Origin of the sequence: Oceanimonas baumannii (genome assembly GCF_002245495.1) — a bacterium.
GTDB lineage: Bacteria > Pseudomonadota > Gammaproteobacteria > Enterobacterales > Aeromonadaceae > Oceanimonas > Oceanimonas baumannii.
Genome location: NZ_NQJF01000010.1, coordinates 111946 through 169163, shown reverse-complemented (window position 1 = coordinate 169163; position 57218 = coordinate 111946). Strand labels below are relative to the sequence as shown.

General features: G+C 58.1%; 51 protein-coding genes and 1 riboswitch. Of the genes, 21 read left to right on the top strand and 30 right to left on the bottom strand.

Annotated features, from left to right (window positions below; genetic code table 11):
• Positions 1 to 5 precede the first annotated feature (5 nt).
• The 3 genes from csdE to B6S09_RS18470 are packed head-to-tail and all read right to left on the bottom strand — an operon-like array spanning position 6 to position 1842.
• Positions 6 to 428 (bottom strand): cysteine desulfurase sulfur acceptor subunit CsdE, encoded by a 423-nt coding sequence (gene csdE, locus B6S09_RS13145; RefSeq protein ID WP_094278951.1) that lies wholly within the window; start codon positions 426 to 428, stop codon positions 6 to 8.
• Positions 428 to 1642, bottom strand: coding sequence for an aminotransferase class V-fold PLP-dependent enzyme (locus tag B6S09_RS13140; RefSeq protein WP_094278950.1), 1215 nt, complete (start codon positions 1640 to 1642; stop codon positions 428 to 430). Before B6S09_RS13140 ends, csdE begins: the two co-directional genes overlap by 1 nt.
• Positions 1639 to 1842, bottom strand: coding sequence for a hypothetical protein (locus B6S09_RS18470; protein WP_166670318.1), 204 nt, complete (start codon positions 1840 to 1842; stop codon positions 1639 to 1641). The genes B6S09_RS13140 and B6S09_RS18470 overlap by 4 nt, the downstream gene beginning before the upstream one ends.
• Before the next feature lie 77 nt (positions 1843 to 1919).
• Between B6S09_RS18470 and rep the strand changes: the two genes are divergently transcribed.
• Positions 1920 to 3932, top strand: a complete 2013-nt coding sequence (gene rep, locus B6S09_RS13130; protein ID WP_094278949.1) for a DNA helicase Rep — start codon at positions 1920 to 1922, stop codon at positions 3930 to 3932.
• Here the strand turns inward: rep and B6S09_RS13125 are convergent.
• Entirely contained in the window at positions 3922 to 4584 is a 663-nt protein-coding gene (locus B6S09_RS13125) for a hypothetical protein (protein ID WP_094278948.1), read from the bottom strand. The genes rep and B6S09_RS13125 overlap by 11 nt on opposite strands.
• A 161-nt stretch (positions 4585 to 4745) precedes the next feature.
• A complete protein-coding gene (locus B6S09_RS13120) occupies positions 4746 to 5210 on the bottom strand; it encodes a c-type cytochrome (protein ID WP_094278947.1) in 465 nt (154 codons plus the stop codon).
• A 172-nt stretch (positions 5211 to 5382) separates the two neighbouring features.
• On the opposite strand from B6S09_RS13120, the gene B6S09_RS13115 reads away from it, so the two are divergent.
• Positions 5383 to 5904 (top strand): MarR family winged helix-turn-helix transcriptional regulator, encoded by a 522-nt coding sequence (locus B6S09_RS13115; protein ID WP_243832838.1) that lies wholly within the window; start codon positions 5383 to 5385, stop codon positions 5902 to 5904.
• A gap of 147 nt (positions 5905 to 6051) precedes the next feature.
• Positions 6052 to 6672, top strand: a complete 621-nt coding sequence (locus B6S09_RS13110; protein ID WP_094278946.1) for a glutathione S-transferase N-terminal domain-containing protein — start codon at positions 6052 to 6054, stop codon at positions 6670 to 6672.
• On the opposite strand, the gene B6S09_RS13105 is transcribed toward B6S09_RS13110, so the two are convergent.
• Positions 6669 to 7565: a DMT family transporter gene (locus tag B6S09_RS13105; protein WP_094278945.1), complete on the bottom strand. Its 897-nt coding sequence runs from the start codon at positions 7563 to 7565 to the stop codon at positions 6669 to 6671. The two genes, B6S09_RS13110 and B6S09_RS13105, sit on opposite strands and share 4 nt — an antisense overlap.
• 124 nt (positions 7566 to 7689) lie before the next feature.
• Here B6S09_RS13105 and sbcD point away from each other — a divergent pair, with 124 nt between their 5' ends.
• Positions 7690 to 8907, top strand: a complete 1218-nt coding sequence (gene sbcD / locus B6S09_RS13100; RefSeq protein ID WP_094278944.1) for an exonuclease subunit SbcD — start codon at positions 7690 to 7692, stop codon at positions 8905 to 8907.
• Positions 8904 to 12302 (top strand): exonuclease subunit SbcC, encoded by a 3399-nt coding sequence (gene sbcC, locus B6S09_RS13095; RefSeq protein WP_094278943.1) that lies wholly within the window; start codon positions 8904 to 8906, stop codon positions 12300 to 12302. The genes sbcD and sbcC overlap by 4 nt, the downstream gene beginning before the upstream one ends.
• A gap of 189 nt (positions 12303 to 12491) precedes the next feature.
• Here the strand turns inward: sbcC and B6S09_RS13090 are convergent, their stop codons facing one another.
• Complete coding sequence (locus B6S09_RS13090) at positions 12492 to 13955, bottom strand: DUF3360 family protein (RefSeq protein WP_094278942.1); 1464 nt, start codon at positions 13953 to 13955, stop codon at positions 12492 to 12494.
• 151 nt (positions 13956 to 14106) lie between these two features.
• Here B6S09_RS13090 and B6S09_RS13085 point away from each other — a divergent pair, with 151 nt between their 5' ends.
• Both B6S09_RS13085 and B6S09_RS13080 read left to right on the top strand, forming a co-directional pair.
• Positions 14107 to 14784: a glutathione S-transferase gene (locus B6S09_RS13085; RefSeq protein WP_094278941.1), complete on the top strand. Its 678-nt coding sequence runs from the start codon at positions 14107 to 14109 to the stop codon at positions 14782 to 14784.
• 90 nt (positions 14785 to 14874) lie between these two features.
• Complete coding sequence (locus B6S09_RS13080; RefSeq protein WP_166670322.1) at positions 14875 to 16128, top strand: mechanosensitive ion channel family protein; 1254 nt, start codon at positions 14875 to 14877, stop codon at positions 16126 to 16128.
• Between the two features lie 169 nt (positions 16129 to 16297).
• On the opposite strand, the gene B6S09_RS13075 is transcribed toward B6S09_RS13080, so the two are convergent.
• The 4 genes from B6S09_RS13075 to B6S09_RS13060 form a co-directional block, all read right to left on the bottom strand.
• A complete protein-coding gene (locus tag B6S09_RS13075) occupies positions 16298 to 17347 on the bottom strand; it encodes a c-type cytochrome (protein WP_094278939.1) in 1050 nt (349 codons plus the stop codon).
• A gap of 1 nt (position 17348) precedes the next feature.
• Complete coding sequence (locus B6S09_RS13070; protein ID WP_094278938.1) at positions 17349 to 17963, bottom strand: c-type cytochrome; 615 nt, start codon at positions 17961 to 17963, stop codon at positions 17349 to 17351.
• A gap of 156 nt (positions 17964 to 18119) precedes the next feature.
• Positions 18120 to 18620: a M48 family metallopeptidase gene (locus B6S09_RS13065; protein ID WP_094278937.1), complete on the bottom strand. Its 501-nt coding sequence runs from the start codon at positions 18618 to 18620 to the stop codon at positions 18120 to 18122.
• Between the two features lie 51 nt (positions 18621 to 18671).
• Entirely contained in the window at positions 18672 to 19559 is an 888-nt protein-coding gene (locus B6S09_RS13060; RefSeq protein WP_094278936.1) for a DMT family transporter, read from the bottom strand.
• Between the two features lie 122 nt (positions 19560 to 19681).
• Here B6S09_RS13060 and B6S09_RS13055 point away from each other — a divergent pair, with 122 nt between their 5' ends.
• Both B6S09_RS13055 and B6S09_RS18800 read left to right on the top strand, forming a co-directional pair.
• Positions 19682 to 21112 carry an aminotransferase-like domain-containing protein gene (locus B6S09_RS13055; protein ID WP_094278935.1) on the top strand — a complete coding sequence of 477 codons (1431 nt, stop codon included), beginning with the start codon at positions 19682 to 19684 and terminating at the stop codon, positions 21110 to 21112.
• 35 nt (positions 21113 to 21147) lie between these two features.
• Positions 21148 to 21261 carry a (2Fe-2S)-binding protein gene (locus B6S09_RS18800; protein WP_094278980.1) on the top strand — a complete coding sequence of 38 codons (114 nt, stop codon included), beginning with the start codon at positions 21148 to 21150 and terminating at the stop codon, positions 21259 to 21261.
• On the opposite strand, the gene B6S09_RS13045 is transcribed toward B6S09_RS18800, so the two are convergent.
• The 5 genes from B6S09_RS13045 to B6S09_RS13025 form a co-directional block, all read right to left on the bottom strand.
• Positions 21238 to 22635: an efflux transporter outer membrane subunit gene (locus B6S09_RS13045; RefSeq protein ID WP_094278934.1), complete on the bottom strand. Its 1398-nt coding sequence runs from the start codon at positions 22633 to 22635 to the stop codon at positions 21238 to 21240. The genes B6S09_RS18800 and B6S09_RS13045 overlap by 24 nt on opposite strands.
• A 2-nt stretch (positions 22636 to 22637) precedes the next feature.
• Positions 22638 to 24563 (bottom strand): MacB family efflux pump subunit, encoded by a 1926-nt coding sequence (locus B6S09_RS13040; protein ID WP_094278933.1) that lies wholly within the window; start codon positions 24561 to 24563, stop codon positions 22638 to 22640.
• Positions 24563 to 25711, bottom strand: coding sequence for an efflux RND transporter periplasmic adaptor subunit (locus B6S09_RS13035; RefSeq protein WP_094278932.1), 1149 nt, complete (start codon positions 25709 to 25711; stop codon positions 24563 to 24565). The genes B6S09_RS13040 and B6S09_RS13035 overlap by 1 nt, the downstream gene beginning before the upstream one ends.
• A 144-nt stretch (positions 25712 to 25855) precedes the next feature.
• Positions 25856 to 26689, bottom strand: a complete 834-nt coding sequence (locus tag B6S09_RS13030; RefSeq protein WP_094278931.1) for a putative metalloprotease CJM1_0395 family protein — start codon at positions 26687 to 26689, stop codon at positions 25856 to 25858.
• Positions 26690 to 26808: 119 nt separating this feature from the next.
• The gene (locus tag B6S09_RS13025) at positions 26809 to 29022 is read right to left on the bottom strand and encodes a TonB-dependent receptor domain-containing protein (RefSeq protein ID WP_094278930.1); all 2214 of its coding nucleotides are present in this window, start codon (positions 29020 to 29022) and stop codon (positions 26809 to 26811) included.
• Positions 29023 to 29470: 448 nt separating this feature from the next.
• Between B6S09_RS13025 and B6S09_RS13020 the strand changes: the two genes are divergently transcribed.
• Positions 29471 to 31543, top strand: coding sequence for a TonB-dependent receptor domain-containing protein (locus B6S09_RS13020; protein ID WP_094278929.1), 2073 nt, complete (start codon positions 29471 to 29473; stop codon positions 31541 to 31543).
• A 111-nt stretch (positions 31544 to 31654) separates the two neighbouring features.
• Positions 31655 to 32575 carry a LysR family transcriptional regulator gene (locus tag B6S09_RS13015; protein WP_094278928.1) on the top strand — a complete coding sequence of 307 codons (921 nt, stop codon included), beginning with the start codon at positions 31655 to 31657 and terminating at the stop codon, positions 32573 to 32575.
• Here B6S09_RS13015 and B6S09_RS13010 read toward each other — a convergent pair.
• From B6S09_RS13010 to ytfE, 8 genes are all read right to left on the bottom strand, one after another.
• Positions 32572 to 32928, bottom strand: coding sequence for a metalloregulator ArsR/SmtB family transcription factor (locus B6S09_RS13010; RefSeq protein WP_094278927.1), 357 nt, complete (start codon positions 32926 to 32928; stop codon positions 32572 to 32574). The genes B6S09_RS13015 and B6S09_RS13010 overlap by 4 nt on opposite strands.
• Positions 32922 to 33335 (bottom strand): arsenate reductase/protein-tyrosine-phosphatase family protein, encoded by a 414-nt coding sequence (locus tag B6S09_RS13005; RefSeq protein WP_094278926.1) that lies wholly within the window; start codon positions 33333 to 33335, stop codon positions 32922 to 32924. Before B6S09_RS13005 ends, B6S09_RS13010 begins: the two co-directional genes overlap by 7 nt.
• A gap of 206 nt (positions 33336 to 33541) precedes the next feature.
• Positions 33542 to 34141 carry a pentapeptide repeat-containing protein gene (locus tag B6S09_RS13000; protein ID WP_094278925.1) on the bottom strand — a complete coding sequence of 200 codons (600 nt, stop codon included), beginning with the start codon at positions 34139 to 34141 and terminating at the stop codon, positions 33542 to 33544.
• 101 nt (positions 34142 to 34242) lie between these two features.
• Positions 34243 to 35232 (bottom strand): NAD(P)/FAD-dependent oxidoreductase, encoded by a 990-nt coding sequence (locus tag B6S09_RS12995; RefSeq protein ID WP_094278924.1) that lies wholly within the window; start codon positions 35230 to 35232, stop codon positions 34243 to 34245.
• A gap of 164 nt (positions 35233 to 35396) precedes the next feature.
• Positions 35397 to 36278, bottom strand: a complete 882-nt coding sequence (locus tag B6S09_RS12990; protein WP_094278923.1) for a pirin family protein — start codon at positions 36276 to 36278, stop codon at positions 35397 to 35399.
• A 130-nt stretch (positions 36279 to 36408) separates the two neighbouring features.
• The gene (locus B6S09_RS12985) at positions 36409 to 36816 is read right to left on the bottom strand and encodes a GFA family protein (protein ID WP_094278922.1); all 408 of its coding nucleotides are present in this window, start codon (positions 36814 to 36816) and stop codon (positions 36409 to 36411) included.
• Positions 36817 to 37035: 219 nt separating this feature from the next.
• A complete protein-coding gene (locus B6S09_RS12980; protein WP_094278921.1) occupies positions 37036 to 39336 on the bottom strand; it encodes a nitric-oxide reductase large subunit in 2301 nt (766 codons plus the stop codon).
• Positions 39329 to 40006 carry an iron-sulfur cluster repair protein YtfE gene (gene ytfE, locus B6S09_RS12975; protein WP_094278920.1) on the bottom strand — a complete coding sequence of 226 codons (678 nt, stop codon included), beginning with the start codon at positions 40004 to 40006 and terminating at the stop codon, positions 39329 to 39331. Before ytfE ends, B6S09_RS12980 begins: the two co-directional genes overlap by 8 nt.
• A 154-nt stretch (positions 40007 to 40160) precedes the next feature.
• On the opposite strand from ytfE, the gene norR reads away from it, so the two are divergent.
• Entirely contained in the window at positions 40161 to 41693 is a 1533-nt protein-coding gene (norR, locus tag B6S09_RS12970) for a nitric oxide reductase transcriptional regulator NorR (RefSeq protein ID WP_094278979.1), read from the top strand.
• A gap of 81 nt (positions 41694 to 41774) precedes the next feature.
• Here norR and B6S09_RS12965 read toward each other — a convergent pair whose 3' ends face one another.
• Positions 41775 to 43514 (bottom strand): anti-phage dCTP deaminase, encoded by a 1740-nt coding sequence (locus tag B6S09_RS12965; protein ID WP_208321745.1) that lies wholly within the window; start codon positions 43512 to 43514, stop codon positions 41775 to 41777.
• Positions 43515 to 43825: 311 nt separating this feature from the next.
• Here B6S09_RS12965 and B6S09_RS12960 point away from each other — a divergent pair, with 311 nt between their 5' ends.
• From B6S09_RS12960 to B6S09_RS12925, 8 genes are all read left to right on the top strand, one after another.
• Positions 43826 to 44134, top strand: coding sequence for a type B 50S ribosomal protein L31 (locus B6S09_RS12960; protein WP_094278919.1), 309 nt, complete (start codon positions 43826 to 43828; stop codon positions 44132 to 44134).
• Between the two features lie 229 nt (positions 44135 to 44363).
• A complete protein-coding gene (locus B6S09_RS12955; protein ID WP_094278918.1) occupies positions 44364 to 45407 on the top strand; it encodes a LacI family DNA-binding transcriptional regulator in 1044 nt (347 codons plus the stop codon).
• A gap of 4 nt (positions 45408 to 45411) precedes the next feature.
• Positions 45412 to 46425, top strand: coding sequence for an ABC transporter substrate-binding protein (locus B6S09_RS12950; protein ID WP_094278917.1), 1014 nt, complete (start codon positions 45412 to 45414; stop codon positions 46423 to 46425).
• A gap of 70 nt (positions 46426 to 46495) precedes the next feature.
• Positions 46496 to 47317: an ABC transporter permease gene (locus B6S09_RS12945; RefSeq protein ID WP_094278916.1), complete on the top strand. Its 822-nt coding sequence runs from the start codon at positions 46496 to 46498 to the stop codon at positions 47315 to 47317.
• Between the two features lie 10 nt (positions 47318 to 47327).
• Positions 47328 to 48122, top strand: a complete 795-nt coding sequence (locus tag B6S09_RS12940) for an ABC transporter permease (protein ID WP_094278915.1) — start codon at positions 47328 to 47330, stop codon at positions 48120 to 48122.
• 27 nt (positions 48123 to 48149) lie between these two features.
• Positions 48150 to 49217 (top strand): ABC transporter ATP-binding protein, encoded by a 1068-nt coding sequence (locus tag B6S09_RS12935; protein WP_094278914.1) that lies wholly within the window; start codon positions 48150 to 48152, stop codon positions 49215 to 49217.
• Complete coding sequence (locus tag B6S09_RS12930; RefSeq protein ID WP_094278913.1) at positions 49214 to 50041, top strand: phosphodiesterase; 828 nt, start codon at positions 49214 to 49216, stop codon at positions 50039 to 50041. The genes B6S09_RS12935 and B6S09_RS12930 overlap by 4 nt, the downstream gene beginning before the upstream one ends.
• A complete protein-coding gene (locus B6S09_RS12925; RefSeq protein WP_094278912.1) occupies positions 50041 to 50868 on the top strand; it encodes an HAD family hydrolase in 828 nt (275 codons plus the stop codon). Before B6S09_RS12930 ends, B6S09_RS12925 begins: the two co-directional genes overlap by 1 nt.
• 65 nt (positions 50869 to 50933) lie before the next feature.
• On the opposite strand, the gene B6S09_RS12920 is transcribed toward B6S09_RS12925, so the two are convergent.
• From B6S09_RS12920 to B6S09_RS12905, 4 genes are all read right to left on the bottom strand, one after another.
• Positions 50934 to 51419: a hypothetical protein gene (locus B6S09_RS12920; protein WP_141201991.1), complete on the bottom strand. Its 486-nt coding sequence runs from the start codon at positions 51417 to 51419 to the stop codon at positions 50934 to 50936.
• 112 nt (positions 51420 to 51531) lie between these two features.
• Positions 51532 to 52971, bottom strand: coding sequence for a sodium:solute symporter family protein (locus tag B6S09_RS12915; protein WP_094278910.1), 1440 nt, complete (start codon positions 52969 to 52971; stop codon positions 51532 to 51534).
• A gap of 81 nt (positions 52972 to 53052) precedes the next feature.
• A riboswitch (TPP riboswitch) is annotated at positions 53053 to 53159 on the bottom strand.
• 57 nt (positions 53160 to 53216) lie between these two features.
• Positions 53217 to 54137, bottom strand: a complete 921-nt coding sequence (locus tag B6S09_RS12910; RefSeq protein WP_094278909.1) for a DMT family transporter — start codon at positions 54135 to 54137, stop codon at positions 53217 to 53219.
• A 36-nt stretch (positions 54138 to 54173) separates the two neighbouring features.
• Positions 54174 to 54776 (bottom strand): nitroreductase family protein, encoded by a 603-nt coding sequence (locus tag B6S09_RS12905; protein ID WP_094278908.1) that lies wholly within the window; start codon positions 54774 to 54776, stop codon positions 54174 to 54176.
• A gap of 92 nt (positions 54777 to 54868) precedes the next feature.
• Between B6S09_RS12905 and B6S09_RS12900 the strand changes: the two genes are divergently transcribed.
• A complete protein-coding gene (locus tag B6S09_RS12900; protein WP_094278907.1) occupies positions 54869 to 55771 on the top strand; it encodes a LysR family transcriptional regulator in 903 nt (300 codons plus the stop codon).
• Positions 55772 to 55820: 49 nt separating this feature from the next.
• On the opposite strand, the gene pyrC is transcribed toward B6S09_RS12900, so the two are convergent.
• Positions 55821 to 56858: a dihydroorotase gene (gene pyrC / locus B6S09_RS12895; RefSeq protein WP_094278906.1), complete on the bottom strand. Its 1038-nt coding sequence runs from the start codon at positions 56856 to 56858 to the stop codon at positions 55821 to 55823.
• Positions 56859 to 57218: the final 360 nt, after the last annotated feature.

Below are 57218 nucleotides of genomic sequence, written 5' to 3'. Positions count from 1 at the left end.
TCGGCTCAGCTTTCCGCTTTGGCCTTGATGGCGGCCACCACAGCTCTTAAACCGTTACCCCGGGACGGGCTCAGGTGGCTGAGCAGCTGTAATTCCTTGAAATAGGCGTCCATATCAAAGGCGGCAATGTCGGCAGCGGTCTTGTTGCTGAGCGCGGCCAGCACCACTGCCATCAGCCCCTTGACGATGCGGGCGTCGGAGTCGCAGTGAAACTGCCAGCGTCCTTGTTCATCCTGTCTTGCCACCAGCCAGGCCTGGCTTTCACAGCCGTGAATGGCGTGGGTATCCACCTTGTTGGCTTCAGCCAGGGGGGGCAGTTGTCTGGCCAGCAGGATGAGCTGACGGTAGCGGGCTTCCCAGCCCTGGGCGGCGGCGAACAGGGTGCGCACCTCGGTATCGGTGATCTCGGTGCCAAAGGGGTGGGTCATCAGAGCAGCTCCCGGGCCTTGTCGATGCCGGCCAGCAAAGCGGCCACGTCATCATGCGTGTTATAAAAGGAAAATGAGGCGCGCACCGTGCCGTTCTTCAGCCCCAGCGCCTGCATCAGCGGCATGGCGCAGTGGTGGCCGGTACGGACGGCAATACCCTGCATATCGAGCAGGGTGGCCAGATCCTGCGGGTGCACCTCATTCATGACAAAGGAGACGGCCCCGGCCTGAGGCCGGCCGATAACGCGAATGTCGTCCATGGCGGCCAGTCCGTCCAGCAGCTGTGCCAACAGCGCCTGTTCGTGCTTCAGCAAGGCGATCCGATCCAGCCCTTGCAGGTAGTCCACCGCCGCTCCGAGGGCGATGGCTCCGGCAATATTGGGGGTGCCTGCTTCAAATTTGAACGGCGGTTCGGCAAAGGTGGTGTGTTCAAAGGTCACGTTTTTGATCATTTCGCCACCGCTCTGCCAGGGCGGCATTTTCTCCAGCCATTCGGACTTGCCATACAGTACCCCGATGCCGGTGGGGGCGAACATTTTATGGCCGGAAAAAGTATAAAAGTCACATCCCAGAGCCTGTACGTCCACCGGGAAATGTCCTACCGCCTGGGCGCCGTCAATCAGGGTGATGGCGCCCACGGCCCTGGCCATGGCAATCAGCTCGGCCACCGGATTGACCTGCCCGAGGGCATTGGACACATGACCCACGGCCAGCAACCGGGTGCGGGGGGTGATTAGTCGTTCGGCAGCGGCCATATCCAGCTCGGTGCCGTCGGTGAGAGGAATGACCTTCAGCACGGCACCGGTGGCGGCGGCTACCTGCTGCCAGGGCACGATATTGGCGTGATGCTCCGAGGTGGACACCAGTATTTCGTCGCCTTGTTTCAGGAAATGCCGGCCAACACTGAACGCCACCAGATTGATGGCTTCAGTGGTGCCTCGGGTCCAGATGATTTCCTTGGGCGAAGGCGCATGAATAAAGCGCGCCACTTTCTCACGGGCCTGCTCAAAGGCGCGGGTGGCCTGGCCGCTCAGGGCGTGAGAGGCTCTGTGCACATTGGCATTGGTGTCTCTGTAATAATGATTGAGTGCATCCAGCACCGGTTGCGGCTTCTGGGTGGTGGCGGCGTTGTCGAGATATACCAGCGGGTGGCCGTTAACAATTTGCGCCAGGGTTGGGAAGTCGCGTCTGAGTACTCGAATATCCACGATCATGCATAACCATAAAAAAAACTATCAGGATCATGAGCCAAAGCCGGGCCGATGACAAGGCGGCCTTCACCCGAAGCGGTCATGGCGGTAAAATCACCGACCTTCATATTATCACCAAGCCAGTTGCTGAATATGAGCAGAAGGGCAAAGGGGGCAGTTGCACGACCGATCAAATGCCATGGATGGCATTTGCCGAGCGCCACATGGAGGTGCCTGAAGCGTGTCGTGAAACTGTTCCTTTGCCCTGCCTGCCCGCAAATCAGCATCAACAGGAGCCGCCATGAAACTTAACCCCGCCCAGGATGAAGCCGTTCGCTACATTGCCGGACCTTGCCTGGTGCTGGCCGGTGCCGGCTCCGGCAAGACCCGGGTGATCACCAATAAAATCGCTTATCTGGTGCGCCAGTGTGACTACTCTGCCCGCCATATTGCCGCCGTGACCTTTACCAACAAAGCGGCGCGGGAAATGAAGGAGCGGGTGGCGCAGACCCTGGGCAAGAACGAGGCCCGCGGCCTGATGGTGTCTACCTTTCACACGCTGGGGCTGGATATTATTCGCCGTGAACACAAGACCCTGGGGCTGAAGTCGGGTTTTTCCCTGTTTGACGATCAGGATCAGCTGGCGCTGATTAAAGAGCTTACCGACAAGGAGCTGCAGGGGGATAAAGAGAAGATCAGCCGCCTGCTGAGTACCATCTCTAATTGGAAAAACGATCTGGTATTGCCGCCCCGGGCTGCCCGTCTGGCCACCGACGCTGAAACCGTGCTGTTTGCCCAGTGTTACGAGCGCTACCAGCGTCATATGAAGGCCTACAATGCGCTGGACTTCGATGATCTGATCCTGATGCCCACCCTGTTGCTCAAGACCAATGCCGAGGTACGGACATTCTGGCAAAACAAGATCCGTTACCTTCTGGTGGACGAATACCAGGATACCAACACCAGCCAGTATGAACTGGTGAAACTGATTGCCGGCGAGCGTGCCCGTTTTACCGTGGTGGGTGATGACGATCAGTCGATCTATTCTTGGCGTGGTGCCCGGCCCCAGAATCTGGTGCTGCTGAAGGAAGATTATCCCAGCCTCAAGGTGATTAAACTGCAGCAGAACTACCGCTCCCGGGGCCGGATCCTGCAATGTGCCAACATTCTGATTGCCAACAATCCTCACGTGTTTGAGAAGCAGCTATTCTCGGAAATGGAATACGACGCACCGGTGCGGGTATTGTTTGCCAAGAGCGAAGAGCATGAGGCGGAGCGGGTGGTGGCCGAGATTATGGGCCACAAGTTTATGACCGCCAGCAAGTTCGGTGACTACGCCATTCTTTACCGGGGCAATCATCAGTCCCGGTTGTTGGAAAAGGCGCTGATGACCAACCGCATCCCCTACAAGATCAGCGGCGGCACCTCATTTTTTTCCCGGGCCGAGATCAAGGACATCATGGCTTACCTGCGGCTGCTGGTGAATCCGGATGATGACAATGCCTTTCTGCGGGTGGTGAATACCCCCCGGCGGGAAATTGGCCCCACCACTCTGGAGAGGCTGGGCACCTATGCCAACCAGCGGGGCAAAAGTCTGTTTGCCGCCAGCTTTGAGCTGGGGCTGGAACAGACCCTGACCGGGCGTGGCCTGGTGGCGGTACGCGCCTTCAGCGACTGGCTGGTGCGGCTGGGGGATGAAGCGCTGCGTGGCAATGCGGTGGAAGCGGTGCGCGACATGATTAAGGACATCCACTACGAAGAGTGGCTGTATGAAACCTCGCCCAGCCCCCGTGCCGCCGAAATGCGTATGCAGAACGTCTCTACCCTGTTTCGGTGGGTCAGCCAGATGCTGGAAGGCTCTGAGCTGGAAGAGGCCATGACCCTGCCTCAGGTGGTGACCCGGCTGACCCTGCGGGACATGATGGAACGGGGTGAGGATGAGGACGACGGTGAACAGGTGCAGTTAATGACCTTGCATGCGTCCAAGGGGCTGGAATTTCCTTTTGTGTTTATGGTGGGCATGGAAGAAGGCCTGCTACCGCACCAGAGCAGTATTGACGAAGACAACATCGAAGAGGAGCGGCGGCTGGCTTATGTGGGTATCACCCGGGCTCAGCAGGCGCTTACGTTTACCTTGTGCCGGGAGCGGCGTCAGTATGGTGAAACCATTCGCCCCGAGCCCAGCCGTTTTCTGCTGGAACTGCCTCAGCAGGATCTGGATTGGGAGCACAACCGCAAGCCCCAGAGCGAAGGCGAGCGTATGCAAAAGGGTCAGGCCGGGGTTGCCAGCCTGCGTGCCATGTTCAGGAAGTAACGCCGGAGGTGGTGTCCTGGTGTGGCCGGGCTTCGGGTGAGCGAGCCTCAATCAGCCAGAATAGCAGGGTGCTGTGAAAAATAATGCTGTAGGCAAACAACTCCAGCCCTTCCTGGACCACGCTCTTGATGAGGAATACCGATGAAGCGCCCTGCTCGCCAAGCATGGCCTCCCAAATGGCGCCGGTGCCAAATACTCGACTAAAGCAGAGCAGGGTGGCTATACCCATCAGCACATAGTTGAACGGCACCGAACGAATGGCGCTTACCATACCACTCAGGGTGCTCTGGGGATAGCAGGCGGCCAGTCCCACCGAAACCAGAAAGACGGCCAGAACGCAGTATTGCCAGAGGTTGTCTTGCATGTCATCCAGCAGAAAATCAAACTCCCTAATAAACATGGTCATAAAAAAGCCGGCAATCAGGATAAGAAAACCGCGTGTGTCCCTGACCCTGACCGCTCCCGCCGCGCACAGCAGTGCCGACAGCAAGATCAGCAGAGCCTGCAGCAGCTCGGTCAGGCCCCATTCCGGCATGCCGTGGTTTAGCACCACCACGTCAACTGTGACCGCGAGGGGGGCGATCAGCGTGCATAAAATCAGCAGCAGAAACTGCAGGGCGGCCTTGGTGATCTGGTGAATGTGTTCGGACATGGGTATACGGCTTCCAGGTTAAATGGGGCGGCTATTCTCGGGGGAGCTGGCTGCAATCCAGATGAGAAGTCGGGAAATATTTAGGTAAAAAAAGCCCCTCGGGCGGGGGCTTTGATCAGGTCTGCCGGTTGTCGGCGAGACGATACCGGCGGGGATGTTGCTCAGATGGCGTCTAGCATATAGTCAACGGCGTTGGCAATTTCTTCGTCCGAGCAGTTGCCACAAGCACCACGGGCAGGCATGGCGTTAAAGCCATTCAGCGCGTGGCTCAGCAGGGTATCGCGGCCTTTATCGACGCGCGGGCCCCAGGCGGCGGCATCACCTTTTACCGGCGCACCGGCGGCACCGGTGCCATGACAGGCTGAGCAGGCTGCGTTATAAACGGCTTCACCGCTGCGGGGCTCCGCAGGCTCACCGCTGTCACCGCCAGCGGCGGCAGTGTCGATAATGCCTTCCAGATCGGCAGCAGTGTAGACACTGCCTACCGGCATGGTGCGCTCGGCAACAGCTTCAGGCGACATATCATTGGCGGCGTAGGCCATACCACTCAGCGAAGCAGCGGCAACACCGGCAAGCAACAGGTTTTTAAACAGGCTCACCTTTTCATTCTCCCAGTTGGCTTTCATTATTTTCCATCAAACCCGGCGAGTATACCCCAAGAATCATGGCCATTAAATGCTCCAACCACGTCACGATAAGGGAATTGCTCGATGTTGTGCCGGGGTTTACGTTACGGTCTTTGTGATATGATAAATATTGTCTTGATATCAAAATGGCTTCCGGGAAGAACCAATTACAATGAACGACAACCACACGCAACAGCACAGCGGCACCATGGACCAAATCGATCGTATTGTTACCTTGTGGCAGCGGGCCCGTCCCGAGCTGGATTTCAGCAGTACCGAGGCGATTGGCCGGGTGGTACGGCTGGAATACTTTATCACCCGTCGTGTGCTGCAGGATCTTGCCCGCTACGACCTTAATGTAGGTGAATTTGACGTTCTGGCTGCGTTACGCCGTCATCCGCCCAGTTTTCAGCTCTCTCCCAACCAGCTGCAGTCCATGGTGCTGGTTTCATCCGGTGCGCTGACTAATCGTATTAACAGGCTGGAAAGCCGGGGGCTGGTGACCCGTGCTCAGGCAGACCACGACCGGAGGGGGGTGATTGTAACCCTGACCGAGGAAGGTTTTAACGTGGTGGAAGAAGCGGTAAAGCATCACCTGGCTGCCGAATCAGAGCTGGCCGCAGCGCTGACAGAAGAGGAACAGCAGCAGTTTTCAGCACTGCTGAAGAAAATTCTGCTGACGGTAGAAGATTAAACCTGAGTTTCTGAGTGGTATTCAATTGGCGACTAATTTTGTGAATTTGTCGCCAATTGTTCATTCTCCGCCGATACTGAAGATGAGTTTATGCTGTCGGTTTCAGTCCGCCACGCAGAAGCAGCTGTATCAAGGAGGTTTACTTAGATGAAATTATACTTCAAGCCCGGAGCCTGTTCGCTGGCCCCGCATATTGTACTGTGCTGGATGGAACAGCCTTTTGAGCTGGAGCCGGCTAATACCCGGGACCCGGATTTCCTTAAAATCAATTATATGGCAGCAGTCCCCGTGCTGATGACAGATGACATGGGGGCTCTGTATCAAACCAGTGCCATCTTGCGCTATCTGGCCCGTTTGCCTGCGGGTGAACACCTGGGGCCGGCAACGGATCCGGTACTGCAATACCAGTGTGATTACTGGCTGAGTTTCCTTAATACCGATGTTTATCGTGCCATGGTACCCTGGTTTGCTCCGGAAAAACTGACCACAGATACCAGTGATGCGGCCCATAATGCCATTCGAGCCGCGGTGCCGGAACGTATTGCGCCCTGGTTGCAGCGCATGGATAACCACCTGGCCAGCCGTACCTGGTATATGGATGAGCACAAAAGTATTGTGGACGCTTCTGCCTTTGCCTTTGAACTCTGGGCCACACAAATTTTACCCGATGGGCTGACGGCCTATCCTCACCTGGCCCGTCACTTTCAGGATATGAAAGAAGACGCCGGAGTGCGTCGTGCGCTGAGTGCAGAAGGCCTCAATATTTAACGGGTAACGATCATGGCTGTGCCGATCACGGTGATCAGGGCACCCACCCAGGCACCGCCAGCAGGACGCCGTTTCATCACCAGCCATAACAAGGGCAGAACCAATACCGGGCTGACCGAACTCAGCATGGCAACCATGCCTACTTCGCCATAGCGCAGCGCCAGCAGGATCAGGGTCATGCCCACGCCCATGGCCAGAAAGGCATTGAGTGCCACCATGCCAAATACCGGCCAGTTAAGACGCTGCAAAGGTTTTGCGATTCTCAGTCCACACCACAACAGCGCCAGGTGGGCAGCAAAGGCGGTACTCATGCGTACCGCCGATGCTGCGACCGGATCTATCTCACCAGCCATCACGGGTTTTACCATCAGGGTCGCTACCGACTGGCACAGGGCGGATAACAGGCCCAGTCCGATACCCGGCCAGGGGCTGCCGTTATCCTGTTCCCAGGCATGGGTTTCGTTGCTCCGCTTGCCAAAGAAAATGGCGGTCATGACGCCGCTGACCAGTAAGACACCGCCAACCAGGGCCTGACCACCAATCCGCTCATCAAACAAGGTGTAGCCCAGCACTACCGAGAACAGCGCATGAGTGGCAAACAGCACGCTGGCCCGGCGTGGGCCCAGTCGGTTCATGGCGGCATAGAGGGCGGTATCACCGATAAAAATGCCAATCAGCCCCGAGGCTGCCATGATGCCCAGCGAGGATATATCCAGGCTGGCCCAGCCACCGGTCACCAGAGCGGCAGCCCACAGCATCAGGCTGACACAAAACATGCGCCAGCGGGAATAGGCAAAGGCACCCAGGTGCCGGGCAGCATTAGCCGAGAGCAAGCTCGATACCGCCCAGCAGGCGGCGGCCGCCAGGGCGAGAAAGTCGTAGGAAAATGGCATAGTGACGGGGTTCGGCGAATGAAAGCGCCAGTCTAACAAGTTTCTGGCCTGCGCCAAGGAAGTTTGCTCCTCTTCAGAATAGCGGTTTTAATACTCACCATTTATTGCAATTTCAAGGGCCTCCATGCGCATTCTGCACACCTCCGACTGGCATTTTGGCCAGCATTTTATGGGTAAAACCCGACAAGGAGAACACGCCGCTTTTCTTGAGTGGCTGGTGTCCCAGGTGGAGCTGCAGCAGATAGATGCGGTGCTGGTGGCCGGCGATATTTTCGATACCGGCACGCCCCCCAGCTATGCCCGCGAGCTGTACCACAACTTTGTGGTGGCCATGAGCCGCGCCGGCACCAGTTTGGTGCTGCTGGGCGGCAACCATGATTCGGTGGCCATGCTCAACGAATCCCGGGAACTGCTGGGGGCACTGAAGGTGCAGGTGATCCCGGGCGCCATGGCTGAGCCGGAGCAGCAGATCATTACCCTTGTTGACCGGACTGGCGAACCGGGGGCGGTACTCTGCGCGATTCCTTTTCTGCGACCGCGTGATCTGCTGGAAAGCCGGGCCGGCGACAGCGCTGATGACAAGGGCCGGGCGCTGCAACAGGCCATTGCCGGGCACTATCAGCAGCTGTTTGAACGGGCCCAGAAACGCCGTGCCGAGCTGGGGAATGAGCTGCCGGTGATCGCCACCGGTCACCTGACAACGGTAGGTGCCAGCAGCAGTGACTCGGTGCGGGAGATCTATATCGGCACCCTGGAAGCCTTTCCCGCCAGTGCCTTTCCGCCGGCTGACTATATTGCACTCGGTCATATACATAAGCCACAAAAGGTGGGGGGATGTGAGCATATCCGTTATAGCGGCTCACCGCTGGCGCTGAGCTTTGATGAAAGCGGCCAGCAAAAAGAGGTGCTGGTGGTCGAATTTTCCAATCATGGCCTGCAAGGTATCGCACCATTGCCGGTACCTGTCTTTCAGCCCATGATGCGGGTAAAAGGCAGCCTTGAAGAACTGGAACTCCGCCTGCCCGAGGCCGCCATGGCCGGTGCGGGTGAACGGCCGGTGTGGCTGGAAGTCACCGTAACTGAAGATGACTATCTGAGCGACTTGCAGGCCAGAGTGCAGACCCTGTGCGAGGGGCTGGCGGTGGAGGTGCTGATGGTGCGCCGTGGCCGGAGCGAGCGTAGTGCGGTCCTGGTGGCGGAGCAGAAAGAAACCCTGAGCGAGCTGACCCCACAACAGGTGTTTGAGCGGCGACTGGCGACCGAGGTGATACAACCGGAAGAAGAGGCCGAACTGAACGACCTCTATGTTCAGGTGCTGGCCAGTCTGGAGGAGCACACATGAAAATTCTGAGTCTGCGGCTGAAAAACCTGAACTCCCTGCAGGGCGAGTGGAAAATCGACTTTACCTGTTCGCCCTTTGCCGACAGCGGCCTGTTTGCCATTACCGGCCCTACCGGCGCCGGCAAGACCACCCTGCTCGATGCTATCTGTTTGGCGCTTTATCATGAGACGCCGCGTATGAAAACTGTGTCTGCCGGCAGCAATGAGCTGATGACCCGGCACACTGCCGACTGCCTGGCGGAAGTGGAGTTTGAGGTAAAAGGCGAGGGTTATCGGGCCTTCTGGAGCCAGCGGCGGGCCCGGGGCAAAGTTGACGGCAAACTACAAAATCCCAAGGTGGAGCTGGCCAAACGGGACGGGGAGATCCTCACCGACAAAATCAACGACAAGCTCAAACTGACGGAAACCCTAACCGGGCTCGACTTCGGCCGTTTTACCAAGTCGATGATGCTGGCCCAGGGCGGTTTCGCGGCCTTTTTGCATGCCAACGCCAACGAGCGCGCCGAGCTGCTGGAAGAGCTCACCGGCACCGATATTTACGGCCGCATTTCCCAGCGGGTGTTCGAGCAGACCCGGGACTACCGGCAGGCGCTGGCCCGGCAGGAAGCCCAGTTGCAGGGCATGGCGCTGTTGGGAGAGGAAGAGCGCCGTGGTATTGAACAGCAGCGTGAACAGGCCGCACGTGAGTGGGCCGAGGGTCAGCAGACGCTGCAACACACCCGTGCGGCCCTGCAGTTGCGGCATCAGTGGGATAAGGCCGGGCGGCAGCTGGCCACTACTCGGGATGAGTATCGTCAGGCTCAGGCGGCAGTGGTCGAAGCGGCTCCGGAGCAGCATAAGTTACAGCAAAGCGAGCCAGCGGCCCGGTTGTATCCTCAGTGGCAGCAACTGCAGCAGTACCAGAACAGACTGAGCGCGCTTGGCGAACAGCACCAGCAGCGAACGGCCGAGCTGCATGACCTCACCACCCGGCGTCACCGGTGCAGCTGGCGAGGGCTGTCATTCAGCCGTCAGCATCAGCAGTCTTTACTGGCCCGGGATCAGACCCTGGAGCAGCAACTGCAACGGTTGGTTCAGGCGATGTCTGCCAACACTGCCGGCGAGCGGCTGGGCGAGCAGCTGGCTGGCTGGCGCGCCGACGTGAAACAGCTGGAGCTGTTGCACCAGCAGGCACAAAAAACGGACTCTCAGCAGCGACAAAACAACCAGGAGCAACAGCAGCTGGCGCAGCAGCAACAGGCGCTGTTGCAGCAACGGCAGCAGGCACAGCAGGCCGAACAGCAGGCCGAGGCTCAATACTGCCAGCAACAGCAGGCACTGGCCGGCATTCTGGGTGAAGATAGTGAGCCTCAGCTGAAAGCCCGGCTGCAGCAATTGCGCCGGCAGCAACCGGACTGGCTTTCCCTGCAGCAGGGAGAAAAACGGCTGCGGGAGCTGCACGGCGAGCAACAACAGGAGCAGCAAACGCTGGCCCGGCTTGAGCCCGAGTGGCAACAGGGTGAACAGCAGCTGGCGCAAGTACGCGATCAGTACCGTGTGCTTAACGAACTGGTACGGGACAAAACCCGCCTGCTGGAGCAGGAAAACCTGATCCGTTCCTTGGAGGAGCACAGAGCACAACTGCAACCCGGTGAGGCCTGTCCATTGTGCGGCAGTGAGTTCCATCCGGCCATTGCGGCTTATCAGGCGCTGGATAACAGTACGGCCGCCGAGCTGGAGCAAAAACGGGATGAGCTGGAAAAGGTCAAGCAGCAGGGCACTCTCCTGGGTAATCAGCAGGCTGAACGCAAGGCGGTGCTGGAGCAGATCAGGGTGCGGTTGCAAAACCTGAACAAGGCCATGGCGCAGCAAACGGAGCAGCAAACGGCACTGTTGCAGAGGCTGATGCTGGATGCAGGCGAATGGACACAGCAGCTGGATGAACGCCGGCAACAACTGGCCCGGCTGGAACAGCAGAGCGAGCAACTGGACACCGTCAAAACCACGCTGCACCAGGCGGAGCAGGCCAGACAGGCGGCCACCGTTCAGACCGGTGAACTGAAGCATCAGCAGCAGTTGCTGGAACAGCAGCAGCAGGCGCTGGTGCGCGTGCAGCAACAGCTGCATGACGATATGCAGGCTATGGAACGTCAGCGCAGTGAACAGGCGCAGCAACTGGTGGCCAGCACCGGGCAGCGGCCCGAAAGCTGGCAGGGCTGGCTGCAGCAGGCCGAGCAGCGATGGCATGACTGGCAGCAGCAGCAGCAGGCCGCCATACAGCTGAAAGAGCAACGTCAGCAGCTGGCTACTGAACTCAACGAAGCGGAAAACCGGGTCCGGCGATGGCAGCAGGACTGGGAGTCACTGATGCAACCCCCTGGTGAGCCGGTTACGGCCGATGAACCTCTGGCGGCCGCCGGTGAGGCAGATTCTCAACTGGGCTCCCTGAAGGAGGAGATCCAACGCCAAAATGCCTTAATGGAGCAGGAGCAACAGCAACTGGTGGTGATGAAGCATGAGCTGAGCAACGCCGAGGCCAGCTGGCAGCAGGCGCTGGTCGGCAGTCCTTTTGCGGACGAAGCGGCGTTTCTGGCCGCTTACCTGGAGAATGACGAGCGCCAGCAACTGCAGGCGCGGCTGCAAGCCCTGCAACAAGCGCAGGTGCTGGCCGCAGACAGGCTGGCCCAGGCCGAGCAGGCCTGGCAGCAACTGGATGACGCGGAGCCTGAGCCCCTAGAGGCCTTGCAACAACGAGAGCGGGAGCAGCAACAGGAGGACAATGTCCGGCAGCAGCAGCTGGGCCGGCTGGACGAGCGCCTGGAGCACGACGCCGCGCAGCGCAGCCGGCAACAGGCGTTGCTGAACGACATAGAACAGCACCGGCACCAGTTGCAGCGCTGGGATCAGCTGAACAGCCTGATCGGCTCCGCCGATGGGGCCCGTTACCGCCGCTTTGCCCAGGGATTGACCCTGGAACACCTGGTGTATCTGGCCAACCGCCGGCTGGAGCGGTTGCATGGTCGTTACCGGCTGGCCCGCAACAACAGTGCCGATCTGGAGCTGGCGGTGATCGACACCTGGCAGGCGGATGTAACCCGGGATACGCAGACCCTGTCCGGAGGCGAAAGCTTTCTGGTGAGTCTGGCGCTGGCGCTAGCGTTGTCGGATCTGGTCAGCAGCAAGACCCGTATCGACTCGCTGTTTCTGGATGAAGGGTTTGGCACCCTGGACGCCGATACCCTGGAGGTGGCCCTGGATGCCCTGGATGCGCTGAATGCCAGTGGCAAGATGATCGGTGTCATCAGCCACATCGAGGCGCTGAAGGAGCGGGTGCCGGTGCAAATTAAACTGAGTAAGGGACAGGGTCTCGGTCTCAGCCGGCTGGCACCGGAATTTGCGTTCAAGGGGGAGGTTTAACTGGCGGATACCGTCTCTTATCACTGAGCTCTGCAGCATGTTGCCAGTCTGACACTGCCATTCGGCAGCCAGCGGACAACGGCCCCGAGCTCCAGAGCCGGAGTGATGGTCTGTTGCAGGCTGTGTTACATGCGCGGGAGAAACCAAAAAGCCGGAGCAGTGCTCCGGCTTTTTGGTGGTGTGGTCAGGTTATTCGGCGGTGATCAGTGCCGGAATACCTGGCAGCATACCCACGGCGGCCATGATGCTCAGCAGGATCACAAAGGTAATACCCGGAATCACCCAGCGGTCCATCAGGCGCAGCTTCTTGCCCCGCTCCTTGTCACCAATCAGACCCAGGTTGTCCAGCAGCATGGTCATGGACCAGCCGAACACCGGGTTTACAAAGGCGGAAGCGAACACCACGATACCGGCAGACTGACTGCTGGTGGTGTTACGGGTCATCTGCATGCCGGCTTCCAGCAGCGGCATAAACACGCCCACAATCAGCGCGACCCGCAGCACCGGGGCCCATACCGCCAGATCCATGGGGTAACCCCAGAGTGCGGCTATCACACAGAGCACACCGGTCAGCACGGCCCCGGCGGGAATGGGTCGCTTGGCGATGGCAGCAGGGATCATGTAGGTACCCCAGGAAGAAGCCAGGTTACCACCACCCAGCACGCTGCCTACGGCCTGCCGGACCGAGGCCACGGCCATGGTGTCGTCCACGTTCATCAGTACCTTGTTGGCTTTTTTCGGGTAGTTCAGCTCCTGGAACACCCGGTGGCCCATAAAGTCGGGGGACCACATGGCCACCGCCAGCACGGCAAAGGGAGCAACACTGACAAAGTGATGCAGCTCGGGCCAGCCCATCTGCCAGCCAGTGTTCTCACCCCACCAGTAGGACGGGCTCAGGTGTGGAATGCCAGGCTCGGTCACAAACTCGAACGGTGCACCCAGGGCAATTGCAATCAAAAAGGCGATGCCGGAGCCGAGTGGAATAGACAGCCAGCGCATTTCCAGCCGGGCCAGCAGGGCATACATGATGATGGTGGCGAGGATCACCACAAAAGCGATATGACCCATCTCCAGGCCGTTGGCCCAGGCGGTGAGCGCCTTGATCTGGCTGAGCAGGCCCATGGCCCCCAGGTAGATAAGCAAACCACCACGTACCCCGTCGCTGGTGAGTGCCATCAGTTTGCTGCCGCCCTTACTGATACTGAGCAGCAAGCCGAGCAGACCCACCATCAGCCCGAGCGCCAGCGGATGACCACCCGATGCCACGATTAACGGAATCAGCGGGATCATGGGGCCGTGGGTGCCGGCCAGGTTGGCATTGGGGTTAATAAAGCCGGAAAACAAAATCACGAACAGCAGCGCCGCGATCAGCATTTCAAAACGCACGTTTTCCACGACAAAGGCGTCGCTCAGGCCCAGCGGACCGGCAAAGGCGGCCACCACGGCAGCCACCATCACTATCTTGCCGATAGTCGCAGCCAGGGCCGGTACCAGATCTTCCAGCTCAAAGCTGTAGTCGCGGAACGGCAGGTTAATCCCCCAGCGGCGGGGTGACATGATGGACAGTTCATGCTCAAGGTAGGCTGCCCGGCTGTCAAAATCTTTACGGGGCTTACGCTGGGAGCGGTAGGTCTGGGAGGGTGCTTCAGACATGATCATCTCCTCGATGAATAATTCTTTCCCTGTTTAATCACCGGCCATGCTATCTGCTGTTAACGGATGTAACTATTCGACATAAGTCTTAAACATTGCTGTTACATTTATTGATGCCGGGCAAATCGCTCACATTAAGAAGGAAGTATTCATGATTTCTCTGCATTATCTGAATGATTCCCGTGCACAGCGGATTCTGTGGCTGCTGGAAGAGCTGGGGCTTGAATATCAGCTGGTGCGCTACCGGCGCGATGCCGGCAGCGGTCTTGCCCCGGCGGATCTGAAAAAAGCACATGTCCTTGGCAAGTCACCGGTGATCACCGATGGCCACCTTACTTTGGCCGAATCGGGGGCCATTATTGATTATCTTGCACAGCGTTACGGAGCGGGAGCCTTATTGCCGGTGCACGGCAGTGATGCCTGGTGGGATTATGTGTACTGGCTGCACTATGCCGAAGGGTCGCTGATGCCCCCGCTGCTGATGCGCATTGTGTTTGAGCGGGTAAAGCAGGCATCCATGCCGTTTCTGATTCGTCCTTTGGTCAGCAGAATTGTGGCGGGAGTGAACGACGCCTTTCTGGATAAACAAATTCATACGCACCTTAATTTTGTGGCGGATCACCTGGCCTGCCATAAATGGATGCTGGGAGAGCAGTTCAGTGCCGCCGATATTCAGATGAGTTTTCCGCTGGAAACCGTCATGAGTGACTCAGCGCTGGCCGACAGCTATCCGCGGCTGAAAAGTTATGTCGCAGCCTTTCGGGAGCGTCCCGCTTACCACAAGGCTCTGAAAGCCGGTGGTGAGTATCGTTTTGGTCCGGCCAATTGATGGTAGCCAGCGCAGCCGGTAGCATGTCACTGGTTTCATTTAATATGGGTGAGAGTAATGGATGAGGTAAAGGATCTGGAAGGCTGGCTGATGCCCTGGCTGAATCATTATGTGCCCCAGTTTGCCAAGCTGGCATACACCGGTATTGCCCTGGCGCTGATCGTCATCATCTCGCTGGGCATTCACTTTGTACTGCACCGGGTGGTGCTGCGCTGGGTGGAAGGACGAACCAGAGGCACTCAGCGTATCTGGCGGCGTGCCTTTTTTGAACGCAAGCTGTTCGGCCGTCTGGCGCTGACGCTGCAGGGCATCATCATTTATATACAGGCCGGGCTCTGGCTGGCTGATGATACTTTGTTGCTGCCCGCCATTCAGATGGCAGCGAATATGTGGATTTTGCTCTACGCGCTGCTGTCACTGTATTCCCTGCTTGACGCTCTGCTCGATATTTCCCGTCAGCGCCCGGCCATGCGGGCTTTTCCGCTGCGGGGCATTTTTCAGAGTGTCAAACTCATTGCCAGTATCTTTATCGGTTTGCTGATAGTGTCCACCCTGATCGGCAAATCACCGGTCATCTTGCTGAGTGGTCTGGGCGCGATGACGGCAGTACTGATGCTGGTGTTCAAGGATCCCATTCTGGGGCTGGTGGCCGGAATCCAGCTTTCTGCCAACGATATGCTGGCGGTGGGAGACTGGCTGGAAATGGGGCGTTACGGTGCTGACGGAGAGGTCATTGATATTGGTCTGACTACCGTCAAGGTGCAGAACTGGGATCATACCATTACCACCATTCCTACCTATGCCTTGATCTCCGATTCCTTTAAGAACTGGCGCGGCATGAGTGAGTCTGGTGGGCGGCGTATTAAACGCAGTGTTCGCCTTGATGCCGCCAGTGTGCGTTTCCTGAATGAAGACGATCTTCACCGGTTGCAGAAGTCCCGGCTGCTGGATAGTTATCTGCATGACAAGATTGAGGAAATAAATCGTTATAACCGTGAGCAGCTGGCAGACATGAGCTCACTAGTTAACGGCCGGCGACTGACCAACCTGGGTACCTTCAGAGCCTACCTGGCGGCCTTGTTACGCCAGCATCCTCATATTCATCAGAGAATGACCCTGATGGTGCGTCAGCTGGAAGCGGGCAGTGAAGGTATCCCCCTCGAAATTTATGCCTTTACCAACACCACTCGCTGGGTTGAGTACGAAGGTATACAGTCTGATATTTTTGATCATATCTTTGCGGTGTTGCCTGAGTTCGACCTGCGTGTACATCAGACCCCGACCGGCTTTGATATGCGTATGCTGGCAGGCCAAAGTGAACCGGCACTGAAAAAGGCAGTATAAATAAGGGTATGCGGACGTGATGGTTGATGAGGTATTTTCACCCCGTCAACCTGATACCACTCTCAGATGACGAACGAATTACCAGTATGTTTTCATGTCATCAACCATTTAATCCGAATCCCCTAAATAAAAAGGCCGGGCATGCCCGGCCTTTTGCTGTGCAGCGTTATTAGGGTTTATTCGGGTGGTTGGGGTAGCTGGCGGTGCCCAGCACACTGCCATTAAACGCCTTACCGTACTGGCTGTAGCCGCCGTGGAACTTCTCCACGGTTTCTTCCAGTGAGCCCTTGTTGCGGGGATCCTGCGGACGTTCATGAGTGTCGAGGTACATGGCCACGTCCCAGGCCTGCTGCTCGGTGAGCTTCCCGGGCTGACCCAGCGGCATGTTTTTATGAATGAAGTAAGCGGCGGTATTGACCCGCTGCATGCCGGCTCCCCAGTTATAGGTGTCAGTTCCCCACAGTGGCGGAAAGACATAACGGTTGTTTACCTGCTGACCTTCGCCATTGGCACCATGGCAAACGGCACACTCCTGTTCATAAACGGCCTTACCCCGGGCGATATCCGGCTCCTGTGCCGGATCCGACAGTTTGGGGTAACCCCGGCCGGGGGTATCAGGTGCGGCGTTGCCGCCATTGTCCAGGTAAGCCTGCATAAAGGGGAAGTCATCGCGTTTGCCGCCTTTCAGCAGGTCTTCATCGGCGGGGACGGGCATGGCGGACGGATCAAATTTTTCACCGGTGAGGGTGCCTTGCGCCAGCCAGTAGGCATAGGCAGACAGATCTACCAGCACCGGGTTCATGTGTTCCGGGGGGGTGCCATTCATGGAGTACAGGAAGCAGCCCTGAATACGTTCTTCATAGCTGTTGATACGGTCGTTCTTTTTGCGGTAGGCCGGGTAGCTCATATAGGCTGCCCACAAGGGGGCGGCATTTTCTTTCTTGCCGGCGTCCATATGGCAGTTAACGCAGTTGAGGCCATTGCCGACAAACTCCGGTGCCAGTGACTGGGTGTTAACAAAGTAGTTGTAACCACGAATCACTTTTTCACCAAACTCGCCCTCAGGCAGTTTGTCCCACCCCGGAGGTGCGGGGTATTCGCCGGCGGCCTTGCCTACCGGCAGCTCTTCCTGAATAGCCAGTTTATCGGTGTTTACCGCATGGGCAGCGGTGATGCCTGCCAGAGACAGACCCAGCATAATGGCGGAAACTTTTTTCATATTACTGACCTCCCAGGCTGGCGAAATAGCCGGCAACGGCGGTAATTTCTTCTGCGGTCAGCTTGTTGGCGACCGGGGCCATCAGGCCATGGGGATCGGTGGCGCGGCTGCCGCTTTGCCAGGCTTTAAGCTGGCTTTCAATATAGTCGGCATGCTGGCCGGCCAGGTGGGGGAATGCCTCGCCCACGCCCACTCCTTCGGGACCGTGGCAGGCAACACAGCTGGGCAGATCCCGCTGCCAGTCACCCTGATACGCCAGTTTTTCACCCAGCCCCATATCTTGGGGAGAAGGTTTCTCACCGCGGAAGGCTGGCGCTGCGGGCAGCGGCGCGGGCAGGCTGGCAAACCATTGGCTTACCGATTCAACGCCGGCATCATCCAGCATCATGGCCATGGGTTTCATGATGGCGTTATCGCGCGCGCCCTGTTGGAAGTGACGCAGCTGCTCTGCCAGATAAGAGACCGGCATGCCGGCAATGGAAGGGGCTACATTGGCCATGCCCAGGCCATTGGCCATGTGGCAACTGACACAGACAGCGGCCTGTGGCGGCATTTCTGCCATCACGGGCAGGGCGCCGGCTCCCAGCAAAGCTCCCAGTAGTATGGTTTTGGTCATTGTTATTATCCTCGGTTGAGAGGTGGTGTTACTCAGGGCTCATTCTAGAGCCCGAAACACAGGGCGAGTATACGTATATCCCACATAAAAAGAGGGTTCTTTATTGTTTTTAAAAGAAAAATGCGTATTGCCCGGCACCCGGACCGATACTGGTGCTCAGGCTTGTCTGGTATGGTCCCGCCACAGCAGCCACAACCGGGTGTCCAGCTCCAGCTGATGGTAGTCAGGCTCCATGTGGCAACATAGCTGATAGAACGCTTTGTTATGCTCTTTTTCTCTGAAATGAGCCAGTTCATGCACCACTATCATGCGCAGAAACTCCGGAGGACCTTCACGAAACAGCGCCGCTACGGTAATGCTGTTACGGGTTTTTAATTTGTTGCCCTGCAGACGGGCCTGATAGGTATGCAGCCCCAGCGCCTGCCTGACAATATTCAGTTTGTTGTCGAAGCGAGCCTGGCTGAGCGGAGCGGCTTTTTTCATATAACGGTTCTTCAGTGTGCAGACATAGTTGTAGAGGGCCTTGTCGTTCTGCACTGGGTGGGATTCAGGGTACTTCTGTTCCAGGTAATGGCCAAGGCGACCGTTAAGCAGCAGGCTGGTCGCTTGTTGCTGCAGGGTTTCCGGATAGCCGGCCAGATAATCGGGAGTACTCACTGGGGGCTCTCCATTGTGGGTGTGAGCCCCATTATAGAGGAAAGTGCCGGGTCAGGCGTAGCGGCGTCCCAATGCCACGCAGGCCACCACGGCCAGACAAATCCAGATTGCCTGGGCCGAGACCGGCTCGCCCAGCAGCAGGGCCGAGAGCCAGAGGGCACTAAAGGGCTGCAACAACTGGATCTGACTGACCAGGGTGACACCGCCGATGGCCAGTCCCCGGTACCAGAAGAAAAAGCCGATAAACATGCTGGCTGAACCCAGATAGAGCAGGCTCAGCCAGCCTGATAATGCCACCTCCCGGGTTGGCCAGGTGAGCCAGACAATGGGCAGCAGTATCGGCAGTGACAGCACCAGAGCCCAGCAGATCACCTGCCAGCTGCCCAGCTCTTTGGTCAGTCGCGCCCCTTCCGCGTAACCCAGGCCGCACAGCACGCAGGACAGTAATAGCCACAAATCAGCCAGTTGCCATTGTCCTTCGGCCTGACGCCCCGCATAAAACAGTACCAGGACAGTACCGGAGACGGCACAGAGCCAGAACCCTGCCCGGGGGCGATGGCGGCACAGAAATGCGCCAAACAGGGCAGTGCACAAGGGCAGCAAGGCGGTGACCAGCACACCGTGAGTCGCCGAGACGGTTTCCAGTGCCACCGAAGACAGCAGCGGGTAACCAAACACGACTCCCAGGGCCACCACCGCCAGTCGTGCGCACTGTTGTGGTGTGGGCCACCGCTGACGGGTCAGCAGCAGCAGGACGGCGGCAAACAGTGCGCCCAGGGCAGCACGGCCGGCTCCGGTAAACAGGCCGGACATGCCTGCATCCACCGAAACCCGGGTGGCAGGCAGGCCGGCGGAAAACAGCAGCACCGCCAAAAAGCCCCAGGCCATGCCGGCCAGAGGACGGTAGCTGGGGGAGGACAGTGTATGGGCCTGGTTCATGACAACCTCCTGGCGAACCCGTGCAGTAATAAGGACTTGTGTTTGGCCATCATAGTCGCTCTACTACCAGACAATCAGGACACTTTGCGTATGACTGACCTAAATGTACAGGAGGTATGGCCATGACAATTTCTGCCGTCGACTGGGCCTTTGACAAGGCCAGTGCCGAGCCTTTTGTTGAGCAGCTGGTACGGCATGCCACTCAGGCCGTGGGCGACGGTCGCTGGAAGCCCGGCGAGCGGCTGCCCTCCATTCGTCAGCTGGCCGAGCGGCTCAAGGTCAGCCGTTTTACCGTTGCCGATGCCTATGAACGACTGGCTGCCGCCGGGCTGGTGGTCAGCCGACAGGGCAGCGGGGTCTATGTGGCGCGCAGCACCCAGACGCGGCGGCTGGCGCTGGAAGTGGATGCTTCGGCCAGTGCCATGGCGCAGGAGGTGATGTTATTGCGCCGGGTGATGGACACAGAGCGGTTTTCGCTCAAGCCCGGCAGTGGTTGTCTGCCGGCCGACTGGCTGGGGGATGGCGATATTCGCTCGGCGTTGCGGGAGCTGGCCCGCCAGCCCGCGCCGCTGACCGAATATGGCAGCGCGCAGGGGCATCCGGCGCTGCGCCGGCAGCTGGGATTGCGTCTGGAACGGCTCGACATTCCTGCCGATCCGGCCCAGATCCTGATGGCCAGCAGTGCCTCACATGGTCTGGATCTGGTGATGCGCACTCTGGTTCGTCCCGGCGAACGGGTGCTGGTGGATGATCCGGGCTTTTATAATTTTCAGGCGCTGGTTCGGTTGCACGGGGCCGTGCCGGTCGCGTTGCCGCGGGATGCCGAAGGCCCCGATCTGATTGCCCTGAAACAGGCGCTGGAACAGCACCGGCCGGTGCTCTATCTGACCAACTCGGTACTGAGCAATCCGCTGGGAGCCAGTGTCAGTCGCAGCCGGGCCTACCGGGTGCTCAGCCTGCTGGCAGAGCGCCGCTGCTGGCTGCTGGAAGACGATATTTATGCCGACTTTGATACACAGCAAAGCCTGCGTTATGCCAGCCTGGCCGGCTTTGACCGGCTGGTCTATCTGGGCAGCCTGTCGAAAACCCTGTCGGCGGATCTGCGGGCCGGGTTTCTGGTATCCAACCCGGCACTGATCGCCGAACTGACCGATATCAAGTTGATCAGCGGCATGCCCACTTCGCCTTCGATCGAAACCATTATGTACCGGCTGCTGACCGGCGGGCGTTATCGTCGTCATGTCGAACAGTTGCGCCGGCGGCTGGAGGAAGTGCGTGAGCCCACCCTGGCACGTTTTGAAGCCCTGGGGTTTAACGCCGTGCACCGCCCGGCGGGGGGATATTTTAGCTGGTTAAGACTGCCCGACGGCCTCAGTGCTTCCGGGCTCAGCCAGCGGGCGGCGGAAGAGGGCATCCTGCTGGCCCCCGGACGTTATTTCAGCCATCAGCCTGACGCTGACCAGTATATGCGAATCAATATTGCTCATTGTCAGGACGAAAAGATGTGGCGAGGGCTGGAGCTGACGCTCGGGAGTCTCTTGGTATCAGGGTGAACCGCTAAAGGCAGTGTAGCTGGCCTCCAACCCGGATTGAAGGACGGGACATCCGCCTGCGGCGGACCTGCTGTTTTTATTACAAAACCTGTGAACCGGTAACCTATTGCGGAACTTGCCCGTTGTTAAAGCCGAAGAGAGTCCGCTGACGGCTCGGTGGCCCCGGCGTGCCAGCCGCCACCAAGGGCCTTGAATAAACCGAGGGCGGCATCCAGCCGGCTCTGGCGCAGGCTGACCAGCTGATCTTCGGCGCTGAACAGGGTGCGCTGGGCGTCGATCAGTGCCAATAGTTCCTCGGCACCTTCGCGGTAGCGCAATTCGGTCAGGCGCAGGGTTTCCCGGGCCTCGGTCACGATCGCTTGCTGCCGGGATTCCTGTTCCTGGTACAGCGCCTGGTTACCCAGAGCATCTTCCACTTCCTTTAACGCGGTCAGTGCCGCCTGCCGGTAGCGTTCGGCCAGCTCCCGGCGGCGGGCCTCGTTCAGTTGCACCTGAGCCTGCCGTTGGCCACCGTCGAACAGTACCTGACCGAGCGAGGCCCCGAGACTCAGGCTGCGGCCGGGATCCGCCAGTGACAGCAGGGCGGCGGATGCCAGGCCGCCGCTGCCGGTCAGACTGATGGAAGGTAACAGCGCTGCCCGTGCCGCTGCCAGATCGGCATCGGCCGCCAGCAGCGCTGCTTCGGCGCTGGCCAGATCGGGACGACGGCTCAGCAGCCCGGCAGGCAGGCCGGCGCTCACTTCCGGTAACTGCAGTTGCATCAGGCCGGCGTCGGCCAGTTCGAACTGCTGGGGAGATTCTCCCAGCAATACGGCCAGCGCCGAGCGGGCCTGGCTGGCCTGCTCACGCAGAGGGGCTAGTCCGGCCTGCTGGCTCAGTACCGTGCTGCGCTGGCGGTGTACCTCGCTCAGCGCGCTGGCACCATGGCGGTATTTGACTTCCACGATTGCCAGCGTGTCTTCCGCCAGACGCAGATTGGCCTCGCCGATGCGCAGCCGTTCCTGGTTTGTCAACCATTGGAACCAGGTAGTGGCGACCGAACTTGTCAGGCTGAGGCGGGCACTCTCAAAGTCATAACGGCTGCCCCGGAGGCCGGCGTCGGCGGCCAGCCTGCCGGCCCGGTTTTTTCCCCACAGATCCAGCTCGTAGCTCAGGCTGATCCCCAGACTGCTGCGCTCATTGATGCCGGGATCGGACCAGCCCCGGCTGCTGTCTCCACTGATGCTGATGCCGGGAAACAGTGACGCGCCGCTGGCGGCCAGCCGGGCTTCGGCCTGGGCGATACGTTCGGCAGCCATGCGCAGGTCGGGCGCACCGGATAGGGCCTGCTCGATCAGGGCGTTCAGTTCGGGTGAGCCGAAACTTTGCCACCACCGGCGATCCAGCGCGGTGGTGGCAAAGGCCGGATTGCGCCATTGCTCTGCCAGCGGCGGTACCGGTGGTGCCTCGCCGCCGGGCAGGGTGCAACCGGCCAGCACCGGCAGTAACAGCAGGGGGAGGAAGCGTGCGGATAAAGCGGTCATGGTTACTCCGAGGCCAGGGCGATAACGGGATCGAGCCGGGCTGCCTTGCGTGCCGGCAGCCAGCCGAACACCAGGCCGGTGATAAAGGCGCAGCCGAAGGCGAGCAGGACCGGTGCCAACGAAAAATGCACGGGGATATCAAAGCGTGCCACCAACGCGGCGGCGGCCAGCCCCAGCCCTACGCCGATGGCACCGCCCAGCGCCGAGACCACCAGCGCTTCGGTCATAAATTGCTGCAGGATGTGGCGGGTGCAGGCTCCGGTGGCCATGCGGATGCCGATTTCCCGGGTACGTTCGGTCACACTGACCAGCATGATGTTCATCACGCCGATCCCGCCTACCAGCAATGAGATGGCGGCGATAGAGCCGAGCAGCCAGGTGAAGGTCCGCGTGGTGGCCGATACGGTGTCGATAATGGAAGACATATTGCGGATCTGAAAGTCCTCTACGCCATGGCGTGCCAGCAGCAGTTGTTGAATGGCCGCTTCGGTATCACCAATCCGGCTCACCTCGTCTACCGAGACCGTGATGCTACGTAAAAAGTGCTGGCCGAACAGCCGCAGACCCCCGGTGGTATAGGGCACAAACACCACATCGTCCTGGTCCTGCCCCCAGGGCGAGGCCCCCTTTGGAGCCATCACGCCAATCACCTGGAACAGGATATTGTTCACCATCACGTAGCGGCCCAGGGGATCCGAGTCCGGAAACAGCGCGTCCACCACCGACTGGCCCAGTACTGCCACGGTGGCATAGCGTTGCTCGTCGTCGGTGGTGAAAAAGGTACCGGCACTCAGACTCCACTGGCGGGCAGCGGGAAAGTCGGCAGAGGTGGCGTTGATCTCCGGAGTGTGATCCCGGTTGCCGAAACGCAAGGTGGCCGAGCCACTGATTTCCGGTATCGCCGTCGCCACATTGTCCACCTCCTTGATGTCATTCATATCGGCCGCCACCAGCGTGGACGTGGCGCGCCGGCCCCACTGATTGGGGGCCCCGGGCCGCACCACCAGCAGGTTGCTGCCCATGGCGCTGATGCTTTGCAGTACCTGCTGCTGGGAGCCGTTGCCGATGGCCAGCATGGTGATCACCGACGCCACGCCGATCACAATGCCGAGCAGGGTGAGGGCGGCCTGGAACAGGTTACTGTGCAGGGAGCGAAAGGCGGTACGCACCGCCTCCAGCCACTCGGACCACAAGGCATTGGCCGGGCGGGCAGGGGAGGGTGTGTCCTGAGCGGCGGTTGGTGTCGGGCCCGGATCGGCAATAATGCGGCCGTCGCTGATGTCGATGCGGCGATCAGCCAGCGCCGCCACTCCGGGATCATGGGTGATAAGGATGACGGTGTGGCCCTGGCGGGCCAGCTCCGTCAGCAGGGTCATGACCTCGGCACCGCTGTGGCTGTCGAGGGCACCAGTGGGTTCATCGGCGAGAATGATGTCGCCGCCGTTCATCAGTGCCCGGGCGATGGACACCCGTTGCTGCTGGCCACCGGACAGCTGGCTGGGGGTGTTGCCCAGGCGGTTTTCCAGCCCCAGCCGGTACAACAGCTGCTCGGCTCGCTGCCGGCGTTCGCTGCGGGACAGCCCCGAATACAGGGCCGGGACCTCGACGTTTTCCCGGGCACTCAGTCCGCCCAGCAGATGGTAACTCTGAAACACGAAGCCGAAGGTGTTCCGGCGCAACACGGCCAGCTGGTCGCTGTTCAGGCTGGCCACGTTCCGGCCCAGCAGCCGGTATTCGCCACTACTGGGCTGATCCAGGCAGCCCAGAATGTGCATCAGGGTCGACTTGCCCGAACCAGAGCTGCCCATAATGGCCACAAACTCTCCCCGGTTGATGACCAGATCCAGACCGTGCAGAACCTGTGTGGTCAGCTCGCCTGCACCATACTGCTTGGTGATGCCCTTAAGTTCGATCAGCGGGGTATTCATCAGAAACGTATCCTCATGCCGGAGCGGCGGCCGTCACCGTTCTGGCCAGCCGGTGCCACATTCAGTATCACCTGCTCGCCGGCTTCAAGCCCGCTCAGCACTTCGGCCTGCACGCGGTTGCTGATACCCACCTGCACCTCGCGCTCTTCTTTGCGGCCGTTGTTGAGCACGGTGCTCCGCGCCTTGCCGGCACCGGCCCGCTCGGTAAAGCGCAGTGCCGAGACAGGTACCAGCAGGGCGTTCTCGGTTTCGGCCCGTACAAAAAAGACGTGGGTGGTCATCTGGGACATCAGCTGCCCCCGGGGATTATCAATATCAAACAGGGCGTTATAGAGCACCACATTGTTTTCCACCACCGGGGTCGGCTCAATCCTGCGCAGCTGGCTGTGCCAGCGCCGGCCGGGATCACCCAGCGTGGTGAAATAGACCTTCATGCCTGCACTGAGCTTGCCGACATCGGCCTCGGATACCTTGGCCTGTACCGTCATGGTGGCCAGATCGGCGATGCGCATCAGGGTGGGTGCCTGCTGGTTGGTGTTCAGGGTCTGGCCCTGGCGGGCTTCGATGCTGACCACGGTGCCGTCCATCGGGGCATAGATGCGGGCATAGTCCAGGTTGGCTTCATCGGCCCGCAGGCTGGACTCGGTCTGGGCAATCTGCGCCTTGAGCGCGTCAACCTGGGCTTCGGCCGAATGCAGGGTGGCTTCGGCGATCTGTACGGCCTCGCGTGAAGTGGCGTTTTCAGCCATCAGCCGCTGCTGCCGCCTGTGCTGGAGCCGTGCCAGGGTCAGCTGGGCCTGCCGATCCTTTAGCTGGGCCTGCTGGTTGCGCAGCTGGGCTCGGCTGGCGTCTACCTGTGCCAGATAAACGGTAGGGTCGATCTCTGCCAGCAAGTCGCCGGTGCTGACGTTGTCACCCACCTCCGCGTGGATAATTTTGAGCTGGCCCGATACCTGGGCACCTACATCTACATAGCCGCTGGGCTGGAGGATGCCGGTGGCGGTGACCAGATCGCTGAGCGTGCCGCGCTGGACCTCAGTGGTGACCGGGGCCAGTACCGGCTTGTCATCAAGCAGCGGTGAGTAAGCCAGAACAATCGCAAGTACCAGCAGCAGAGGCGGCGCCCAGAGCAGAATGTTTTTTTTCATATTATGTGTCGTTGAAGTGAGCAGCGGGGTGCCCGACTGTGATTGAGTGAATGACGCGGATTATTGAACCCGGTAAATGTCACCAAAGTTTGTCAGCGTGACACAAAGTGCCACGGCAGGAGGGCAGAGAAGCCGTAAGGTAATTCAGGCCAGGCCAATCAGGGCCCGGGACTGATGTTCGGCGGTGCGGCCGTACATGCCGGCAATGACGTCATGGCGGTGTTGCATATGAGAGGGGAGATGCGCAGGCTCGGCAGAGGCGGTCTCCTTGTCCGGGGAGGCATCGCCGGTGGCGTGACTGCCGGGCTTGTCAGCCTGGGAGGTCTCGCCCTGTTGCTCTCTGAGCTCGGCGCGGGCTTTGGTGATCAGCTGGTCAGCCTGCGCGGCAGCGCTGCGGTCGGCCTGGGATGGCTCTGCCGGGGCCAGGGCTGCCGCCTTGACCTGCTGCATTTTTTCGATGGTGGCTTCGGGATCATCCGGTACTGGCGACATATCCACCTGCACATGGCCTTCCACTGCATATTGCTTGCCGTCGGGGCCGGTTTCAAATTCGTAATTGGGAGCACCGGTGTGCTGGCCGCCCATGGCGGCATGTTGCTGCTCGTGGGTACGGACTTCCTGATCCCGCAGCTTAAGGTCATTGAGCTCCAGCATTTCTGCTTCTGTCATCGGTTCGCCGGAAGGCTTGGCCGGATGAGCTGTACTCCTGGCGGTTTGCTGTTCGTCTTCGGTACTGTCTTTGCTGTCGGCCGGCAAATCACCGGCCCTGGCTGCGTGACCGGTTTCCTGGCCACGGGCATCGTACAGGGCAAGCTCGTTGTTGCCTTGCTCCCGGCGTTCGTCCCGGCCGGCAAAGGAATCGGCCTGCTCGGTGGGGGGGACACGTTCACGTTGCTCATTGGTCTGACGCGGCTGGCTGGCTGCAAGGGAGGCAGAAGTGAAGATCGGATCGTGATTAAGCCGGTTATCGATATTCATAAGCGCCTGCCGGAGGAAAAGAAGCAATGATGAATCCTTCAACATAATCATCGCCAGGAAAAGAAGCAAATAAAAAAGGCCCTCTTTAAAGAGGGCCAGACAGTAGGTGTAAACAGGGATCAGAAACGAATATTGGTAGACAACCAGAGCCGGCGTCCTTCTTCCAGGGTGCCGTCGGTAGAGCGGCCGCTCTGGGTATAGTCGGAAGCCCAGTCGTTGCCGTTGTTGTAATAGGTACCTGTGGTGAAGTCCTTGTCCAGCAGGTTGTAGATGGTGGCGTTCAGGGTCACCTTGTCTGAAACCTGATAGGAGCCGCCGAGGTGGAACAGGGCATATCCCTTGATATCACCGGCTGCATCCAGCAGTTGCTGTTGATCGGCGCTCAGATTTTCCCGCTTGCTCAGGAAACGAGTGCGATCGCTGCGATATTCGCCCTGCAACCACAAGGTCAGCTGATCGGTGGTGTTCCAGCTCAGTTTGGCGTTGGCCATGTGCTGGGGCGTGTTGGTCAGAGGCTCACCCTGATTTTCACCGCTTTTCTGCTCGCTGTCGGTAAAGGTGTAGTTGCCGGACAGTTTCCAGTCGCGGGCAAACTGCCAGCCGGCGGCCAGCTCCACGCCCTGGGTCACGGCTTCATCTACGTTCACTTTCTGGGAGCAGGTGCCGTTAGCATTGCCGGCACACAGCGGGTCTGCAATATCATCACCGCTGGCAATTTTATCGCTGAAGCGAGTGTGGAACAGCGTTACATTGGCATTGATGCCTGCCAGGTTATCGTAGTAGGCACCCACTTCGGTGTTGGTGGTGGTTTCCGGTTGCAGATCCGGGTTACCAATGTTTATGACAGAGCCCTGGCCACTGATGCCATTGATACCGTTATGCAAGTCGTTCAGGCTCGGTGTTTTATATCCCCGGCTGACGCCACCTTTCAGGGTCCAGTGCTCATTGGTATTCCATACCAGATAACCGCGCGGACTGATGTGACCGCCAAAGGCGTCATGATGATCGTAACGGGCACCGAGGGTCAGCGCCAGGTTGTCACGCAGCATCCATTCATCTTCAGCAAACAGCGCCCATGACTTTTGCTCAAACTTTTCGGTAGAGATACCGTCTTCCAGCTCGGAGTCCTGCCATTGACCGCCAATGGTGGCGATATGTGCATCACCGATAGGAGCGACCAGCTTGCTGTCGAGCACCAGTTCAGTGGCGACCAGCTTGCGATCATTGCCCACTATGATGGAAGGAAAGTTATCATAGCTGCTGCCAATGGGTTTGAAACCGGGACGGGAAGCTCGCCCGCCGGGAATGGTCCGGCCCAGGGTTTCGGTCGTGTTATGAGTAATACTGCTGTCCAGATTGCCAAAACCCAGACGGGCAGTGTGGGACAACGCCAGTTGCTCCCGTTCGAAGCGCAGTTCATCTTTATAGCCGTTGGCCTGATCCGGCTGTTCGGTCGTACAGCCGGTTACGGCGCTGCCGCCGGCCTTGCCATCAAGGGTGCCCAGCTGGCATTCGTCATTGTTATAGACCTGGCGGCCACGTTCGACATCCAGAGAGATATCGTGGTTTTCGTTCGGTGTCAGGGTCAGGCGGCCACCAATGGTGTAATTACGGCCTTCCACCGGTGAGGCGCCACGCTTGGTCACGGTGTCATTGTTTTCGAATGTCAGGTTGGAAGCACCACGGTCAAAGATACTGCCCCGTACTGCCAGGCCCAGTTTGTCCTCGATCAGCGGCCCCGAAGCATAAAAGCTGGCATTGCTGGAATCACCATAGTCACGATTCTCCTGGAAGGTATGATCCAGAGTCAGGGAGCCATTCCATTCTGCTGCGACTTTTTTGGTGATGATGTTAATTACGCCACCCATGGCATCAGAGCCATACAGCGTCGACATGGGCCCACGGATCACTTCAATGCGCTCAATGGCTGAAAGCGGCGGCATAAAGCTGGTAGACGTTTCGTTAAAGCCGTTGGGGGTTGCGTTGCCGGCAGTATTCTGACGACGACCGTCGATCATGATCAGGGTATATTCACTGGGAAGACCCCGGATACTGATGTTCAGGCCCCCGGTTTTCCCGGTGCCCTGGCGAATATCGATGCCTTCTACCCCATCCAGTGCCTGGGCCAGGTTGCCATAACGTTTTTGTTGTAACTCTTCCTGGCCAATAACGGTAATGCTGGCCGGCGCGTCAGTGACGTCTTGTTCAAACCCCGATGCACTCACTACTACGGTATCAAATACCTGCGCGTTTTGTGCCTGTACGGCGGTAATGGATGCAGCGTTGAGCAACACCATAGAAATGGCACTGGCAAGACGGCTGGGCATGGGCATCTCTACTCTCCTGTACACGAATGTCGCTGCCGACAATAATGAACTTGCTAATGATAATGGTTATCGTAAGCGGCATTGTATTCAGATAGTTCCCTGAAAGTGACACAAATATATGGAACGATCTGTTCCATATATGGAACAGATTTACTTTCTTTAAAATCAAATTACCTGGTGTTTAATGCTTTTGTTTTCCCTTTTTTTTGTATTTTATTCTTTATGTTTGTTGATTTATCCCTGTTCTGCTGATTAACAAATCGGTTTCCGGACGCGCCGGGAGCTTCTGAGCGGTATTCGCTCCGCTCTGGTGTTCCGTTTTGTACAACACCTTGTTGTCACATATGATCTTTGAAATCTAACGATAACCATTATCATTCCGTGATTATTGATCCGATGAGCCTTACGGTGCCGGACAGCTTGTGGGAAATATTATCTTTCAAGGAGTTAACGTATGTCTGACCTTCTCAATGTTCCGGTCACTTTTGCCCGCTCGGTGCTGAATAATGCAGTGGGACTGGCCCTGCTGGGCATGACAGCTCCTGTGCTGGCAGATGATGTGACCGCACTCAATACGGTGGTTGTGACCGCTGCCGGGTTTGAGCAAAACATTGCTGAGGCTCCGGCCAGCATTTCGGTCATCAGTCGTGAAGAGCTGGAGAAAAAGGCCTACACCGACATTACCGATGCCGTGAACAATATTCCCGGTGTCTATGTGACGGGGGGCGGAAAGGCACAGGACATCAGCATTCGTGGTATGAGCCCTGCGTACACGCTCTATCTGGTTGATGGCAAGCCGGTTTCGTCGGGGCGGGCGGTTAATACCAATGGCAGCGACGGGGGTAAGCAAATTGCCTTGCCGCCCATTTCCATGATTGAACGGGTGGAAGTAATCCGTGGCCCGATGTCGTCCTTGTATGGCTCTGAAGCCATGGGCGGGGTTATTAACATCATTACCCGTAAAACGGATGAGGCCTGGACCGGCAGTATCAATACCGGTTACACCAAGTCTTTTAATGATGTCAGTAATGATGAGCAACAAGTGAGTCTTTTTGCTGGTGGTGCACTGATACCCGGTTTATTGAGTGCCCGGATTAATGGCAGTTGGCAAGGGGCTGATGAAAGTGATTTTTCCGGTGGCGGAGACAGCGCTGCCAGTACCCCCGACAGCACCCGTAAAAAAGCAGGGTTCAAGTTCATTCTGACCCCGAATGAGGCAAATGACATCGCGTTGTCCTGGGACACGGCGGCCATGGATGAGACATCCAATCCGGGCAAAAGCAAGCCCCTGACGGATAGTAGAGGCCGGCCAACCACAGCATCATCCACGACGTACCATAAAGATGTTTACCAGCTCTCTCATGATGGCCGCTATGGTGACGTGCAACTGAGCAGTTATCTCCAGCATGATATTTCGGAACGGGTGCAGGATAAAACCAAGCGTGAAAAAATCACTATCTTTAATACGCAGGGCAGCTACTTCTGGCGGGATCACGTTTTAACTCTGGGCGGCCAGTACAAGTTTGAAGATTTTACTGATGAAACCAATGGGCTGCTTTCTTCCGGGGTGCCCGGCGCTGTTGCGCAGGTAGACCGCTGGATTGCCGCCCTCTATGCCGAAGCTGAGTGGTCAGTGACCGACAGGCTGAATCTGACCACGGGTCTGCGCTATGACGATGATGAACTGTTTGGCGGTCATTTGTCTCCCCGTGTTTATGCCACCTATCATCTTACTCCGGCGTGGACCCTGAAAGGGGGCGTATCAACCGGTTATAAGCAACCTGGGCTGGCAGCGGCCACCGAGGGCTTTGGCCGTGGCACCGGTGGTGGCGGTTCACCTGCACCTCACCCGCGGGCGCTGATTATTGGTAACCCGGACCTGCAGCCGGAGAAAAGTACCAGTTATGAGGCCGGTTTTGCTTATCAGAGTCAGGGTGGCGGGCTGAACGCCAGTCTGATGGTGTTTCATACCGAATTTAAAGACAAAATTACAGAAGACAGATTCTGTGCGCCGGGCGGTGATCGTAATGACCCCTCTACCTGGCAATGTGCCTATGAAGGCAATAACTATCTCTTTCTCAGCACCCGTAAAAACATTGATGATGCCGTTATACAGGGGGTTGAGTTAAGCCTGGATCATGACCTGACACAGGATCTGCATCTGAGTACCAGCTACACCTATACCGAGTCGGAGCAGCAAAGTGGAGAGTTTGCCGGTCAGCCGCTGAACAAGATGCCCGAACATATGGCGAATGTCGCTCTGGAATGGCAGAGTACAGATCGCCTCAGCCTCTGGACCCAGGCAAACTACCGGGGTAAAACCAGTGATTATCTGAGTCGTACCAGTATGAGTGATGGTACACCGGGCTACACCTTTTTTGATGCTGGCCTGGTTTACAGGCTGATGCCGGGGACCGAGGTGACGGCCGGCATTTATAACCTGGCTGATAAAGAAGTGACCAACGAAACCTATGGGGTCGTACTTGACGGACGCCGGGTGAATCTGGGGATCAGCGTCGACTTTTAAACTGATTCAATGCCGGCTGGTGCGCCTGGCATTGTATTTCGGAATAGCGGGCAGCAGCGTGCTATTCCGTTTTTTATTTGTGATGTATTCATGTTGTTAGAGGGAGGCTGAATGCAGGATTTGCAGGAGCTGGAAGGGTTTGTCACCGTGATGGCCTGCGGCAGCCTCACCGAGGCTGCCCGGCGTCTCGGGTTGCCCAAGTCCACCCTAAGCCGGCGGCTGAGCCAGCTGGAGTCAAGACTGGGTCAGCCCTTGCTGCATCGCCGGGGTAACCGGTTGTGCGCAACGGAAGCCGGTGTGTTGTTTGAACGTTACAGCCAGCAGATATTGCACCTGGCCAGACAAGGGCGTCAGGCCATGGACGACCTGCGGGAGGAAGTTAGCGGTGAGCTGGTGGTCAGGGTACATGGCAGTTGTGCAAGAGGGTGGTTTCCACATGCATTACAGCACTTTCTGGCTGGTTACCCGGGTGTGAGAATCACTTTGCACACGGAAACCCGCGCCCCTCTGACCGGTACTGCCCCAAATGAGATCTGGTTATGGGTAGGTGAGGATCCCCAGTGTGGCTTGCGTCATGAGGTGTTGTGTCACTGGCCGTGCCGCCTTTACGCCAGTCCAGATTATTTTACCGGGCGCGCCATTCCGCAGCATCCGCGAGAGCTGTCATCTTATGACTGGGTAGACTGGCTGAATGAAAACCGCGATACCTTGTTGTTGCAGCATCAGCATGAAGGTGAATATGCTTTTCAGCCGCCACCATCCCGGCTGAACGCGGATAACTATGTCTTGCAGCTGGATGCCATTGCCAAAGGAGAGGGGATTGGCGTATTGCCGGTGCGTTTTGCCGAAGGTTATCTCAATGCCCACCCGGGCTGTCTGCAGGTTTGTCTGCCTGAATGGCAGCTGCCTTCCCTGCCGGTGGGATTGTTGTATTCATTCGGGCGGCAGCCCAAAAAGCACCAGGCCTTGCTGTCACACCTGCGCAGCTCATTGCCGGCAGAATGGCGGGAGCAGCCAGCGGTGGAAAATTAGCAGCACAGCTGGCGACGATCAGGGCGGTTGCCCATTTTATCCAGCCGGGCCAGCGCCGGGGCAATATAGCCGCGGTAATGCTGTTGGGTCTGGGTCAGCAGGATCTTGCTGCCTTCATCCAGGGTGTCTGCCAGGCGATAATATACCCACTGGCCTTCGCGCCGGTCGGCCAGCAAACGGGCCTGGCGCAGCAGAGCCAGGTGGCGGGAAATTTTAGGCTGGGTTTCATTCAGGGCGTGAGTCATTTCACACACGCAGACCTCGCCTTCGGTCATGATCAGCAGCATCAGCTGCAGGCGGGTGTCGTCTGCCAGCGCCTTGAACAGCGGCAGAGGAGAGGACGCTGTTACCACAGGTTTTTTTCCTGCCGGTCCTGAACCAGCACCAGAAGCTTAATGCGTTCGTAAATTTCCTGAGTCATTTTGGTGGCATCGGCCTCGCTGCAGCAGGGGGCATCATTGAAGTGCCAGGCCATATAACGGGTGGCAGGTACTGCCTGCGCGGCGGCTTCGGCCTGATCGCAAAGGCTGATGACAATATCAAAATATTCGTCAGCGACGGCGTCCAGGTTTTTGCTTTCCAGACCGCTGGTATTCACATTCAATTTGCGCAGCGCCGCCAGTGCATTGGCGTCGAGCGTCTGTGGCTGCACGCCGGCACTCATGACCCGATAACGGTCTGCGGCCAGATGGTTAAGCAGCGCCTCGGCAATGGGGGAGCACACGCTGTTGCTGTGGCAAACAAAAAGCACAGAAGTCATGGCAAAGCCCGTATCCTTAATAATGCGCTCATCTTATATACGGGCTTTCGCATGTCAACGCCGGTGTCATCGTGGTGTCATATTTTGCGCTCTGGCTCGAAGTCTGGCTGCAGCGTTGAATGTTATGCAAAACCAGCGAGAACAGGGCCTTGGGTAGGGTTCATCGCCGTCTCGTATGAGACCTTGGTGCGACCGGTTGCTGAGGTTCAATCAATCAGCTCAATGCCCAGACATTCCAGTAAGCTCAGGGCTTCATAGCGGGAAAACCGGGCACCCTGTACCCGGTTTTCCAGAACGTTGATGGCATAGCCAGTGGACTCACTGAAATCGGCACCCTGCAGGTTGGTGCGCATGAACAGGCTATGAGTGAAATCGCAATAAGTCATGTGAGCATGGGAGAAATTGCCTTCCCTGAAATCCACATCGCGCACTTTACATTGTTCCAGTACCAGTTCATTCAGGGTAAGACCAAAGAAGGAAGCGTCATTCAGAATGCACTGGTAAAACTTCAGTTCGTGATCCAGGTGGTAAACCGGCCAGCTTACCCGGGTGAAGTCAACGCCAACCAGTTTGCTGTCGTTGAAGGCAAGACCAAACAGCGTGGAATAGGGCAGGGTGACCAGACTCAGGTTACAGCGGACAAAATCGCAGTTGATGAATTTGCACTTTTCAAAGGTAGTACCCGAAAAGTCACAGTCGGTGAACCGGCACTCTTCAAACTCGATATGGCAGTACCGGGCCCGGGTGGCATTGAGCTTGTCAAAAGTCCGTTCAAGGTAATGTTCATTGTCCTGCAAGGTCACCATTTGCGTTATCCGGCCGGGAAATGCGGGGCTCGCCCCGCTAAATGCTGACCATGATAACGAATTCATTGCTTCACATGAAACGAGCAGGCGCTATTGGACCATCAGGCATTGCACGCATCGGCACGCAGCCGGGCCGCCAGCTGGTGTGCGCTGGTAAAAGCAGATTCCACCTGGCCGCCCAGGCACCAGTCGCCGCAGGCGGCGAGTTTTCGCTTGGCGTCGAGCACATAACCCACCGGTTCACCTTCCACCTCAGTGGCCAAGGCATAACGCCAGCGATGGAGGTGGGCTTCCAGGACGGAAGTGGCCTTGACTCCGGTAAGCATGCAGAATTCGGCGGTGAGTTGCTCGCGTACCGAGTCCTGATCGTCTTCCAGGTGAGTTTCCGCCCAGCTGGAGGTGCTGTGGGCGACAACCGTACCAAAGTTCCTGTTTCTGCCCGGCAGGCGATGGTTAAAGGCAATCCAGCCGAGGGGAGAGTCATTAACCCGGGCAGCGTCCCATACCGGCAGTTCACCGTCCTCCACTTTTAGCATCAGGGCATAGCAGGGCTGCATCCCAAAACCGGCCCAGTCGGCGGGTTTAAAGGGCAGCAGCACCTCGGTTTGCGGTAGTGGTGCCGAGCTGATGACCCAGTCGAATTCACCTAGCGGCTCACTCTTGTCATCGAACAACTGCCATTTACCGGCTTCCTGTCTCAGTTTTTCCACCCGGGTCTGCAGCGTGATGTTCAGTCCGGTACTCATGGTTTTAAGCAGGCTGTTCATGCCCGGTGTGGCTACATAGTGGGGCTCGAACCAGGGGCGTTTATAGGGGGGCTGCTCTGGACTCAGAGTGGTTATATTGGGTTGCCACTCGACCACCACGCTGCTTTCAATATAGGGTTTGAGCAAAGCCTTGAAGGTGTGAGAGCGGGCGGTAAAAAACTGGGCGCCATGATCCCAGCGGTGCTCACCCCGGCGGCGGGTAGACATGCGTCCGCCCAGTCCCCGGGCTTTTTCAAACAGGGTTATATCGGCGTGCTCATTTAATTCCCGGGCGAGGGTCAGGCCGGCGAGACCGGCACCGATAATGGCGATGTTTGGTTTCATTGTTATCCTTGCTTTGAATTGATCAGGTATTACTGAATATTCTGACTGCCGAGTGACCGGGGTACTCCTGCCAGGCTTTCAAAAAAACAAGATACTTTTAATAAAAATGTTGCTGATGCAGCTCACCAAATGCCCGCGGTGAATGAGCTGCAATGCCACACCGGCTATTTGAGCCCGGCCGGCAGCGGCGGTGCCGGTAACGGCTCGCCGTTATAGCCCGGCACAGTGCCAAAACGGGGGCTGCCGGCCTGCCAGTCGGCCAGGGCTTCGGCAATCTCGGCTTCGCTGTGACCCACCAGGTTCCACCAGATATAAATTTGCTCTTTGAACGGTTCGCCACCCAGCAACAGCACCCGGGTACCAGGCTCAAGCGCCAGTTCAACGTGCGCCAGGGCGGAACCGAGATATATCAGCTCGTCAGGGCCCACCTGTTTTCCCGCCAGCGTCATGCTCCCTTCCAGAGCCAGCAGTCCATATTCAAATTCCAGGCGCAGAGGCAGGATCAGCGTGGCGGCCTGCCGGGCGTGCAAATCCAGCCCTACCAAGGGGGAAAATAGCAGGGTAGGTGCCCTGTGCCCCGTATATTCCCCCGCCAGCAGGGTGAAGCATACTCCCTGTTGCGACCACATGGGCAGCCGGGGGTAGTGATCGAAACGGGGCGGTGTATGCCGGTCGGCCTCGGGCAAGGCAATCCACAGCTGGGCTGCGTGTAACTCTTGCTCTCCGGCCACCGATTCCTCGCTGTGGGCAATACCCAGGCCGGCGGTCATCAGATTCACCTGACCGGGCCGGATCACCTGCTCATGACCCAGGCTGTCCCGGTGTAGTACCTGGCCTTTGAGCATCCAGGTAAAGGTTTGCAGGCCAATATGCGGATGAGGCCCTACCCGCATGCCCGGCTGGCCGGCGGTAAAGTGAGCGGGGCCGGCATGATCAAGAAAACACCAGGCACCAATCAGCCGGCGCTGGCGCACGGGCAGCAGGCGCGCCACCGGAATACCGCCGACATCGGCCTGGCGAGCGGGAAGGCGTTCGGGCTGGTTCATCACGTGCTCCTTGTCAATGTTTGCCATGCAATTCAGCATAGCGGCCGGCCGGGGCTGCCGGTTACATTACAGGTAAATTTTGCTCTTCAGATACAGCACACCATTCCGTGCTCTTGCTGTAACGCCGTTGTTACGGCTGCTTATCATAAACGGCTACCCCTTCCGGTATCTGGTACCAGTCCTGTTTTTCACTGACCCAGACATGTGCCACCGGCTTGATAAGGCGGGTGTCTGTCAGGCTGGCAGGTTTCAGCTTGAGGGTATCGGGTTCGTCAGGGTTGAAGTGGTAGATTCGGTTGCCGCAAGTTGGACAAAACATGGCCCCGTTGATATTGCCGCTGTCAGCGGTTCTGCGCCACTCCTTCATTTCTCCCTGGAACCTGATTTGATCGGTGTTAACCAGGGCGGTGATGCTGAATGCACTGGTAGAGAGCTTCTGACATTCCTTGCAGTGACAGGCCACGATCATCTTCGGTTCTGAAAGCAACTGGTAGCGGACACTGCCGCACTGACAGGCGCCGGTTAGCGGATAGTTCATGTTCACCTCCGGTGTGACTGATGGGGCAGCGCGGCGAGCTATGTCTTGCTGTGCTCGCTGTGGCGGAAGCGCCATTGTAAGCACAGAATTGCCTGCAATGCAGGAAAACCTGCCCACCGGTTTGCGGGCAGGTGCGGGGCGATTATTCGCCGGCGGTAGCGGACATAAAAAAGGCCCCGTCGAGCGGGGCCAAACCAGACTGACAACCAAACTTCAGAATTATTTCGACATCAGCTCGGGCACGTCGCACTCCTGGGGCTCAATGGTCAGGGGAGCAGCGTGGCCGGCGGGCTGACGCAGACCGATAATGACCTGCAAGGTCACCGCCAGCGCGCCGATGATGAACACTACGTCACCAAAGGTGCGCACCCAGCGAAGGGTTTGCAGCAGGCCCTGCTGCATAAAGCTTTCGCTGCGGGCATACCAGAGACCTTCGCTGGCGCTGGCCACAAACTGAATGACCCCCACCGGCAGCACGCTGGTGAACAGCATCAGTACCAGGCCGCCGTTCATCCACCAGAAGGCGGTTTTCATCAGCGACTCGCTGAACACCAGATTGGGGCGGATGTAGCGCAGAATCAGCAGGGCAAAGCCCAGCGCCAGGAAGCCATACACACCGAACAGGGCCGCGTGCGCGTGGGTGGGCGTGGTGTTCAGGCCCTGAATGTAATAGAGCGCCACCGGGGGGTTGATCATAAAGCCCAGCACACCTGCACCCAGCATGTTCCAGAAGGCTACTGCGACAAAGAACATCAGTGGCCATTTCACATTTTCCATCCAGGGGGCGCTGTTTTTCAGACGCCAGTTTTCCCAGGCCTCGTAACCGAGCACCACCAGTGGTACCACTTCCAGCGCACTGAAGGTGGCACCGACCGCCATCACCGGGGTAGTGGTACCGGAGAAGTACAGGTGGTGGAAGGTACCGGGAATGCCGCCCAGCATGAATAGCGAGGCGGAAGCCAGGCTGGCGGTGGTGGCGGCACGTCGGGACACCAGGCCCATGCTGCAGAAAATAAAGGCCAGAGCGGTGGTGGCGAACACTTCAAAGAAGCCTTCAACCCACAGGTGCACAATCCACCAGCGCCAGTATTCCATCACCGAGAGGTGGGTGCGTTCACCATAGAAGAAACCGGCACCGTAGAACAGACCGATGGCAACGCAGGAGGCGGTAAGCAGGGCCAGCAGGTTGCGGTCGCCGGGTTGACGCAGGGCGGGTACCACACCGCGCAGCATCAGCACCAGCCACAGCACGATGCCGGTGAACTTGCCAATCTGCCACAGGCGGCCCAGATCCACATATTCGTAGCCCTGGTGGCCCAGCCAGAAGTTAAGGTTTTCGGGCATGATCTGGGCAATGGCCAGGTAGTTGCCGGCAAAGCTGCCCACTACCACCGCCACCAGCGCCCAGAACAGCACATTGACACCCAGTGCCTGGTACTTGGGATCCTTGCCGCCATTGATAATGGGAGCGAGGAACAGGCCGGCGGCCAGGAAGCCGGTGGCAATCCAGAACAGGGCACTTTGAATATGCCAGGTGCGCAGCAGTGAATAGGGGAACCACTTCGACAGCTCAATGCCATAAAAATGCTGGCCTTCCACCGTGTAGTGGGCCGTGGCGCCACCCAGCATGACCTGGAAGGTGAACAGGGCGACCACCAGAAACACATATTTGCCCAGTGCCTTTTGTGACGGAGTCAGTTTAAAGGTGGTGAGCGGATCTTTTGCCGGTGCCTTGGGCTCGGCTTCTTCTTCCTTGCGCAGGAAGGCCCAGGCCCAGACCAGGCCACCGACGCCGGCGACCAGCAGCACTACGCTGGCAATGGACCAGATAATATTTTCGGCGGTAGGTCTGTTGTCGATCAGCGGCTCATGGGGCCAGTTGTTGGTGTAGGTGGCGTTACTGTCCGGGCGCTCGGTGGCGGCGGCCCAGGCGGTCCAGAAGAAGAAATTGGTCATGTCGGCGCGGCGATCGGCGCTTGGCAGGGTGTTCTCCTTCATGGCGAAGCTCTGGCGGGTGCCTCGTAATGCCGGATCGTCACTGAACAGCTGGTCGTAATAGGCGGCGGTCTCGGCCATGGCCTGCGCCCGGCGCTCGGACACCACCAGCACATCGGCTTCGGCATTGTAGCTGTTGGTGCGGTACTCCTGCTTCAGCCGGTGCTGCAGCATGGCTTGCTGCTCGCCCTCCAGGTTGGCATAGGCGGTGCCGAACTCCTGCTGTGCGGCCAGCTCAAGCCAGGTCACCAGTTCACGGTGCAGCCAGTCGGCAGTCCAGTCCGGTGCCTGATAGGCACCGTGGCCCCAGATTGAGCCCAACTGCATGCCACCCACTGACTGCCAGGCGGTCTGGCCGTCGAGAATGCCGTCATGGGTGGTGAGCAGAGTGCCATTTTCGGTGACCACCTGGGCGGGAATGGGCGGTGCCACCCGGTACACTTCGCGTCCGAAATAGCCAAGAATGGTAAAGGTTATGCCGAGTACTACCAGTAACAACAGCCAAAGGCGGCGATAGTTAGCCATGCTGCACCTCCTGGTGCCGGGAAGGGGAAAAGAGAAGGTTGTTTTCCAGATGAATGTGCTGCATTAAATCGAGCTGAAGCTCTTCAATGCCCGTATACAGCCCCTGCCAGCTGGCACAGGCATCGGCGGGGAGGGCAAGATGGTTGGTCAGCTCCAGCAGCCGGGCCAGAGCCTGGCCGTGATCATCATGCTCCAGGCGCATCACGCTGATCGGCCCCTGGGCCGGTGCAAACAGACCCCGGCGCAGCATGGGGAACAAAATCTGCTCCTCTTTCTGCATATGACTTTCCAGCTCCTGACGCATTTCTTCCAGGTGCACGGTCAGTCCTTCGGGGCAAAGGGGGTTATCGGCGTGCACGGCTTCCACCCGGCGGGCAAGCCCTATCAGCTCGGTCAACTGCTGGCGATGAACCTCATGGTAACGTGCAAGAATATGATCAATGAGATCACCATTGCCGGCCCGGGACCAGTCGGTGTCGTTGCCGTTGCGGGCCGGCAGGGCCTCCAGCCGGGCGATAACTTCGGCGGTATCCAGCCCGTGTTCGGCCAGTGCCTCGCTTAGCAGGGCGTTGCCACCGCAGCAGTAATCCAGCCGGTAATGATGAAATACCCGGGTGGCTCCCGGAATTTCCCTGGCCAGCGTGCCCAGGGAATGGTTAAGCAGGCTCATGATATGACTCCTTGTATATGTTACCCTGGGTTAATAAGTGGCAACTTGCATGCCACTTTTTAATTAATTGATTAATAAGTATTTTTGTTTTTGTGTGGTTTTATTTACCCTGATCGAATAGGGTAAATAAAACCCTTATATGGTGGTAATGACCATGCTTTACGAACTCCTGCTGGCGGATTTGGCCGCTGAATTGCCCAGCGCCGTGCGGCTCCAGAGTCTGGTGCGTATGGTGCGCGAGCATTTTGGCTGCGGGGCCGTGTGCCTGCTGCGGTTGCAGGATGGTGTACTCAGCCCGGTGGCGGTAGAGGGTCTGGTGCGAGAGGCCCTGGGCCGGCGATTTGTGGTGGCTCAGCACCCCAGGCTGGCGGCCATTCTGGCCAGTCGCAGCACGGTGGCGTTTGCCCCCGATTCGCCCCTGTCGGATCCCTACGATGGTCTGCTGGAGCATCATGTGGGGGAGGCATTGCCGGTGCACGACTGCATGGGCATCAGCCTGTATGTCAATGGGGAGCTCTGGGGTGCAATGACCCTGGATGCCCTTACTGCCGGTACCTTTGATCAGGATGCCCGGGATCAGCTGCAACGGCTGGCACTGACCGTTTCTGCCGCCGTACGCATGACCCGGCTGGAGCGGGATATTCGTGCCCTGCGTCTGGCCCGGCAGGACTCGCCGGTGCCGCTGGGAGACCGGCAGGAAGGGGAAATACTGGGGCAGAGCACCGGGCTCAAGCGATTACTGCACGAGCTGGACGTGGTGGCCGACTCGGATCTGCCGGTGCTGCTCACCGGCGAAACCGGTGTGGGCAAGGACTTGTTTGCCCGTCGCCTGCACCAACGTTCGCCCCGGCGGGAGCGGCCGCTGGTGCAGGTAAACTGTGCCGCCCTGCCCGAATCCCTGGCCGAGAGCGAGCTGTTCGGTCATGTAAAGGGGGCCTTTTCCGGTGCCGGTAATGCCCGGCCCGGTCGCTTTGAAGCTGCTGACGGCGGCACCCTGTTTCTGGATGAGGTGGGCGAACTGCCGCTGGGCATTCAGGCCAAGCTGCTGCGGGCGCTGCAGAACGGTGAAATTCAGCGGCTGGGGGAAGACGCCCCGCGCAAGGTGAATGTACGGGTCATTGCCGCCACCAACCGCCAGTTGCACGACAGTGTGCGCGATGGTCATTTTCGTGCCGATCTTTATCACCGGTTGTCGGTGTATCCGGTGCCGATACCGCCCCTGCGGGAGCGGGAAGGGGATGTGCTGGTGCTGGCCGGTCACTTTCTGGAGCTGAACCGGGGACGGCTGGGCCTGCGCAGCCTGCGTCTCTCACCCGCCGCCGAACGGGCTCTGTGTGCCTACGCCTGGCCCGGCAATGTGCGCGAGCTGGAGCACGTGATCAGCCGCGCCGCGATCAAGGCCCTCAGCCGGGGTGCCGACCGGGCTGACATCATCAGCCTGGAGCCGGAATTGCTGGATCTGGCCGGCGATACGGTGCTGCCGGAGCCCGCCCGGGCCGTCAATATGCCCGAGATAACGGCGCCTCAGGCGCTTGCCAGTCTGCAGCAGGTGACCAATCAGGCCCAGCAACAGGCCATAGAGCAGGCACTGGCCGCCACCGAACACAACTGGGCTGCCGCCGCCCGCTTGCTGGAAGTGGACCCCAGCAATTTGCATAAACTGGCGAAGCGGCTGGGGATGAAGTGAGGTGAGTATTTGAAATAAAAAGACCCGCTGTGGGAGCAGCGGGAAAGTTTCATACTGAGCTTACTTTTTCACTTTCTAAGCTTAATGATCTTTAAGATAGTTCAATTCGTCCTTATATGACATGGTTGGCTCATATAATTGATGGTATCCTTTTCCTAGAGCTCCTCTGAACTGAATCAAGTTTGGCTCATTTTTTCCTATTGATAAGATGTGATCTATTGCTATCCCAGGGTAAGGATCAATAAATACAATATCTTTGATTCCTAATTGGTATGCTTTTTTTGCGCACAATTCACATGGGCTTGCTGTTGTGAATAGTTTTCCGCCTTCTATTCCGGCTGAGCCATATTTAGCCAGTTGTAGGAAAGCGTTTTCTTCAGCATGCAGTGATCTTGTATGGACTTGATTTCCTGAATCATCCAAAGAGTTCTTTATATCTTTAAAGCAATATGAAAGATTCTTTCCTTGAGTGCCTATCTTTCCAGATATTTTTATTAGTTCACCTTTAGCTGCATCCCTAAAGTCACTGTTTTGACGTTCATATGTACTATAGGTAACTTCATCAAATGTATTTACTAGCTCATCAAGAGATCTTAGGTTGCATGGAACTTGTCCTTTTGCTACATCATTCCAACCTACTGATTTGATAGAGTAGTTTTCATCAGTTACAACTGCTCCAACTTGTCTAGATATACAGCCAGAATTAACTTTCGCAGTATATGCAATTTGCATAACCCGTTCAATGTTTGTTGGTGAAATTAACCCAGGGTGTTTTATTAATGCCAAGTACCAAGCTAATTGTGCTTTCAGTACATTATTGTTATCAATTTCATTTCTTGGGTTGAAAATATGAATGTCCGATATTTCAATGCACCTTTTTACATTTTGGCTTATGAAGTCAGCATCATCAACTCTTGTTTTTCCAGATTCTCTACGTTCTAATTCGTCAAATTCATCTACAGTGTATTTATGGACATTTTGTAAGTAAGCTTTACGATCTTCATTCGGTGCATTTATTGATATTAGATAAAATGCCGAATAACGATCTTTGAAGAATTTAGCTTCATAAGGATTTCTTATTGCATCTATTACTATGAAAGCACCTTGTGAGTTTATTTGTCTGATGCTTTTTATCACTCTGTTGATCGTTTCAGGGAGGTGAAAGACGGACTCTGGCTCGAAGGCTTTCTCTTTGTATTTAGATTCAACTTTTCCTGTTCTTCTAATGGAGTTTCCTGCAGCTTGATAAACTCTTATATATAGCTCATTATTGATTCCCCTTAACTCCTTTTTGAAGTCTTCAGTAAACTTTCTTATTAGTTTCATGAAAGAGAAAAATTTTGTTTTTTCTCTTACTGAAAGCTCAAAGGGGGTGCAATGGTCGAGCATTTTATTAGAGATGTTCTTTAGTACACCTTTCTTTGTGTATGTTAGTTGAAAGCTACCTTTTCTTATTAGTTCGTAAATGCTTGCTCTACTTATATTGTCGGTTTGTTCTTTTATGAAGTCCACAATTTGTGTGGTTGTTAAAGTTAGTAAGTAGGCTGAAATTAAATCACTAACCTTTATTGATATGAAAGGGCTGTAGTTCTCTTTTGTGTAATGAGATGCAATTTTGTACCTCTTAGAGTCCAATTCGGAGAAAAATGGTTCTTTTTTATGTTTGACATTGTCAACGTGAGGGAAGTCAGCCTTTTCATTTTCTAAAATGCTGGCGGCGGTTGTACAGCCCGAACCAGTTCTGCCTGTTAACCCAAGAACGATAAACTTGCTACGTTCATGAAATAGTCTAGAAATCATTTCATTATTTTTATTTTTCAATGCTCACTCCAGTTTTTGGATTTTTAGTGGTTTTGAGTAAATAATTATATCTTACTTTTCACCAGCCTGATTATAGTTATCGGTGTTCAAGTATGGCTCATTATCGACCTTTGTAAGGATCTAAAGGTTTCGAGTACAACAATGCCCCGTATCCATCAAACCTCAATGGCTCACGCCCGGCCCGTTTGCGCAGCCAGTTCACGCCCTTACGCACCGAGGGAACTCTGAACAGCCGGCGTTCCAGCCGGTAACAGTCCTGACTCCTGGTTGATCACCACCAGACAACAGAGGAGAACGCTCTTTACAAGCGAATGAGAATCAGGTTCAATAACAATATTGATTGTTATGTTATAACGGTATCATTCATAAAGAAGAACATTCATCCCGCCTACGGATACGTGGTGTTTAAGGACACTTCCTGTGGCAAGACCTTTCGCATTCGCTCTACCTGTACTTCTGCCGAGACCATCGTCTGGGAAGACGGCAACACTTACCCTCTGGTTAACCTGGATATTTCCAGCGCTTCGCACCCTGTGTATACCGGTGAGCAGCGCCAGGTGGGCAACGAGGGCCGGGTGGCCCAGTTCAACAAACGTTTCGGCAAGCTTGCCAGCAAGTAAACCGGATCTTGTGTCTGCGGACACGCACTCAGGCAAGCCAATAATCAACGCGCTCCGCTTCGGGGCGCGTTTTTGTTGGGAGCAAGGTGGGTGGTGATGTTTTATCATCTGCAGCCCGTGGTCGGGCAGTCATAAAAACTTCATGTAAACGATTACATGCTTTAAGTAAACGTTAACATTACTGTAAAAAAGCAAATCTATAGTGCTTTCCATCAGAAGGAGGGCATTTATGAGCAGAACGGTTACCATCAGGGATATTGCACAGCACTGTGGCCTGTCTATCGCTACCGTGTCTCGGGTCGTCAACAACAAGGGGGCGGTACGGGCCGAAACCGTGGCCAGAGTAGAGGCCGCGGTCAGCGCTCTGGGCTACCGTCCGAGCATGGCGGCGCGGGCCCTGAAAACCGCCAGCAGCATGACCCTGGGGGTGATCATTCCCAGTCTGACCAACCCGGTGTTTGCTGAAACCGCCGCAGGCTTGCAGCAGCGGTCCCGGACCCTGGGCTATACCCCGTTAATTCTCTCCTCAGACTATGACGATGCGCTGGAACTGAGCGCGGTGGAAACCCTGCTCGCCTATCAGGTAGACGGGGTGCTGCTTACCGTGAATGACGCGGCCCGCAGCGCTGCCCTGCAGCGACTGGACGAAGCCGGTGTCCCCTATTGCCTGATGCACAATGTGCCGCGTGAGCAGATAACTGCCCATGTAGGCGTCGATAACTTTTGTGCTGCCGCCGAGGTGGCAGAGCGCATTCTTGCCGCAGGCCATCGCTGCATCGGCATGATTTCGGGCGAATTTGTGCGTACCGACAGAGCCCGGGATCGCCATGCGGGCTTTCTGTCGGGCCTGCATCAGGCTGGCGTGCAACTGGCACAGCTGGTGCAGGTGGATCCGGTCAATGCCACCGGACTGGCGCAGGCGCTGGCTGCCATTTATAACCAGCCGGGAGCGCAGCCGACCGCCTGGTTCTGCTCTAACGATCTGCTGGCGCTGGCCACCATTGCTCAGCTGGAGCAGCTTGGCCGGCGGGTACCCGATGATGTGTCCCTGGTCGGATTTGATGGTATTCAGGCCGGCGCTCTGCGCATGCCAGCCCTGACCAGCGTGCGCACTCCCAACCTTGAAATTGGCAGTACTGCCGTGGATACCCTGATGGCCCAGCGCCATCTCAGTGCCTTGGACACGGGTTGTCAGCTCAGCTACCAGCTGGTGGCGGGTGGCACCCTGACGCTCCTTACCGATTCCCCCGTTCAACCCCTCAGTGAGAGATAACATCATGCTTAAGCAACGTGTAGTTAAATGGGCTTCGGCCCTGGCCGTGACTGCCAGTGTCCTGGGTGGCCAGGCCCAGGCCGCCGATGCCATCTGTTATAACTGTCCGCCTCAGTGGGCCGACTGGGCTACCCAGCTCAAGGTCATCAAGGAAGAGCTGGGCTACCAGGTTCCCTTTGACAACAAGAACTCGGGCCAGACCCTGTCTCAGTTGCTGGCCGAGCAGAACAGCCCGGTGGCCGATGTGGCGTATTATGGTGTGTCGTTTGGCATTACCGCTGCTGAGAAGGGCGTCACCGAGTCTTACCAGCCTGCCAACTGGGAGCAGATCCCTGACGGTCTGAAGGATCCGCAAGGCCACTGGTTTACCATTCATTCCGGTACCCTGGGACTGTTTGTGAACGTGGACGCTCTTGACGGCAAGCCGGTGCCTCAACGCTGGCAGGATCTGCTCGATCCTGTCTACAAGGGCATGATTGGTTATCTGGATCCGTCCAGTGCCTTTGTCGGTTATGCCGGCGCGGTCGCGATCAACGGTGCGTTGGGAGGGGATCTGAATAACTTCGAGCCTGGTCTGAATTTCCTGGCTAAATTGCAGGAAAATGATCCCATTGTGCCCAAGCAGACCGCCTATGCCCGCGTGCTTTCGGGCGAGATCCCCATCATGCTGGACTACGACTTCAATGCCTACCGCGCCAAATACAAGGACGGTGCCAATGTACAGTTTGTGATCCCCGAAGAAGGCAGCGTGGTTGTGCCCTATGTAATGAGCCTGGTGAAGAACTCGCCTAATCCGGAAAAGGGCCGGAAGATCCTCGACTTCGTGCTTTCCGACAAGGGCCAGTCGGTATGGGCCAACGCCTTTCTGCGACCGGTCCGCCCCGATGCCATGCCGGAAGACGTGAAGGCCCGTTTCCTGCCCGAGTCTGATTATGCCCGCGCCGTGGCGGTGGACTACGGCAGAATGGCCGAGGTTCAATCCCGCTTCCAGCAGCAATATCTTGATCGCATGCAGTAATTGGTGACCAGGGCAGGTGCCAGGCACCCGCCCTGATTCCGCTTTTGATTTTCCCCTGTTGAGAACATCCATGTCTGTTTCAAGCAAACGCAACCTCAGCCTGATGATGCTGCCGGTGCTGATCATTACCTGCGCCTTTTTTCTGATCCCCATGGGTCAGCTGATCCTGGTCTCGGTCAGCGGTGACAATGGTGCCATGAATTACTGGCAGGCACTGACCGACGGCCGCTATCTGCGCAGTATGCTGGAGACCCTGGTGCTGTCGGTAGTCACCACGCTCACTACCCTGGCTATAGCGCTGGTAGCCGGCCTGTTTCTGGCCCGCAATCAGTTTTCCGGCAAGGCATGGCTGGTGTCGCTGATGACGTTTCCGCTGGCATTCCCCGGTGTGGTGGTGGGCTTTCTGGTGATTATGCTGGGCGGCCGTCAGGGTCTGAGTGCCGAGCTCGGACTGCTGCTCGATGGCTCACGCTGGACTTTCGCCTACTCGCTGGCCGGGTTGTTTGTCGGCTATGTGTATTTCTCCATTCCCCGGGTGTTGCTGACGGTGATGTCTGCGGTGGAGAAGATGGACCTGATGCTGGAAGAGGCGGCTCGTTCGCTCGGGGCCTCGCGCCTGCGTATTGTGCTGGATGTGATCCTGCCGGCGCTTAAACCGGCGCTGATCGCCAGCGGCGCCATCTGCTTTGCCACTTCCATGGGGGCCTTTGGCACTGCCTTTGCGCTGGCCAGTGGCATCAATGTGATGCCGATGACCATTTACACCGAATTTACCCTGGGTGCCAATATTGCCATGGCGGCGGCGTTGAGCATCATACTCGGCCTTATCACCTGGCTGGTGCTGCTGCTGGCACGCTCGGCCTCGGGGGCCAGCTCCACTCCTGCCGCCTGAGGATACCGCCATGAAACGACCTTTTTCCTATTATCTGCAACTGGCGTTCACTCTGCTGGTGTGCGCTTTTATGGTGGTGCCGGTACTGATGTCGGTGACGGCCGGCCTGACCAGCAACTACTTCCAGGGACTCTCCAGCGGGCTGACCCTGCGCTGGATCAATGAAGTGCTGACGCTTTACAGCGATACCCTGTGGCTGACCTTGCAGCTGGCACTGGCAACCCTGCTGGTGAACCTGCTGGTAGGGGTGCCGGCGGCCTATTATCTGGCAACGTCTGCCAGCCGCTGGGCGCGTATTTTTGAAGAGCTGATTGTGCTGCCGGTGGCCATTCCCGGCCTGGCCATCGCCCTGGCGCTGATCATCGCTTATGGCGGCCATGGTGATCTGCGTACCAGCTGGCTGTTTATTCTTATCGGCCATGTGTTGTACACCCTGCCGTTTATGGTGCGTTCGGTGCTGGCAGTGCTGCACAGCATCGATTTCAAACAGCTGGAAGAAGGAGCTGCCAGTCTGGGGGCCGGCTTCTGGCGTCGCTTTCGCGATGTGGTCGTGCCTAATTGCAAAGGCGGCATCATCAGCGGAGCGCTGATGACCCTGACCCTGTCGGTGGGTGAGTTCAACCTTACCTGGATGTTGCATACACCACTGACCAAAACCCTGCCGGTGGGACTGGCAGACTCCTATGCCTCAATGCGGCTGGAGATCAGCAGCGCCTATACCCTGATTTTCCTGCTCATGCTGCTGCCACTGATGATAGGTGTGCAGTGGAGTGGCACCCGGCTGCGCAAGCCGGCGGCCCGTTAATCCGTATTTTGTTTCAGGACTGACTCAATGACCATTAATGAACACGGCGTTGCCATTCGCCTGCAAAACTGCCGCAAAACCTTTGCCGACGGCACCCTGGCCCTGCACCCGCTGGACTTGACCATTCAGGCCGGCGAGACCCTGGTATTGCTCGGGCCCTCGGGCTGCGGCAAAACCACCACACTGCGCATGATTGCCGGCCTGGAGTTTCCCGATGAAGGGGGCCGCATTCTGTTCGGTGATGAAGATGTAACGCGTCAGCCCATTGAAAAGCGCAAGGTGGGCATGGTGTTCCAGTCTTATGCCCTGTTTCCCAATATGACGGTGGCCGAGAACGTGGGTTATGGCCTCAAGGTGCAGAAGGTGAAAGCCGCCGACATCAAGCGGCGGGTGGCTGACATGCTGGAGATGATGGAGCTGGCTCCGTTGGCTCACCGGCGTATCAGCCAGCTGTCGGGCGGTCAGCGGCAGCGGGTGGCGCTGGCGCGGGCGATTATCACCAGCCCGCGGGTGCTGCTGCTCGACGAGCCGCTCACTGCCCTTGATGCCCTGCTGCGCGACCGGCTGCGGGCCGATATTAACAGCCTGCTGCGCAAACTCGGCATTACCGCCATTTATGTGACCCATGATCAGGATGAAGCCATGGCACTGGGAGATCGCATTGTGGTGATGGAGCATGGCCGGGTGTCCCAGATTGGCACTCCGAGGGAAATTTATTTCGAACCCCAAAATGACTTTGTGGCTGACTTTATCGGCCAGATCAACGTGTTTGAGGGCCAGGTCCGCAACCGCTGCATGCAACTGCCAGGGGGAAGCCTGACGGGGGTGGCGCTGGCCGACGGCCCCGGGCGAATTCACTGCCGGCCGGAAGATATGGAGATCACCGAGGCCGGCAGTGGCCAGCTGACCGGCGTGGTGCAGCAGACCCAGTTTATCGGAGATCGTAACCGGGTGTGGGTGAGCGGTGTCAGTGAGCAGCCGGTACTGGTGGACTGCGACGGGCGGGCGCAGTTTACGCCGGGGCAGACGGTGGGGCTGTTAATTAAACCGGATCAGATGATCCGGTTGGATCAGCAACAGGTGAGGGCGGCATGATCATTGCGCAACTGACGGATCTTCATATTAAGGCCGGTGGCAAGCCGGCTTATGCCGGCAAGGTGGACACGTTTGCCCGGCTGCAGCAGGCGGTGGATCATCTCAATAACCTGCAACCCCGGCCTGATCTGGTATTGATCACCGGTGATCTCGGCGATTTCGGCAGTGAAGCCGAATACCGCCAGGCCCGCCTGGCGCTGGACCGGCTGCTGATGCCGTTTTATCTGGTGCCGGGCAACCATGACGATCGCCGCGCCCTGCGGGCGGTGTTTGCGGATCATCAATACCTGTTTCAGACCCAGGATCATCTGAGCTATGTCATCGACGGACTGCCACTGCGTCTGGTCGGTCTGGATACCAGCGTGCCGGGCAAACCCCATGGTCTGATCGATGCAGAACGTCGTGACTGGCTGGAGCAGACCTTAAGCCGGGCACCGGCGCAGCGCACCCTGCTGTTTATGCATCATCCGCCAGTGGCGGTGGGGCTGGAGCACATGGATGTGCAGCGGCTGCACGGTGCCGATGAGCTGGCCGGGGTGCTGAAGCAGCAGCCGCAGGTGGAATTGCTGCTCTGCGGTCACCTGCACCGGCCGGTGGAGTTTATCTGGTGCGGACGGCCGGTGTATGTGGGTCCGGCCCACAACCATGCGGTGACCCTGGATCTGCGGCCCGGCGCACCTTCATCTTTTACCAGAGAGCCGGCGATGATCCGTCTGCTTTATCTGCATCCGCAAAGCGGCCTGCTGCTGAGCCACCAGAGCCATGTGGACGACAGCGATGGCCCCCATCCGTTCTTTGACCAACAGGGCAGGCTGATAGACTGATGAAACCCATAAACCAGCTGTCGCCGGCCCGGGCCGGTGCCATTCGTTACATTCTCACCGATGTGGACGATACCCTCAGTTACCGGGGCCAGCTGCTGCCCCGGACTCTGCAGGCACTCTATGATCTGCGCGCAGCCGGCATTACCGTGGTGCCGATTACCGGCGCTTGCGCTGGCTGGTGCGATGCTCTGGTGCGTCTGTTACCAGTGAACACCGTGATTGGCGAGGGCGGAGGCTTTCGTTTTCAGCTTGATGGTCAGCGTCTGAGCACCGAATACTGGTTGCCCGATGAGCGTCGCCATCAGCAGCGGGAACAACTGGCAGCGGCGGTGAACGCAGCGCTGACCGCCGTGCCCCGGGCCATGCTGGCGGCGGATCAGTCGTTGCGCCTGACTGATATGGCCATCGACATCGGCCAGGCGGTGACCCTGAGCACCGACGAAGTCAGCGCGCTGTGCGCCGAGCTGGACCGGCATGAGGTGAACTATGCCACCAGCTCGATTCACCTTAATGTGTGGAGCGGTGATCACAACAAGTGGCGCGCCGCCGAGCGTTATTTCACTGCCCGGCTGGGACTGACCCCAGAGCAGATCCAGGCTCAGGTGCTGTGCATTGGTGATTCGGCTAATGACGAGCCGATGTTTCGCGCTCTGCCGTTGAGTGTGGGAGTGGCCAATATCATCCACAGCCTGCCCTGGCTGGCTACCCTGCCGTCCTATCAAACGGAAGAAGAAGGAGGCAAGGGCTTCGCCGAAATGGCCGAGCACCTGCTGGAGGCAAGGGGGGAAGTCACATCCGGGGTCATGGTCAGCGAGTCAACTGCATAGCCGGGTTACTGGATGCAGAGCCCGGACAACGGCTGTCACTGCGGCCGCTAGGAGTGCCTGGCCGGTTACTCTTTCTGCAGGGTGACATCAAAGCGAATATCGGCCTGCAGTTTGTTGTTGGGGTTGTGCTCCGTCTGCAGGTTTTCTACATACAGCAGGCTGGTTTCTACACTGCCGCTGGCGCGGCCGGTGTCGCCGTTAAGCTCCAGCACATCCAGCTGAATGGATACTTCTTCTTTGGTGCCGTAGTGCGGGGTGAGGGTACTTTCCGGAAAATACGTGACAGAAGCAGTGTTGGCCTTACCCTGCATGATCATAAAGTCGATGGTGAGTGTGCCTTTGGTTTCATATTTGTTCTGGCGATGACCCTGTATGGATACACTGTACATGCCGGGCATGATTTCACTGAAGTTGGCGGTAGATCCTTGCTGGTGCTCCAGAATGTGCCAGTTGTGTTGTTTGCCGTCCAGGGTGCCTGCCAATTCGTTGGCAAAAGAAAGGGGCGCTATGGTCAGCGCCAGTGCCAGTGAGGTGTTTATGGTTTTCATCAAGAGTGCTCTCCGCTCGGGCTGCCAGCTGTGTCCGGCAGCGTTGAGTCCAGTGTAGAACAAAAAAACCGGCGGCCTTGTGGCACGCCGGTACGTTTGTTGCGACGAAATGAAATCAGCTTTCCAGGCTGCGCACCTTGCCGGCCAGGGCGGCAAAGTCGAAGGGCTGGCGGGTTGGCACCAGCAGCAGCAGGGCGGAGATGGCTACCGGCACAAAGGTGGCCAGCAGGAAGGACTCCAACAGGTAGGTGGCGGCTTCGCCCGGTGCCGGGAACAGCATCAGGCCGGCCACCAGCCCGGCAAAGGTGCTGAGCATGGCATTCCAGCCCTGGTAGCGGGCATTGTAGAAGCCGAAAAACACCGGAAACGCTGCAGCGCAGCACAGCAGGTCTGCCAGCAGGAACAGGTACAGCACACTGAAACCCTGGGAAGCCACATACAGCACTGGAATCGATACCAGCACAATCAGCCAGCGAGACATCCCCAGCAGGGTGTGCACGCTGGTTTGTGGCAGCAGCCGGCGCAGATCCACCACCAGCATGCTGGTCAGACCGCTGACGGTGGAGTCGGCACTGCTCATAATTAGCGCCAGGCCAAAGGGCAGCAGACCAATGGCAAACCACAGCGGCATGTTGGGCATCAGCACACTGAACAGTGCGACCGAGCCGTCGCCGGGTAAATCCAGCCCGACAAAGGCCAGGCCAAACAGCCCCATGATGAAAATGATGGGGAAGCTGAGGATCCCGCTCAGGATAAAGCTGTTGCGGATCACCTTGTCGTCCCGGGCGGCAAATACCCGTTGCCAGGTGCCCTGGTAGAACAGGCCGGTCAGCACCACGGCAAGGAAGAAAGTGAGACCGGATTTAAGACCGGTGGTGTCGAGAGGATCAAGCAGGTGTGGTGCTTTTTCCTGCAGGCCGGTCAGGGCCGGAGCCAGGCCGCCGGTGGCTTGCCAGCCGAGCACGATCAGTGTCAGCAGAAATGGCAGTATCACCAGCATTTGTACCCGATCGGTAAAAATGGTGACCCGCAGGCCACCATACAGGGTGTAGAGCAGGGTGGCAGCCATCACAATGCCGGCGGTTACCCACAAGGGCACCGGCGCCAGCAGGGCGACCATCTGGGCAATGGCGGTCAGACCGGCGGTCAGGGCAATAAACATATAGAACAGCATAATCACCAGCACAAACGCGTACATGCCCCGGCCATAGCGACCCATTACAAATTCAGTCAGGGTGTGGCCTTCAGGCATCAGCTCGCGAATACGTTTGCCCAGCGGAATCATGATCAGCCGTGGTGCCAGCACGCCCAGGGCATAGCCGGTAATGGCACCCACACCACCCCAGGTGGCGGCCTGGGCCGGGCCGAACAAAATCCAGGTGCCCATGGTAGTGGCCAGCAGCGTCAGCATGGTAGCGCTGCCGTTCTGGCTGTTGCGGGCCACAATAAAATCTTCCGGCTGATCCTGTTGCCGCCGGGCGTAAAGCAGGCCGGGTATGGCGAAGGCCGCCGCAAAGAAACAGAGCCATAAAACGGCGGTGGTGGTATCCAGCATGTGTTCTCCCTTTGCCCTAGTGAGCACTAAATGGCCGGGGTATACGGACGAGAAGAGGGAGAGGGCGGATCGGGATTGCGCGGCAGCCTTTGTTTCCTTCCCTTCGCCGGCATTACCCGGATCAGGTTCTAAGGGTTACCGCCGGTGTGGCGGAGTCTCAGCCCGTGTGGGCTCCCCCAGGAATCGCGAAATGAGGGTAAGGGGTGTCAGCGTGGTTGTCAATGTGGATGGCGGCGCTGCTGCTGTCAGCGGCCCGCCTGGGGTATTGCCGCCGAGCGACGGCCTGCGGCATGTCGCTGCAGCCACCAGGTTGCCAGGCAGGAGAGCAGAATGCCGGGCCAGAGCCGTGCCGCCACCGGCTCACCGTCAAGGAGCCAGAGCAGCAGGGCTACCATCGCCGGATTGAGGTAGGTATAGGCCATGACCCGCTGCGGCCCCAGCGTGATGCTGCCGCCCTGAAAGAGGTAGCCGCTGGTCAGGGTGGCAAACACGACCAGGTAGATCATCGCCAGCCAGTCGGGCCGGGCCAGCGCCTGCCACTGCAGAGGAGTGCCGGTCAGCCAGATAATCAGCCCCATCCAGAATGCCCCGCCCAGCAGGGTGGCACAGGTGAGCACGGCTACCGGATCGTTGCGGTACAGCAGTTTCATGCTGATCGAGTAGGCGCACATGCTGAGTACCGCCAGCAGAAACAGCTGGTCTCCGGGATTGAGTTGCAGGGTCAGGAGGCGCGCCGGGCTGCCTTCAAAGATTACCCAGAGTGCCCCCAGCATACCCAGCAGATAGCTGAACCCCTGCACGGTGGTGAGCCGTGAGCCCAGCAACCAGATGCCCGCCACCCCGGTCAGCGCCGGTACCAGAGTGAACAGGGCTCCGGTGTTGAGTGCCGTGGTGGTATGCAGCGCCTCGAACATCAGAATGAAAAACAACGAAAAAAACAGGCTGATCAGCAGACCGCGGGGCAGGGCCCGCCACAGCTGTCCCCGGCGTTCGCGCCGGTAAAGTACCCAGGGCAGCAGCAGGGCGGCGGCCAGCACAAAACGCAGCAGGGTAAGGGAGGCCGGCGGTGCCACCGGTGCCAACCGTGCCGAGATGATAAAGGAGCCCGCCACCAGCAGGGTGGCGAGTAGAACACGCCCGTGGGCGTGCCAGTGTTGAACATTCATGATTTGCCTCCGGGCCGGATGACGGCCCCTGCATGGTCAGAAACGGTTCAGGATCCTCACGGTATCCAGCGATCTTTGTCCTGGTCTGGGATGGGCGTCCTTGTTGCCCTTGCCGATGGTCAGCACCATACCTACCAGGTGATCTTCGGGCAGCTGGATCAGCTCGGCCACGCGCTCGGCGTCAAAGCCGATCATGGGGCAGCTGTCGTAGCCCATGGCGCTGGCGGCCAGCATGGCGGTCTGGGCCGCAATGCCCACCGAGCGGATTGCCTCATCCCGCTGCAGTTGCGGCTTGCCGGCGTAAAAGCCGTGAATCATCGACAGCATCAGATCGCGGGTGTCGGCGGGGGCATCGCGCCAGCAGTGGCCAGGATCGTTTTGCCAGGCCTGGGTATCGGCGCACAGTACCAGCAGCAGGGAGGCGTCGGTAATCTGTGGCTGATCCCAAGCGGCGGCGCGCAGTGCTGCGCGCAACTGCGGATCGTCCACCTGCACAAAGCGGCAGTGCTGAAGGTTGAAGGAGGTGGGGGCCTGCAGCAGGTGCTGAAACAGTCGCTCAACATCGGCAGCGGGCATGCGAAAGCTGGCATCGTACTGCCTGATGGCCCGGCGGGACATGATGGCATCGAGGGTATGCATGGTCTGGCTCCTGGAAACAATGTCTTGGTTTGGAGCTCAGTATTCCATGTGCAAAAATGAAGAAAAACAGACTGAGCGCAGAGGATATGTGCATGAACGCACAGCCGGACGACTGGCACGAAATTCATACCGCCTATCAGGTGGCCCGCCTGGGTTCGCTGAGCGCGGCCGCCCAGCAGCTGGAAGTACACCACAGCACCGTGTTGCGGCGCATTAACGCGCTGGAAACGAGAATGGGAGCGCGTTTGTTCCATCGTCATCCCCGGGGCTATGTGGCCACCGAGGCCGGACGGGCTCTGCTGGCCGCCGCCGCCCAGGCTGAACAGGCCTTCAGTGTCATGCGCGCCCGGGTTAACGAAAGCGAGACCCTGGCGGGGACCCTGATCCTTACCTCGGTCAACAACCTGGTGCCTTACCTGACGCCGTTGCTGGCCGAGTTTCAGCAACTGCACCCGAATATCCGGCTGGAGTATGCCGCCGACAGCCGGGTGTTCCGGCTGGAACAAGGCGAAGCCCATGTAGGCATACGTTCCGTGTTCAAACCGGACCATCCGGATTATGTGGTGCAGCGGCTGACCCGGGCCACGGGGACCCTGTATGCCAACCGGGAATATCTGCGCCGCCATGGGCACATGTCATCGCTGGAGGATCTTGCCGGGCACCGCTTTATCGGCACCACCCGGCCTTGTTCCAGCAGCATGTACATGCGCTGGATGGAAGCAAATGTGCCGGCAGAGCAGGTCCGTTACCGGGTGCAGGACTTCACCGGTTTTATTCCCGCCCTGCAGGCCGGGCTGGGGTGCGGTCCCTTGAGTTGCTGGCATGCCAGCCTGGCCCCCGAGCTGCAGCCGCTGTTGCCACCCCCGGGGGAATGGGCCCACGATCTCTGGCTGACCAGCCACGGAGACATGCACCGCTCGGCCAAGGTGCAGGCCTTTACCGGTTTTCTCAAGGCCCGTATTGCCGAGCGTCAGGCCGACTTTATGCCGGCATGAGCGAACAATAAAAAAACGCGGCCGGAGCCGCGTTTTGTGAGGGGAACGGTTATTTCACCATCCAGCCGATGTTTTCGCCGGCGCGGATCGGCACCAGCTGGTCGCCGCCCAGGGGCAGGGTTTCGCCCACGGTCCAGGACTCTTTCACCAGCGTGATGGTGTCGGTGTTACGGGGCAGGCCGTAGAAGTCGGGACCGTTGTGGCTGGTAAAGGCTTCCAGCTTGTCCAGGGCGCCGGCCTCTTCAAAGGCTTCGGCGTACAGCTCCACGGCGGCATGGGAGGTGTAGGCTCCGGCGCAGCCACAGGCGGCTTCTTTACGGTGTTGAAAGTGCGGTGCCGAGTCGGTGCCGATAAAGAACTTTTTGCTGCCGCTGGTCGCGGCGCGCACCAGTGCCTGCTGATGGGTGTTGCGCTTGAGGATCGGCAGGCAGTAGTAATGCGGCCTAATGCCGCCCGCCAGCATGTGATTGCGGTTGAACAGCAGGTGGTGGGCGGTGATGGTGGCGGCCACGTTGTCGCCGGCCTGCTCCACGAAATTGACCGCGTGTTCGGTGGTAATGTGCTCCAGCACGATCTTCAGATCGGGGAAGTCGCGCACCACATCGGGCAGCACGGTTTCCAGAAAGACTTTCTCGCGGTCGAAGATATCGATGCGTGAATCGGTGACCTCACCGTGTACCAGTAGCAGGGTGCCGGTTTCCTGCATGGCTTCGAGCACCGGGTAGATGTTTTTCACATCGGTCACGCCGGAGTCGGAGTTGGTGGTGGCTCCGGCCGGATACAGCTTGCAGGCCACAATGTCGTTATTGGCCCGGCCTTTACGAATTTCTTCGGGCTGGGTGTTGTCGGTGAGGTACAGGCTCATCACAGGTTCAAACCGGCTGCCTTCGGGGCGTACTGCCAGAATGCGGTCGCGGTATTGCTGGGCCAGTTCGGTGCTGGTCACGGGGGGGACCAGGTTGGGCATCACCAGGGCGCGGCCCAGGTAGCGGCTGGCATCGCGTACAGTGTCTTGCAGTTGCTCACCGTCGCGCAGGTGCAGGTGCCAGTCGTCGGGGCGGGTAATAGTCAGAGTGGTCGTGGTCATTGTCGGCTCGGCGTTATCCATTGCTTTCGAGGACTTCATTATCCACCCGATGGCGGTTTTCACCAAACTTGCCGCAGAGAATGCCGTTCTGTTGGTGGAGTGAATGTTGTCATGTCCGCGCATGCGGACATCCATGAATCAGTGCAGGGTACCAGCAAAGGCGTTGTCTGTTGTATGGACCCCCGCTTTCGCGGGGGTGACAATAATTTCCGTCATGCCCGTGGAGACGGGCATCCAGACAGAAGTGCACGACGGCAGCAGCGGTATTGCTGCCGAATGGACCTCCGCCTTCGCGGTGGTGACGATGTTCGTATATGAGGGGATGACGTTCTTCCGCGGAGGTGGTGTTATTCGGTGGCA

Coding starts and splice junctions, on each gene's coding strand:
- norR (WP_094278979.1), top strand. CDS start 40,161: ATGCTTTACGAACTCCTGCTGGCGGATTTGGCCGCTGAATTGCCCAGC.
- B6S09_RS12995 (WP_094278924.1), bottom strand. CDS start 35,232: ATGAAACCAAACATCGCCATTATCGGTGCCGGTCTCGCCGGCCTGACC.
- pyrC (WP_094278906.1), bottom strand. CDS start 56,858: ATGACCACGACCACTCTGACTATTACCCGCCCCGACGACTGGCACCTG.
- B6S09_RS12910 (WP_094278909.1), bottom strand. CDS start 54,137: ATGAATGTTCAACACTGGCACGCCCACGGGCGTGTTCTACTCGCCACC.
- B6S09_RS12955 (WP_094278918.1), top strand. CDS start 44,364: ATGAGCAGAACGGTTACCATCAGGGATATTGCACAGCACTGTGGCCTG.
- B6S09_RS13070 (WP_094278938.1), bottom strand. CDS start 17,963: ATGACCAAAACCATACTACTGGGAGCTTTGCTGGGAGCCGGCGCCCTG.
- B6S09_RS12940 (WP_094278915.1), top strand. CDS start 47,328: ATGAAACGACCTTTTTCCTATTATCTGCAACTGGCGTTCACTCTGCTG.
- B6S09_RS12945 (WP_094278916.1), top strand. CDS start 46,496: ATGTCTGTTTCAAGCAAACGCAACCTCAGCCTGATGATGCTGCCGGTG.
- B6S09_RS12985 (WP_094278922.1), bottom strand. CDS start 36,816: ATGAACTATCCGCTAACCGGCGCCTGTCAGTGCGGCAGTGTCCGCTAC.
- B6S09_RS13015 (WP_094278928.1), top strand. CDS start 31,655: ATGCAGGATTTGCAGGAGCTGGAAGGGTTTGTCACCGTGATGGCCTGC.
- B6S09_RS13085 (WP_094278941.1), top strand. CDS start 14,107: ATGATTTCTCTGCATTATCTGAATGATTCCCGTGCACAGCGGATTCTG.
- B6S09_RS13045 (WP_094278934.1), bottom strand. CDS start 22,635: ATGACCGCTTTATCCGCACGCTTCCTCCCCCTGCTGTTACTGCCGGTG.
- B6S09_RS13080 (WP_166670322.1), top strand. CDS start 14,875: ATGCCCTGGCTGAATCATTATGTGCCCCAGTTTGCCAAGCTGGCATAC.
- B6S09_RS13105 (WP_094278945.1), bottom strand. CDS start 7,565: ATGCCATTTTCCTACGACTTTCTCGCCCTGGCGGCCGCCGCCTGCTGG.
- B6S09_RS13120 (WP_094278947.1), bottom strand. CDS start 5,210: ATGAAAGCCAACTGGGAGAATGAAAAGGTGAGCCTGTTTAAAAACCTG.
- B6S09_RS13005 (WP_094278926.1), bottom strand. CDS start 33,335: ATGACTTCTGTGCTTTTTGTTTGCCACAGCAACAGCGTGTGCTCCCCC.
- B6S09_RS12925 (WP_094278912.1), top strand. CDS start 50,041: ATGAAACCCATAAACCAGCTGTCGCCGGCCCGGGCCGGTGCCATTCGT.
- B6S09_RS13025 (WP_094278930.1), bottom strand. CDS start 29,022: ATGCCCATGCCCAGCCGTCTTGCCAGTGCCATTTCTATGGTGTTGCTC.
- B6S09_RS12990 (WP_094278923.1), bottom strand. CDS start 36,278: ATGAACCAGCCCGAACGCCTTCCCGCTCGCCAGGCCGATGTCGGCGGT.
- B6S09_RS13090 (WP_094278942.1), bottom strand. CDS start 13,955: ATGTCTGAAGCACCCTCCCAGACCTACCGCTCCCAGCGTAAGCCCCGT.
- B6S09_RS13125 (WP_094278948.1), bottom strand. CDS start 4,584: ATGTCCGAACACATTCACCAGATCACCAAGGCCGCCCTGCAGTTTCTG.
- B6S09_RS12950 (WP_094278917.1), top strand. CDS start 45,412: ATGCTTAAGCAACGTGTAGTTAAATGGGCTTCGGCCCTGGCCGTGACT.
- B6S09_RS13035 (WP_094278932.1), bottom strand. CDS start 25,711: ATGAAAAAAAACATTCTGCTCTGGGCGCCGCCTCTGCTGCTGGTACTT.
- B6S09_RS13060 (WP_094278936.1), bottom strand. CDS start 19,559: ATGAACCAGGCCCATACACTGTCCTCCCCCAGCTACCGTCCTCTGGCC.
- B6S09_RS13040 (WP_094278933.1), bottom strand. CDS start 24,563: ATGAATACCCCGCTGATCGAACTTAAGGGCATCACCAAGCAGTATGGT.
- sbcD (WP_094278944.1), top strand. CDS start 7,690: ATGCGCATTCTGCACACCTCCGACTGGCATTTTGGCCAGCATTTTATG.
- B6S09_RS12900 (WP_094278907.1), top strand. CDS start 54,869: ATGAACGCACAGCCGGACGACTGGCACGAAATTCATACCGCCTATCAG.
- sbcC (WP_094278943.1), top strand. CDS start 8,904: ATGAAAATTCTGAGTCTGCGGCTGAAAAACCTGAACTCCCTGCAGGGC.
- B6S09_RS12905 (WP_094278908.1), bottom strand. CDS start 54,776: ATGCATACCCTCGATGCCATCATGTCCCGCCGGGCCATCAGGCAGTAC.
- B6S09_RS12935 (WP_094278914.1), top strand. CDS start 48,150: ATGACCATTAATGAACACGGCGTTGCCATTCGCCTGCAAAACTGCCGC.
- csdE (WP_094278951.1), bottom strand. CDS start 428: ATGACCCACCCCTTTGGCACCGAGATCACCGATACCGAGGTGCGCACC.
- B6S09_RS12930 (WP_094278913.1), top strand. CDS start 49,214: ATGATCATTGCGCAACTGACGGATCTTCATATTAAGGCCGGTGGCAAG.
- B6S09_RS13115 (WP_243832838.1), top strand. CDS start 5,383: ATGAACGACAACCACACGCAACAGCACAGCGGCACCATGGACCAAATC.
- B6S09_RS12915 (WP_094278910.1), bottom strand. CDS start 52,971: ATGCTGGATACCACCACCGCCGTTTTATGGCTCTGTTTCTTTGCGGCG.
- B6S09_RS13075 (WP_094278939.1), bottom strand. CDS start 17,347: ATGAAAAAAGTTTCCGCCATTATGCTGGGTCTGTCTCTGGCAGGCATC.
- B6S09_RS13110 (WP_094278946.1), top strand. CDS start 6,052: ATGAAATTATACTTCAAGCCCGGAGCCTGTTCGCTGGCCCCGCATATT.
- B6S09_RS13140 (WP_094278950.1), bottom strand. CDS start 1,642: ATGATCGTGGATATTCGAGTACTCAGACGCGACTTCCCAACCCTGGCG.
- rep (WP_094278949.1), top strand. CDS start 1,920: ATGAAACTTAACCCCGCCCAGGATGAAGCCGTTCGCTACATTGCCGGA.
- B6S09_RS13000 (WP_094278925.1), bottom strand. CDS start 34,141: ATGGTGACCTTGCAGGACAATGAACATTACCTTGAACGGACTTTTGAC.
- B6S09_RS13055 (WP_094278935.1), top strand. CDS start 19,682: ATGACAATTTCTGCCGTCGACTGGGCCTTTGACAAGGCCAGTGCCGAG.
- ytfE (WP_094278920.1), bottom strand. CDS start 40,006: ATGAGCCTGCTTAACCATTCCCTGGGCACGCTGGCCAGGGAAATTCCG.
- B6S09_RS13020 (WP_094278929.1), top strand. CDS start 29,471: ATGTCTGACCTTCTCAATGTTCCGGTCACTTTTGCCCGCTCGGTGCTG.
- B6S09_RS12980 (WP_094278921.1), bottom strand. CDS start 39,336: ATGGCTAACTATCGCCGCCTTTGGCTGTTGTTACTGGTAGTACTCGGC.
- B6S09_RS13030 (WP_094278931.1), bottom strand. CDS start 26,689: ATGAATATCGATAACCGGCTTAATCACGATCCGATCTTCACTTCTGCC.
- B6S09_RS12960 (WP_094278919.1), top strand. CDS start 43,826: ATGAGAATCAGGTTCAATAACAATATTGATTGTTATGTTATAACGGTA.